We start from the raw sequence: 54,716 nt of genomic DNA on the forward strand, positions 1-54,716 counted from the left end.
CAGCGGAAGTTCAAGATTCCGCAAAGCAGTCGTTCAATGGTGAAGCTGAGCCGCGAGCGACGGCCTGCCGACCTGAGTCGGCTCGAGCGACTGGTTAGCGATGCTCAAGTAGATACAGGCCACATCTCTCGGCCCATTCACGAACGGGTTCAATGCACGCGGGATTGTTGAAATAGAAGTGATGCGTGTCATCCCAGCTTTCCAAAAATGCGCAGTCCAGCTCGGGTAGGACGACTTGAAAATGACGGTGCCTAAGAGTTTGGCCACCATTCGGCGTGCAGTAATTTGATAGCGCCTCTGGGGAGATGAACTCGCGAAATGTGGTGCGGTCATGCGCGCGCCTGCGAAAAGTAAAGGACAGGACAGGTGTTTCGGCAACAAGCAAAGCACAGAACGCAGCGTGACATGCGTTCCGAATTTGCTGCTCCTCTCGTGGGACATTCTCCAAAAGTCTATTGGCTTCGTCGCGCGTAAGCCAATGATCGAAGACGGTGATCGCCACCCCTCTCGGGATGCCAAAGCGGTTCTCTTCGTTCCAGACTACTGTTTTGAGCCAGGGGTACTGACTCCGCAACTCGGTTTGGCGAATGCTTGATAGATTACGAAGGCGGCGCGCTTGCATGGCTAAATTCTTATGGGGCTCACGCCGCTATCTATCGCCGCGCTTGCGCCCAGCGCCGGCTTGCGTTTCGGCTGTAAACCGTTGAAATTGCTGAGCTTTCTGCCATGCTCTTCAAGCTCTAACCTCATTAAAAATCCTGTGAAAAGAGGCAGTCGTTACATGTTCGCTTATGGCAGAGGCTGTGTAAAAACGCGCCATACGCCCTGGTGCTGCTGGTCTTCTCAGAAATCGACCGCTCAGAACGGCCTACAAGGCACGATCTCGATGCGAGCAATGGTTTAAATACCCCCGCAAAAGTCAGCCATCGACGTTTTCACACAGCCTCGGCCGTATGCCGCCGCAGCAGCGGCACAGCTTTCCCGTGTGAACCTTAGCCGCATCCTACAGATGGCCTCGACGACTTATGTCCACGCCCAAGGTCATCGGGGGATACTGATGCCTTACAGTGAGTGCCAGGCCAGTTACGAAGACAAGTTGGATAGCTGAATCAGGGCCTTCGCCCAAGGCGTCCCAAACGCGAACTTCTGCAATCACTGCGGGTAAATACTTCCGAACCGCGTCGATTTGCTCGGACGCCCTCCAGTTTTCCGGCCAGCCCGCTGGCATCCTTGTCGAACTCGACACTTCCTGCAGTTTGATGCCCAGGGCTGGGTAGGCACCTGGTATTGAAACCTCGCATGGTGAAACTTGGACCGTCGGGGATTCGGCGATAGTCAATCTGACAAGGTCAGTTGCAATAGCCGCTGTTGTTTGGTCTACCCAAGCAGGATGTGTCTTCCTTGGCGGACATATCCAGACAGCCTCGAGCAGCTGATTGATCATCGAAGAAGGGTGCATTTTGTCTAAGTGCCGGACTCCAACGTCCACTCTTGGCCGAGGCTGTGTAAAAACGCGCCATATGCCCTGGTGCTGCTGGTCTTCTCAGAAATCGACCGCTCAGAACGGCCTACAACGCTCGATCTCGATGCGAGCAATGGTTGAAGTACCCCCGCAAAAGTCAGCCATCGACGTTTTCACACAGCCTCGGCCGATAGCGGAAGTCTAGCTGGTGGCTCCAGCGCCCTGTATCACCCAAGAAGGCGACTGGACAAAGCTGCACAGGCCCGATTTGGAAATGACCACGAGCGCCGAACTGAGTGTCCAGCTCCCGCCGTTCCAGCTGTCCAGCTCAGTTCGTCCCCACTGTCCAGCAGCGACCGAAATACGCACTTGCAACTTTATCAGCGACACCTGAAGCCCTCGAGCACATGCGCAGCGTGGCAGGCTGGCAGTGTTCGAGCTGCGACCGGACCCTGCCACTGCCAGCCCGCGAGTTGCACCGGGGAGCGTGCGCGCTGCGCGACGTTGGCGACTGCTCAAGCCTTCACTTCGACCACCTGTTCGAAGCCGCCGAAGATCATGCGTTTGCCGTCGAAGGGCATGGGCGGGTTGCCGGGGGCGGACGGGTCCATGCGCGGGTCTTCCATCATCTTCTTCATGCCTGCCTCGCGTGTGGCCTTGTCCGGCCATTCGACCCACGAAAAGGCCACGGTTTCCTCGGCCGTGGCCTGGACCGCGCGGCGGAAATCGGTGACTTTGCCGTCGGGGACGTCATCGCCCCAGCCCTCGATCACCCGGATGGCGCCCAGCTCGATGAAGATCGGGTCGAGCTTGCGCGCGTGCTCGATGAATTTTTGCTTGTTGGCGGTGGGTACTGCGATCACGAAACCGTCGATGTAAGACATGTCTTGACTCCTGTTGGGTTGACGACCATCCGGCGTGCCCGCCCGTGGGCACCCCGTCATCACACGACGAACGACAGTACGCCCAATCGACATGGGGCGCCTGGAAAGACACGTTTTTTTACCAGTGACTGGAGCGATGCCACTGCAGGACGCCTGTTGCGTCGGCCGCCGCGTTGCGCTCTCGGCAAGGTGCCCATGTGCCCGCGAGCAACCCCATCGCCACCCAGAGCACGGCCCCACGGGGGTGACAGCGGGTTGGCCTACGCTGCGGCCAGTTGGCTGATTCTTGCCATCGCCTTGTGGATCCCCGGGGCGCGGTCCGCAATGTCTTCTCTGTCTACACCAGGGGTGATGGTATCGCTCCCATCCTTGACGGAGGTCATCCGGTGCAGAAAGAGCAGGCTCTCCTTCAAATCGGCGGATTCCGTCACGTCGGACATCAATCCTTTGAAATCCGTGATCACCTCGCGGTAGGCACTGCCGTCCTTTTGCAGGCTGCCGACTTGCCGGTACCACGATGCTTTGCGCAGGTGCTGGAAGAAGGACAGCACTTCGGGCTGGAATACACCCTCCTGCCCATTGACCAGGATATCCCGACCCGGCGCAAACGTCTCGCGGTAGGGGAGCAGGGCTGCGAGCTCATCCGCCTCAATGGCGAAAGGCAGCTCGGCCAGCTTCTTGCGGGGCCCTTTGAGCCAGCGCAGCTTGACTTCCTGCGCATGGTCCGCAAGGGTCTGGGGGATTTTGCCCACCTCTTTTCCGTACATCTGGATGTCCTGGACGATCAGGTAGCGCTCCCCTTGCAGCGCCGTCCGCGCCTCTTCGCACGCCCGCATGATCCAGTAGGCTTGGTCTGCGTCCTTGGCACCGAAGCGCTTGGAGCTCTGGGCAATGAACCCGATGTTCTGCGCCATGTTCCAAGCCGCCACTGCCCAGTAGCGGTGGTCTGTCAGCTTCTCCTGCGAGGGGGATTCGTCATGGATGTACTCGTTCCAGGCACCGCTCGGCGCGGCTCCGATGGCGGCGGCAGTCGATGATTTTGCTGGCGCGCCCAGCCACCCATATCCATGGGCCTTGCCCCCCTCGAAAACACAGAGCGCGTAGTCCTTGCTGCTCTCCTCGGACTCGAAGCGGACAAAGCTCCCATCGCGCACAAAGGGCGCCAGCGCCTCCAAGCGTTGGGATACCCGCTCGGTGATCTTGTCGACATCGATCTCGTCGATTTCCAGCACGTTTCTCTGGCCCTTGCCCTGCCAGCCTATCGCCGCCAGCGCGGCATCGAATGGCATGTCCTCAGCAATCCAGCCCTTGTCCAGCAGGAGCTTGGAAATCTCCTTCGCATGTTTCTTGGCAATCTTGATGTTGATGTCAGTCTGGCGAAACGCGATACCCATTCTCAATTCCTTGCAGAGACTTTTTAAGTGCATGCGCATCCTAAGCGCCTGCAAGGTCCTGGCACTGGACACTTTGTCCAGTGCCAGCATGTCCGCAGGCGCTAGACTTTCGCCTGCAGTTGCAGTGCTCAACCGGTTTGAACCCTTGCTGAATGGTTCAAGCCTCAACAATATCAACAGGGAGGAAAAAATGATTGAAGTCAACGGTGGGGTGGTGGGTGTGTCGGATCGCGCGGTGTTTTTCAGCACGCAAAAAGATCTTGAGCCACGTGCTCTGGCAACGCTCGGCAAGAAGGAAAAAGCCCAATTGGGCGAGCACGGCAGGTTGATCGAGAAGGACAAGGTGGCTTCGGTGCATGCGGCCAAGGATGCACGGTTCACCACGGTGATTACCGCGAAGGGCCTGGGCGACGACATCGGCGTGCATGCCCTGTCGGAGGCCGCCCAAAAGCGCATCGTGGCCAGCGTTCAGGCGCTGATGGGCCAGAGCGGCAAGGCCGAACAGCTGCGGCCAGGGCTCTTGCAACGGTCGGGAAAATCCATCTTCCTTGCCATTGCCACGCTGGTGCTCACCGGGTTGTTCTACTTCGTCGTGTCGTCGATGGGCAATGCATCGGTCGAGGCCTCAGGCAAGCATGCCGGCAAGGAAAAGCTGCTGTACTCCATCGCCAGCACATTGGGCCCCAAGGGCACGCTGTTGGTCGGCGGCGTGATTGCAGCGCTGTTTCTCTTCAGTGCCTACAAGAACAGCAAGAAAAGCTGGTTGACAGAGCGCTATTCTTTCTGAGGATTGCCTCGCTGCTGGGGAGAGCCTGCCCCAGCCATGAGCGGCCGTTCAAGCGCCGCTTGGCGTATTGCACGCAAACCTCCAAATGTACGGGCTTGCCCTGGCGGAGTCGTATCTCCGGTTCCAATGGACGCGGGTCAATGCCCTGCGGGCCCATGAACCGCCCACCCCTTGGCCACGCACTCCGCATCGAACTGTTTTGCCAGGTCGGCCAGCGCAATCGAGCCCAGCCGCGCGATCAGCAGCGCCTCGGCCTGGCGCAGGGCGTCGTCCAGGGCGGCGTTGACCACGCGCTCCACCGCGCATTCGGGGTTGTCGCTGCCGTTGCCGATGGCAAACAGGTGCGGCCCGCCCACGGCGTTGTGGATGTCGAGCAGCGTCACCTTCGCCAGGTCGCAGGCAATCGTCCAGCCGCCGCCATGGCCCTTTTCTGACCGCACATAGCCCGCATCGCGCAGGCCCGCCATCGTGCGGCGCACCACCACGGGGTTGGTCTGCAGCATGGTGGCGATCTGCTCGGAGGTGAAGGGCGCATCGTGCCGCGCCATGTGCAACAGCACGTGGAGCATTCGGGACAAGCGGCTATCACTGCGCATGAGGTTTTGGTCCTTGGATGGAGCGCCTCAAAACACTCTTCTGGCGTCGTTGCTGCGTCTTGTCGTACTGCTCGTACTGCCTGCGACACAGCGCCTAGCTAGAACCGCTTCGCTGAGTGTTGTGAGCCGCTGGGGTGTGATTCTTGAATCATTGTAAGTTGCATGAAATTGGGTGGCGCGTTATCATGAAACTTCAAAAGTATCGTGAATCAAAAGGAACCCCACATGCACTACGACGCCATCGTGATCGGCGGCAGCTATGCCGGCCTGGCTGCAGCAACCCAACTGGCGCGGGCGCGCCGGCGTGTGTTGGTGGTGGACGCCGGCCAGCGCCGCAACCGCTTTGCCGAGCACTCGCACGGCTTTCTCACGCAAGATGGCACGCCTGCAGCCGACATCGCAGCCCAGGGGCGCGCGCAGCTCATGGCCTACCCGACGGTCGAATGGCGCGAGGGCAAGGTCACGGCTGCCGAGCGGGCAGGGCAGGGCTTTCGCGTCGAGGTGAATGGCTTGCCTGATGCCATCGATGCCCGCCGCCTGGTGCTGGCCACCGGCGTCATCGACCACCTGCCCGAGGTGCCCGGGCTGGCCGAGCGCTGGGGGCGCCATGTCTTCCACTGCCCGTACTGCCATGGCTACGAGCTGAACCAGGGCCGCATCGGCGCCTTGGGCGTGTCGCCGTTTTCCATGCACGTCGCGCTGATGCTGCCCGACTGGGGCCAGGCCACCTTCTTCCTGAACGGTGCCTTCGAGCCCGATGCGGACCAGCTGGCGCAGCTGCAGGCGCGCGGCGTGGTGCTGGAGCGGGGCCTCATCGACCGCATCGAAGGCGCCATGGACATCGTGATGCGTGACGGCCGCGTGATTGCGCAAGACGGCCTGTTCACCCTGACCCGCGTGGAGGTGGCCAGCCCCATTGCCCATGCCCTGGGCTGCGAGTTCGAAGACGGGCCCCTGGGCCGCACCATCAAGACCGACGCCATGAAGGCCACCACCGTGCCCGGCGTGTATGCCTGCGGCGACGCGGCGCGCCAGGGCGGCTCGCTGCCGCTGGTGGTGGGCGACGGCACGCTGGCGGGCGCGGCCACGCACCAATCGCTGATCTTTGGCGCGCATTGAAAGCGCGTCATGTGACCGGATGAAACCAATTGGTTTTAATAAAACTAATTGGTAGAAATTAAAACCAAACGGTCATACAATCGGCCCGCGCCCATCTTGGCGTGTGAGTGCATCCCCATATTGAGGAATGAAATCATGAAGAAGACCCTGGTTGCCCTGGCCCTTACCGCAGGCGCCACCTTTAGCGCAATGGCGCAAGACATCGTTGACACCGCCGTGAAGGCCGGTAACTTCAAGACCCTGGTGGCAGCTGTGCAGGCCGCCGGCCTGGTGGACACGCTCAAGGGCCCCGGCCCGTTCACCGTGTTTGCGCCCACCGATGAAGCGTTTGCCAAGATCCCCAAGGCCACCCTCGACGGCCTGCTCAAGGACAAGGCGGCGCTCACCAAGGTGCTCACCTACCACGTGGTGCCCGGCAAGGTCATGGCCAAGGACGTCAAGGCCGGCAAGGTCAAGACCGTGCAGGGCCAGGAGATCACCGTGTCCACCAGCATGGGCGTGATGGTCGACCAGTCCAAGGTCATCGCCACCGACGTCGCCGCCAGCAACGGCGTGATCCATGCCATCGACACGGTGCTGATGCCCAAGTAAGCAGCCCACGGTTTGCGCGCCTGCCCGTGCAAAGCTGCCGGGTGGCGCAGATTCAAGGGGGCCTGTCCGGCAGGCCCCCTCTCTTTTCATCCACTGTCTGACAGCGAGGAGAGATTCCCATGAACACTGCATTCAACCGCCGTACCGTCCTTCTGGCCGCCGCCCTGGGGGCCAGCACCACCGTGCTCCAGGCCTGTGGGGGCAGCGACGACGAACCAGAGCGCAACATCGTCGAGCTGGCGCAGAACACCCCGGAGCTGAGCATCCTGGTCGAGGCCGTGGTGGCCGCCGGGCTGGCGCCCACGCTGAGCACGGGCAGCCTCACCGTGTTTGCCCCCACCAACGCGGCCTTCGCCGCGCTGCTGGCCGAGCTGGGCCTGACCAAAGAGGCGCTGCTGGCCAACAAGCCCCTGCTCACCGCTGTGCTCACCTACCACGTGCTCGGTAGCCGGGTGGTGCGCGCAGACGTACCTCTGGGCAAGGCCATCACCCCGGTCTCCGGCGGCTTCTTCAAGATCGAGTCTGCCAACGGCCTCAAGATCACCGATGGCCGCAACCGCGTCACCACCATCACCAGCACCGACATCCAGGCCAGCAACGGCGTGGTGCACCTGGTGGACCGCGTGCTGCTGCCGGCAGACAAGGACATCGTGGCCACCGCCATGGCAGTGCCCGACTTCAGCATCCTCGTCGAGGCCGTGGCCGCCGCCGGCCTGGTGGCCACGCTGAAAGGCCCCGGCCCGTTCACCGTGTTCGCGCCCACCAATGCCGCCTTTGCGGCGCTGCTGGCCGAGCTGGGCCTGACCAAGGAGGCGCTGCTGGCCGACACCGCCTTGCTGACCCGCGTGCTCACCTACCACGTGGTGCCGGCGCGGGTGCTGAAGGCCGAGGTGCCCGTCAACACCGCCATCGCCACCGTGCAGGGCCAGAGCTTCACGGTCAACCCCAGCCTCGTGATCACCGACCAGAGCCTTCGCACCAGCCGCATCACCGGCACCGATGTGTTTGCCAGCAATGGCGTGGTGCATACGGTGGACCGGGTGCTTTTGCCCAAGTAGGCTGGCCGCACCCTCTGCGCAGTACCCCAGAAACCACGCCGCCGGGCTTCTGGGGGCTGCAACGGATTTTTTGAGTTCATCGCCCATGTCCACCACCGCATCCCCCTGGCTTCGCCGCGCCGCACTGGCCTGGCTTGCCTCCATGGCACTGGCCCTGGCCGCCTGCTCATCCACCGCCCCGCCGCCGGGCATCACCCCTGTCACGCCATTTGACCTGGCGCGCTACGAGGGCCGCTGGTACGAGCTGGCGCGGCTCGACCATTCCTTCGAGCGCGGCATGACGGACGTGAGCGCCACGTACCAGCGCCAGGCGGATGGCAGCGTGCGCGTGCTCAACCGGGGCTTTGACACCACCAAGGGCAGCCAGGGCGGCGAATGGCGCCAGGCCGTGGGCAAGGCACTGTTCACGGGCGATGCGCAGACCGCCTCGCTCAAGGTGTCGTTCTTCGGGCCGTTCTACGGCGGCTACCACGTTGCTGCGCTCGACGCCGACTACGGCTGGGCCCTGGTGGTGGGGCCCGACCGCAGCTACTGCTGGATCCTGTCGCGCAGCAAGCAACTGGCGCCGGGTGTGCGCGAGCAGCTCATCGCCCGCGCCAGCGCGCTGGGCGTCGACACCCAGGCGCTGATCTGGGTAAGCCAGCAGCGCACCGACCCACAGCCATGAGCGCAGCCGCACACGCCCGCCTGCACATCGCCGTGGTCGGCGCCGGCCTGGCCGGCCTGTCGTGCGCGCAGGCACTGCTGCAGGCCGGCCAGGCCGTTCAACTGCTGGACAAGAGCCGGGGTCCCTCGGGCCGCATGGCCACGCGGCGGGCCGAAGACGAGGGCACCGGTGCCTGGCAGTGCGACCATGGCGCCCAGTATTTCACCGCACGCGACCCGGCTTTTCGCGCCGAGGTGGCGCGCTGGCAGGCAGCCGGCGTGGCTGCGCCATGGCCTGCGCGCCTGGCCAGCTTTGATGGCACGGCCTGGACCACGCCGCACACACCGCTGGAGCGCTTTGTGGGCACACCGCGCATGACCGCGCCGGCCGCCTGGCTGGTGCAGCAGGGCCTTGGCGACCACGCGGCCACGCAGTGGCAGACCACGGTGCAGCGGCTGCAGCACACCGGCGAGGGCTGGGCCATCACCTCGGCAGAGCAGGGCCTGCATGCGGCGCACTACGACCGCGTGGTGCTGGCCATGCCCGCGCCGCAGGCCGCAGCGCTGCTCACATCGGTGGCGCCCGATGGCGCTGCCCTGGCCGCCAGTGCCCGCATGCGCGGCAGCTGGGCGGTGATGCTGCGCTATGCCGCACCTGTGGCCTTGCCCTGGGACGGCGCCTTCATCAACGCCGGCCCGCTGCGCTGGGTGGCCCGCGACAGCAGCAAGCCCGGCCGCACCGGTCAGGAGACCTGGTTGCTGCACGCCAGCCCCGAGTGGAGCGAGGCGCACATCGAAGACAGCGCCGAGTCGGTCACCGCCGCCCTGCTGGCCGCATTTGCCGCGCTGGGCGGGCCGCCGCCCGTGGCCGCCACGGCCCACCGCTGGCGCTATGCCGACACCGAGCCCGCGCTGCACCAGGGCTGCTGGTGGAGCAGCGCCCTGGGCCTGGGTGCTTGCGGCGACTGGCTGCACGGCGGCAAGGTCGAGGGCGCCTGGCTCAGCGGCCGCGCGCTGGCGCACCAGATGCTGCAGCCCGCCTGAACCATAGACCCCCTCCATCAAGGCCGCCATGCGCATGCGCAAGAAGCACGACCTGCCGCAGAAAACCTGCCTGCACTGCGGCCTGCCCTTCACCTGGCGCAAGAAGTGGGAGAAGGTGTGGGACGCGGTCAAATACTGCTCTGACCGCTGCCGCAACGAGCGCAAGCGCGCCGGGGGCACGCCATGACCGCCCCCCGCACCGTGCTCTTCTGGTTCCGCAGCGACCTGCGCTTGCACGACCAGGGGGCGCTGGCCGCCGCCCTGGGCAGCGGCACCACCCACCTGGTGCCCGTGCACTGCCAGCCCCCCGCCGGCGAGACCACGCCCTGGGGCTTTGCCCGCAGGGGCCTGCACCGGCGTGCCTTCGAGGGCGCCGCACTGCGCGACCTGGCGGCCGGCATGGCCCGGCTGGGTAACCCCTTGCTGCAGTGCCAGGGCCAGCCCGCCGCCGTGCTGCCCGCGCTGGCCCGCGCCGTGGGCGCCACCGCCGTGGTGTGTGAAGCGATTGCAGCCCCCCATGAGCAGGCCGAGGTGGCCGCCCTGCGCGCAGCCGGCCTGCAGGTGCAGACCGTGTGGCACAGCAGCCTGCTGCAGCCGTGCGATCTGCCCTGGCCCGTGGGCGACCTGCCTGGCGTGTTCACCACCTTTCGGCAGGCGGTGGAGCAGGCCGGCATCCAGCCGCCGCAGCCGCTGCCGGCGCCTGCGGCCCTGCTGCCGCCGCCCGCAGCGCTGACCGATGCGGTGTGGCAAGAGGTGTTGCACGCCGCCGGTGCCGTGGGTGCGGCGCAAGGGCAGGGCGGCCATGGTGACGAGGTGGGCGAGGGCGCCGGCCGCGACATGCGCTCCTCCTTCCCCTACGGCACCCCCGCCTGCGATGGTGGTGAAACCGCCGCGCTGGCCCATGTGCAGCAGTACCTGGCCAGCGGGCAAGCCCACACCTACAAGGCCACCCGCAACGGGCTCACGGGGTTGGGCTACTCCAGCAAGTTCTCGCCCTGGCTGGCCACGGGCGCGCTCTCGGCCCGGCATGCCATGGCCGCGCTGCGCCAATTCGAGGCCGCGCACGGCGCCAACGAGGGCACCTATTGGCTCTGGTTCGAACTGCTGTGGCGCGACTATTTTCGGCTGCTGCACCTGCAGCACGGGCGCACCCTGTACCGTGCGCGCGGCCTCTCGGCCCAGCCGCTGGCGCCGCACAACGCAGCTGGCTTTGCGCGCTGGTGCGCTGGCGATACGGGCGAGCCGCTGGTGGACGCCGCCCTGCGCGAGCTGGCCGCCACCGGCTACCTCAGCAACCGCCTGCGCCAGGTGGTAGCCAGCTACCTCATCCACGACCTGCAGGGCGACTGGCGCGCGGGCGCCGCCTGGTTCGAATCGCAACTGGTGGACTACGACCCGTACAGCAACCAGGGCAACTGGCTCTACATCGCCGGGCGCGGCACCGACCCGCGTGGCGGGCGCCGCTTCAACCCCGCCAAGCAGACGCAAGAGCACGACGCCGACGGCAGCTACCGCCGCCTGTGGGGCACGGCATGACACGCCCTGGCCGCGAGGCCGCACCCGCCCACACCCTGCGCCTGGTGCTGGGCGACCAGCTCAACCCGCAGCACAGCTGGATTGCCACACGCGACGCGGGTGTGGTCTATGTGCTGATGGAGGTGCGGCAAGAGACCGACTACGTGCTGCACCACGCGCAGAAGATCCTCGCCATCTTTGCCGCCATGCGCGACCTGGCGCGGCACCTGCGCAGCGCCGGGCACCGCGTGCGCTACGTGGCCATCGACGACGCCAGCAACCGCCAGTCCGTGCCCGGCAACCTGGCCGCCCTCATGGCGCACTACGGCGCGCAGCGGTTTGAGTACCAGCACCCCGACGAATGGCGGCTCGACGAACAGTTGCGACACTGGTGCGCAGAGCAGCCCTTTGCCACACAGGCCGTGGGCAGCGAACATTTCTACACCACCCGCAGCGAGGTGGCCGAGGTGTTTGCAGGCCGCAAGCAGTGGCTCATGGAGCACTTCTACCGCCGCATGCGCCACCAGCACGGCGTGCTGATCGACGAAGCCGGCGAGCCCGAGGGCGGCCAGTGGAACTACGACCACGACAACCGCAAGCCCTGGCCCGGCACCCCGGCCACCCCGCCCGATGCGCGGCCTGTGCACGACCACAGCGCCCTGTGGGCCACCATCGTGGCCGCCGGGGTGCAGAGCTTTGGCAACCCGCAGGCCGGGCAGCTGCGCTGGCCGCTGAACCGGGCCGAGGCCCTGGCCGGGCTCGACCACTTCATCGCCACCACGCTGGCGCACTTTGGCGAGTACGAAGACGCCATGAGCACGCGCAGCCCGCACCTGTTCCACTCCCTGCTGTCGTTTGCCCTCAACACCAAGATGCTGCAGCCGCGCGAGGTGGTGCAGCGCGCCCAGGCCGCATGGCAGGCCGGCACTGCGCCGCTGGCGGCGGTGGAGGGCTTCATCCGCCAGATCCTGGGCTGGCGCGAATACGTGCGCGGCATCTACTGGGCCCACATGCCCGGCTACGACGAGCGCAACGCCCTGGGCCACACCGCGCCGCTGCCGCAGTGGTTCTGGAGCGGTGATACCCGCATGCGCTGCCTGCAGCATGCGGTGGGGCAATCGCTCGACGGTGCCTACGCCCACCACATCCAGCGCCTCATGGTCATCGGCAACTTTGCCCTGCTGGCCGGGCTGGACCCTGCGGCCGTGCACCGCTGGTACCTGGGGGTCTACATCGACGCCTTCGAGTGGGTCGAACTGCCCAACACCCTGGGCATGAGCCAGTTCGCCGACGGCGGCCTGCTGGCCACCAAGCCCTATGTCAGCAGCGCCGCCTACATCGACCGCATGGGCGACTACTGCAAGGGCTGCCACTACGACAAGAAGCTGAAGGTGGGCGAGCGCGCCTGCCCCTACAACGCGCTGTACTGGGACTTCTTTGCCCGCAACGAAGCCACGCTGGGCAGCAACTTCCGCCTGGGCATGGTGTACCGCCAGCTGCAGAAAATGCAGGGTCCGCAGCTGGAGGCCTTGCGTGGGCATGCCAGCTATCTGCGCTCTAACCTGGACACGCTGTAAAGCGCAGCGTGCAGCGACCGCCAAGAGCGGTCATTCAAACTGCCCCGTACTTTTGTCAACAGCGTGTGGACAAACGTCTAAGCCTTGGACGTCAATTGCTGGAACAGGAAACTGTAGAGCAATGCCTCCCTTCGCGCGTGGATGTTAGGGTCCGTCCGCCCCGAATGGCCGCCGGCGATCTCTTCATACAGCCACACTTTGGCATGGCCCAGTGCCCGCAGATGCGCCACCATCTTTCGTGCGTGTGCAGGATGCACCCGGTCATCGTTGCGATTGCCCAGAAAGAGGATAGGGGGGTAAGAAACCGTCGCACTCGCGGGCTTTGCATTCTGGTAAGGCGACCAGCGTGCCAGCGATTCGCGATCGGCTGGCTTGTCCGGATCGCCGTATTCTTCCATCCAGGATGCGCCGGCAAACAGCCTTGAAAAGCCCAGCATGTCCGTCAGCGGCACCCTCGACACCACGGCGCCGAACAGTTCGGGGCGCTGCACCATCACCGCTGTGACGAGCGCGCCGCCATTGCTTGCACCATAGATGCCAAGCCGCGCGGGCTGCGCTATGCCGCGCTGCGCCAGATCCGCCGCAACCGCGATGAAATCGTCGAAAGCGCGCTGCCGCCCGGTGCCCTTGGCGGCCAGCGCCCAGGCCGGCCCGAACTCGCCCCCGCCGCGGATATGCGCCATCACATAGACACCGCCGTACTGCAACCAGTTGATGCCCGGCATGCGCTGGTAATCCAACTCCAGCGCAATGCCGAATCCGCCATAGCCGTACAGCAGCACTGGCGCATCGGCGGCAGGCTGTGCGGGCCCGATCAAAGTATAGGGGACCATCGTCCCGTCGTTCGAGCGGGCCTGAAATTGGCGCACCACCATGCCATCGGCCTTGAACGCCTCGGCCTGCGTTTTCAGGGGTTCTGGCCACGGCTGCGGTGCGGAGACATCCACCAAGGCCAGCGCCTGCGGGGTTACCGGTGCCTGGGTAGTCAGCCAGACCCGATTGTCTTTTGCGGCTTGTTCGGCACGCACATGCACCACACCAGCGTCGGGCGCGGGCAGCGAGCCAAAGGCAAACGCCTTGCCGTCCCAGCGCGCAAAGGTGAGACGCGGGCGCATGTCCTCACTGGATGCAATCACGATGCCGTCGCGCACCGCATCCGTCCAGGCCAGGCGCTTGCGCGGCTCGCCTGCAAACAGCAGATGCAGCTCACGCGTCGCCTGCATGGCCTGGGGCAACGCCATGGCGATCAGGCTACCCTCGCTGAAAGTGCGGCCGCTCGTGGTCCATGGCGAACGCAGCAGCGCCAGCAGCCAATCGCGCTCAATCCAGGCATCGGCGTCATCTGGCAGGTCAATCCTGGTGAGCGTGCCGTCAAGGTGCAGCAGGTGCCGCTCTGCCTGGTGGAACTGCCTGTTTCGTCGCACCAGTGCCATGGGGGGCAGGCCGTCGCGCCCGCCCGACCGGACTGAGACCGACACATCCGAAGGCTGGCCGCGCAGCAGTTCGGGTGCTGAGGCCAGGGGCGTGCCACGTTTCCAGCGCCGCGCCGTCATCGCGTAGCCGCTGGTGGTGGTGGTGCCCGGCCCGAAGTCGGCCGCCACCAGCACCTCGTCTGCGCCGAACCAGCCCGCCGTCATCTTTGCCGCAGGGATGTTGAAACCGCCGGACACGAATGCGCGATTGTCCAGGTCGAACTCTCGCATCTCGACCTTGTCCTCGCCGCCCGAGGACAGAAAGATCAGCGCGCGCTGCGTCGATGCGTGCACAGCCATGCCGGTGTAGACCAGGTTTCGCGATTCTTCGCGCGCCAGGTCGTCGAAGTTGATCAGCACCCTCCACGAAGGTCGCTCTTTCGAGAATTCTTCCAGTGATGTGCGCCGCAAGATCCCGTGGGGCTGTCGCGCACTACGGTAGAAGTTGTAGAGGTGGTCACCGTGCCGGGCGGGAAACTGGATATTTGCCGGATTCGAGAGGCTTGCCAGCACGTCTCTGCGGCGCCGCGCGAAATCTGACTGACGCTCGACCAATGCCATCGCTTCGCTATTGCGTGCGTTGACCCACTCCAGCGCGCGCGTCGAATCGACATCCTCCAGCCATGCGTGCGGGTCAGTAGGCACTGCCTGCGCCAGCACCGTGCCTGATGCCAACAACCCCCATCCCAACGGCCATGCGGCCAGATCCCTGCGCTTGATGTCCATGGCTCCTCCCTGTTGTGGCCGCATTGTGCATGGTGCCTGAAGTCGGCTTAACGGCAGCCAAAGGCGCCATGCGCACCGGGTCGCGGTTGCTTTGGGCGTGGATGTGCTGAGGGTATGGAGCCTGTAGCGACGTTCAAGGCCTTTCCTCAATCCATCTGATGGTGTGACCCGGCCTTGCAATTCACGACGACAAGCTGCGGTCGAGGAACCCGGGACTCAGCGCACTGATCTGGCTCAGATGCAGTCCGTTAATGGAAACCCTTGGGGGGGGGCGCTGATACGATGGGCGCCAACGGTCCGTTCCTGCCGCTCGGTGACCCGAAATGGGCGCCGGAACATTGCCCATGGCTACAGTCAACCTGCAGCCAACAGACGTGTCGAGGGCTGGTGGAGCCCTTCACAACCAAGACCTGCACCCCCCACTTGTTCGAGATGACTACCTTTCACCATGGATAAATTCTTGCTGCAACAGCAGGTGCTGGAACGGCTCGCCGAAGACCTGCGGCAAGCCGAAGAGGCAGTGCGGGCGGCCCATGACACGGCGACCCACGAAGAGAACATCGCCGAAAACAAATACGACACACTGGGACTCGAAGCCGCCTACCTGGCCACCGGCCAGGCCCGGCGCGCCGAAGCCATCCGCCAGGCATTGGCCCATTGGCGCCAATGGCGCCCGCGCCCCTACGACGCCAGCCAAGGCATACAGCTGGGCGCGCTGGTCTGCCTGGTCGATTCCGACGACAGGCAGCAACAGCTCTTTCTCGGCCCGGATGGGGGCAGCATGAAGCTGCTCAGCGGCACTCAGCCCGTTCAGGTCATCAGCAGCGAAGCCCCTTTGGGCCGGGCCATGCTGGGTAAATGCGAGGGCGATGAGGTGTCGATACAGTTGGCTCCAACCCGACAGCAGTTCGAGGTGCTGCGGGTCTATTGAGAGCGGCTAACCAACAACGCCCGAAGAATTTTGTTCGCCGCAGCCCACTTGACCAAACCCGATGAATGAAGCCGAACTCAATGCAGGGCTCTGCGCCACGCCGCAATACCGCTACGCGGATCGCCTCGGCGATCGTCTGTTTGTGGCTGGGCAGGTGCCTCTCGACTCCCATGGCCACTTGGTAGGCCCACAGGACCCGGGCGCACAAGCCTTGCAGTGCTTGCGCAACCTGGAGCAGCTCCTCGCAGTGCACGAATTTCAAGTCAAGGACATTCGACAGTTGGTCGTGTACGTGATCGGAGACCAAGCAAGTCTCTCTGCGGCATGGTCAGCGGTCGCAGGCTGGTTTGGTGGCCAGGTTCCGCCAGCGACCCTGCTGGGTGTTGCCGGACTGGGCTACGTGGGACAACTCGTAGAGATTGACGCCACCGTGATCAAGGCCTGAGGGCATCGCATCGCATCACATGGCGCTTGGCCCTTCCATCGAAGGGACCAGCATCTGTTGACGGGACAGAACACTGGTCGGACGCTCACTGTTCGCCGGTTTCGCTTTTCTTCTTCTTGTCTTGGTCGTAATGCCATTTGATGGCGAAAAACATGCCCGTGCCGAACACGAGAACCTTGAACACAATGAAGACTACAGGGACCCAATCCATCTTTTCCTCGCTATCACTGGATACTAATTGCAGTGATCGTAGCAAGCCTGAAGGTACATAGCGCTGGACATTTTGTCTCACCCACCCGGAGCAACGCGGGCTGAATTTACCGCGCCTCAGCCCCCGCGCGAGCCGGCCACGCCTGCATTGCCGTGGTGGCTACGCGCAGCAGCTTCTCGCGCGGCGCGCCGTCGCGTGCCAGGGTCGATATGCCCTGTATCACCGCCATCACATGCCCGGCCAGGGCATCGGCGTCGGCGCTGGTCGGTAGCTCGCCGCTGGCGATGGCCTGGGCAATGCGCTGCTCCAGCATCGCCTCGATGCCGCGGCGCAGGCCGGCCAGGGTTTCCTTAACCTCGCTGGCTGCGTCCGAGCAGCTGATGGCCGAGCTGGCCAGCAGGCAGCCGGCGGGCGTGTCCGCACCGCTGGAGCCGATGGCCGCCGCCTGCAGCAGGCCCCAGGCGGCATCGCGCGCCGAGGCCGCGCCGTCGATGATGGTCTGCGAGGTGACCGGGCCGCCGGACACATAGTGCCCCACGGCCGCCAGAAACAGCCCCTTCTTGTCGCCAAACACCGTGTAGATGCTGGACGGCGTGACCCCCAGCGCGGTGGTCAGGTCGTTGAGCGAGGTGGCCTCGTAGCCGTGCTGCCAGAACAGCAGCATGGCCTGGTTCAGCGCCACGTCCCGGTCGAACGACAGGGGGCGGCCTTTGCGGCGATGGGCAGCGGGTTCCTTGGTTTTCATAGCGAGCACTATGAAATCGATTGCCCGGTTTGGCAAGGGCTGCTATATTTTCCTATCAATCACTAGGAAATCAATCCATGTCCCTCACCGACTACCGCACGCTGGGCCGCTCGGGCTTGGCCGTCAGCCCCCTGGCGCTGGGCACCATGACCTTTGGCGCGCCCCGCTGGGGCTCGGGCGAGGCCGCTTCGCGCGGTGTGTTCAACGCCTATGTGGAGGCCGGCGGCAACTTCGTGGACACGGCAGACGTGTACTCCAGCGGCGCCAGCGAGGAGATGCTGGGCGGCTTCATCGCCGAGCGCGGCCTGCGCGAGCGCATCGTCATCGCCACCAAGGCGGGCTTCTCGGCAGGGCAGGGGCCGCATGCCGGGGGCAACGGCGCCAAGCATGTGCATGCCGCACTGCACGGCTCGCTGCGCCGCCTGCAGACCGACCATGTGGACCTGTACTGGGTGCATGTGTGGGACTCGGCCACCCCGGCCGAGGAGCTGCTGGAGACCATGGCCGCCCTGGTGCGCAGCGGCAAGGTGCGCTACTGGGGCGTCTCCAACGCGCCAGCCTGGTACGCCGCCCAGTTGGCCGCGCTGGCCGCCGTGCGGGGCCTGCCTCGGCCCATCGGCCTGCAGTATTTCTACTCGCTGGCCAACCGCGACATCGAAGACGAGCATGTGCCCCTGGCCGGCGAATTCGGCATGGGCATCGTGCCCTGGAGCCCGCTGGCCTTCGGCTTTCTGGCAGGCAAGTACGACCGGGCCACGGTGGAGGCCGGCGCACCCCGCGCAGGCGGCCTGCCGCGCGAAGTGGCCGCAGCCGGCCAAGAGCGCCCGGCCGGCGACAAGCGGCTGGACGGCGCCAACCCGTTCGGCGATTCCCTCTTCACCGAGCGCAATTGGGCCATCGTCGATGTGCTGCGCCGCGTGGCCGCCGAAGCCGGGCAGACCCCCGCGCGCGTGGCCCTGGCCTGGGTCACCGGCCGGCCCGGCATCACCTCTACCCTCATGGGTGTGAGCAGGGTGGAGCAGGTGGCCGACAACATCGCCGCGCTGGATGTGGTGCTGTCCCCAGAGCACCGCGCCGCGCTCGACGAGGTGAGCGCATCGCCGCCGCGCATGCTCTACAACCTGTTCACCCCGGCCGCGCGCCAGCAGCTGGTGTCGGGCGGGGATGCGGTCGCGCCCTGGCGTGCCTGAGCCGCAGCGCGCCAGCTTGCTACGCTGCGCACACCTCCAGCACCAGCCCCCGCAGCCAGCGGTGCGCCGGGTCGGCATGCAGGCGCGGGTGCCACAGCAGTGACACGGTGATCTCGGGCACCGGCACGGGCAGGGCAAAGCTGTGCAGGCCTGCGCGCAGGCCTGCGGTGTGGCGCTCGGGCACGGTAGCGATCAAATCGGTGGCGCGGGCCAGCGCCAGCGCGGTGGCAAAGCCGCTCACGATGGTGGCGATATCGCGTGCCAGGCCCAGCGGGCCCATCACCTGCTCGATGGGCCCTTGCTCCAGCCCGCGGCGTGACACGGCGATGTGCCGGCCGGCCACGTAGCGCTTCGTCGTCACCTTGCCTTTGCTCAGCGGGTGCCCCGCGCGCACCACGCCCACGAAGCGGTCGCGCAGCAGCGCCTGCACCCGCACCTCGGGGCCCATGGCGGGGCCGAGCACGCCGGTCTCCAGGTCCACCTCACCATCGCGCAGCGGGGTGCTGTCCTTGTCGGGCTTTTGCACAAAGCGCAGGCGCACGCCCGGCGCCTCGGCCGCCACGCGGGTGATCAGCGCGGGGCCGAAGGTCTCGGCAAAGCCATCGCTGGTGCGCAGGGTGAAGGTGCGTGTGAGCTGCGCCAGGTCGGGCGCCTGGGCAGGGCGCAGCACGGCCTCGGTGTCGTGGACCAACTGGCCCACGCGCTCGCGCAGCTCCAACGCGCGGGGCGTGGGCACCAGGCCGCGCCCGGCGCGCACCAAGAGCGGGTCACCCGTGGTCTCGCGCAGGCGCGCCAGCGCCCGGCTCATGGCCGAGGGGCTCAGGTGCAGGCGCCTGGCGGCGCGCGCCACATTGCCTTCGGTCAGCAGCACATCCAGGGTGACGAGCAGGTTCAGGTCAGGGCGAGACACGCACCGAACATACCAGATGGCATGGCGTCTGGTGCACTGATTGAATGCAAATGCTGCGCCTTCCGCCAGGAATCGCAACGGCCTACGCTCGGTGCATCCCTCTGAATCCTGCCGTCGTACCATGACCCAACCCGCCCTTACCACCCCCCCAAACACCTCGTCCCCCGCCGCGCCGCGCGGTGTGCTGGCCAGCCTGTCGCTGGCGATGCTGTTGTCCTCGCTGGGCACCAGCATCGCCAATGTGGGCCTGCCCACGCTGGCACAGGCCTTTGGCGCCAGCTTTCAGCAGGTGCAGTGGGTGGTGCTGGCCTACCTGCTCGCTATCACAACGGTGGTGGTCAGCGTGGGGCGCCTGGGCGACCTGCTGGGCCGCAGGCGCTTGCTGCTGGCGGGCATTGCCTTGTTCACCGGGGCATCGCTGCTGTGCGGCCTGGCGCCGTCGCTCTGGCTGCTGATCGCCGCGCGCGCCGTGCAGGGCCTGGGTGCCGCCGTGATGATGGCGCTGGCCATGGCCCTGGTGGCCGACGCGGTGCCCAAGGCGCGCACCGGCAGCGCCATGGGCCTGCTGGGCACCATGTCGGCCGTGGGCACGGCGCTGGGGCCCACACTGGGCGGGGTGCTGATCGCGGGCTGGGGCTGGCCGGCGCTGTTCTTCATCAACCTGCCGCTGGGCGGGGCCGCGATGTGGCTGGCACGCCGCTACCTGCCGGCGGACCGCGAGCGGGCCGCCACACAGCGCCCGCGCTTCGACATGGCCGGCACGGTGCTGCTTGCGGCCACACTGGCCGCCTATGCGCTGGCCATGACGCTGGGGCATGGCAGCTTCGGCACGTTGAATGCAGCGCTGCTGGTGTGCGCTGGCGCAGGCCTGGCCCTGTTCGTGGGGGTGGAGCACCGGGCAGCGGGCCGCGCAGGTGGCGCCGCGCCGCTGGTGCCCCTGGCGCTGTTCAAGGGCCCTGCACTGGGCGCCGGCTTTGCCATGGGCGCGCTGGTCACCACCGTGGTCATGGCCACGCTGGTGGTGGGCCCGTTCTACCTGTCGGGCGCGCTGGGGCTGGGTGCGGCGCAGGTGGGCCTGGCCATGTCGTGCGGGCCGCTGGTGTCGGCCCTGGCTGGTGTGCCGGCCGGCCGCCTGGTGGACCGCCTGGGCACCCAACGCACCACCGTGGCCGGGCTCATCGCCATGGCGGCGGGCTCGGCTGCGCTGGCGCTGCTGCCTACCGGCCTGGGCGTGACCGGCTATGTGTCAGCGCTGGCCGTCATCACCGCTGGCTACGCACTGTTCCAGGCCGCCAACAACACGGCGGTGATGGCGGCCACGGCGCTGCAGCCGCAGCAGCGCGGCGTCACTTCGGGCCTGCTCAACCTCTCGCGCAACCTGGGCCTGGTCACTGGTGCATCGGCCATGGGTGCGGTGTTCGCGTGGGCTGCCGGCAGCCAGGGCATCGCCACGGCGCAGCCCGGTGCGCTGGCCGCGGGCATGCAGGCCACGTTCGGCGTGGCGGCGGTGCTGGTGGGAGTGGCGCTGGGGATTGCGCTGGCGTGGGGTGGCGTGCGCCCGGCAGGCTCTGGGCGGCCTGTATAGAACCTGCGGGCCGGCGCCGACCCTGGAGGCTTGCGGTATGCTTTTGCGAGCGGCTGCCCCGTGCTGCTTGCCGCCAAGCCGCTGATTCCCCTTGCCCCATGACCGACCGCATCACCACCCTGATTCAATCGACCATTGCCATCCTGGGCAACCCTGAACTGACACCAGACGAGATCGAGACCCAGGTACTGGCCCTGGCTGGCGGCGATGCCATGCTTGCCCGCCGGCTGATAGACGTGGTGCCTGAAGGGTTCGGGTTGGTGCTGGTCTCTCACATCAAAAGCGCCGAGACGATGCAATTGCCTACCGAATTCGCGGTGCAAGATGCTGCAGGCGAATGGATGGGCTTTCCCTTCGCACGCGAACCCATCTTCATCGCCGCCGTGCTGGCGGCCCAGGCCATGTTCCACACCGGGCCGCGCCTTGCGTTCCAGACGGTCACCGACCGCAGCGCCTTGCTCAACACGGTGAACGATGCGCTCAACCAGGGCGGCTCGCTGGAGGGGGCCACGCTCGGTGGTCCGAGCTTCCTGGGCATACCGGCCGCCGTCTATGCAGATGGTCTTCCCGTTGCGGCCGCGCCCCCCGTGGGCCAATAATGCAGGTCAACTGCCAGCCACTCACTCATTTGTAGAGCACGCCATGGACCTTGCGCTTTCCCCTCCGCCGGACGACGCCAGCATCCTCACCGCGCTGGCCGACCCCCGGCGCCTGGCCGCCGTGCAGCGCACGGGCCTGCTCGACAGCCCGCCCGAGGAGAACTTCGACCGCCTCACCCGCCTGGCCTCGCGGCTCACGGGGGCGCCGGTGGTCTTCGTCTCGCTGCTGGACCAGGGGCGCGATTACCACAAGAGCCTGGTCAGCCCCATTGCAGAGGTCCCCGGCAGCAGCCGCGTGCGCATGGGCCGCACCTTCTGCCACTACGTGGCCGTGACCAAGGTGCCCCTGGTAATCGAAGACGCCACGCTGCTGCCGGTGTTTCGCGACGTGCCCAGCGTCAAGGCCATGGGCGTGCGCGCCTATGCCGGCGTGCCGCTGCTCACGGAAGAGGGCGACACCCTGGGCACCTTCTGCGCCATCGACTTTGTGCCCAGGCACTGGACCGAGCAGGACCTGGACGTGCTCACCGAGTTCGCCCACTCCGCCCTGCGCGAGATCCGCCTGCGCATGGCCCTGCAGCACGCCGATGCCGTCAACCAGCAACTGGTGGAGCAGATCCAGCGCGTGGACGAGCTGAACATGAAGCTCGAAGAGCTGGCCACCACCGACCCCCTGACCGGCCTGCGCAACCGCCGCGCCTTTGACAGCCACCTGGAGCAGGAGCTGGCCATCGTGCAGCGCCGCGGCACGCCGCTGAGCCTGCTCATGCTCGACGTGGACCACTTCAAGCGCGTAAACGACACCCTGGGCCACGACGGCGGCGACCGCGTGCTGCAGGCCATTGCCGGCCACCTGAAGGCCTGCGCCCGCACGGTGGACGTGGTGGCCCGCGTGGGCGGCGAAGAGTTCGCCGTCATCCTGCCCAGCACCGGCGAGGCCGGCGCCCACGAGGTCGGCGAGCGCATGCGCCAGGCCGTGGAAAACGGCCCATGGGACGAAATGCCCGTGACCATCAGCGTGGGCGTTGCCACGCTGGTGGATGGCGAGGATGCCGAACGCATTTACGGGCGCGCCGATGCCGCGCTGTATGCGGCCAAGCAGGCGGGGCGCAATAGGGTGCAGCAGGCGTAAGGCCAGTCGTCACCGGGGAGGCGGACGGCGGCCCCATGCCGCCTGCGCCGTTCATCCCGCGTTCATCTTCTGCTCACGCCCTTGTCATCTGGTATTCAGGCCGCGTCCATACCGCTTTGGTGAACTGTAGGTCTCCCAGGCAGCCATCCGGCAGCTGGGGGGAACCAACCATTTCAACCAGAGAAAACCATGAAAACATCCATCTGCATCGCCGTCGCCAGCCTCCTGGTGGGCGCAGCCGTCCTCCCTGCCGCCGCCAAGGGCCCGGTCGTCAACCATGCCATCTCCGAAAGCGAGGTGCTCGCGGCCCAGCAGGCCTGGTGCAAGGCGCTGGTCGACATCAGCACCACCAACACCGCCAGCGGCCCGGTGGCGGCCAAGGCGCTGGCCGAGAAGGTGATCGACGCCGCCTACGGCTACCAGATGGGCGCCGTGCTGTTCAAGCCAACCCTGACCACCACGCCCCAGACCTTCCGCACCACCCGCGAGGGCGCGCTGGCCTACTTCGTGGGTGGCAACCCGGCCTACCCCAAGGACACGGGTTTCGCCCTCAAGGGCTGGACCCAATGCGAGATTGCCAATGCCGCCGTGTTCATCGCCGGTGACTCGGCCAACACCATGGGCAACGTGATGTTCACCGACAAGGCCGGCAAGGTGACCACGGTCGACAAGACCTGGGCCTTCGTCAAGGACGATGCGGGCAAGCTGCGCATCGTAGTGCACCACTCGTCGCTGCCGTTCACCGGCAACTGATGGGTGGCGGGGCCGGGTACCCCCGCCCCGCGCCCGGCCTGGCAGGCGCACCGCCGGTTCGCCTGCCAGGCTTCATAATCCGAGCCTCCCGACCAGGCCTTTCGCCCCCATGTACCGCGCACGACTCTCCCTGGCCTTGGCCGCCTTGGTGGCCCTGGTCTGCATCCAGGCCGCCTTTGTGTACTGGGGTGCCAACCGCGTCAACGACTACGCCCAGCACAGCCGGCTGGCCAGCGACATCCAGGCAGAGCTGCTGGACCTGTCGGCCAACAAGCAGCGCCTGCGCGTGTGGGCCATGCAGCGCCTGATGAACACCGATGCCCAGCCCGAGCAGCGCGAGCGCCTGGTGGCCAGCATGGTTGCCAGCGCCGCCAACCTCGACGACCTGGTGCGGCGCGACCTGGCGCTGTGGACCGAGCTGGTGCGCCGCGAGGGCGTCAGCATGCCCGCCGAGGTGCCCCAGCTCGTGGGCGTGACCGAGCTGCTGCGCGACAACATCCAGGCGGTGGAGGCGCGGCTGGCGCAACTGGTGCCGCTGGAGCAGGGCGCCGACTTTCCGGCCCTGTGGGGCGAGCTCACCCAGGTGTTCGACATGGCGCGCGGGCGCGACCTGCGCGAGCTGATCAACGGCGCCATTGCGCACCAGCGCGCGGCCGTGCCCGTGGCGCGCGCGGCCACCGAGCGCGGGCTTGATGTGCTGCGTGCGCAGGCCATCGGCATGGCCCTGATCACGCTGGCAGTGGCCGTGGTGCTGGCGCTGCACCTCAAGGGGCGCTTGCAGCGCCCGCTGGACCGGCTGCTCGAAGGCACGCAGGCCCTGCAGGCCGGCGCGCTGGACCACCGCGTGGCCACCGGCTCCAACGACGAATTCGACCGCGTGGCCCAGCACTTCAACGCCATGGCGGCCGAGCTGCAGCAGCACCGCGCCCGCGCCGACGCCGCGCGCCGCGGGCTCGAAGACGCCGTGCAGGCCCGCACCCAGGAGCTGAGCGCCGCGCACGACACCCTGCAGCGCCTGGACCAGCGCCGCCGCCAGCTGTTTGCCGACCTGGGCCATGAGCTGCGCACCCCCGCTACCTCCATCCGCGGCGAGGCCGAGATCGCGCTGCGCGGCGGCGACAAACCGGCCGACGAATACCGCCAGACCCTGGCACGCATCGTGGGCGGGGTGGACCAGCTCACCCGCGTCATCCACGACCTGCTGCTCATCGCCAAGGCCGAGGCCGACCAGATGGTGATGCACCCGGCCCCGGTGGACCTGCGCGCCCTGCTGGGCGATGCCGCAGAGCAGGGCGCCGCCCTGGGCGCTGCACAGGGCGTGCAGGTGCAACTGCTGGACGACAGCGGTGCACTGCCCATCGGCCTGGTCACCGTGCTGGCCGACGCCGACCGCCTGCGCCAGGCGCTGGTGATCGTGCTCGACAACGCGGTGCGCTATTCGGCGCGCGGCACTACCGTGCGCATCGGCCTGCAGGGCATGGCCGGGGCGAGTGGGGTGAGTGGGGCGGTTGAGGTTGCGGTAGTGGTGCGCGACGAGGGCATCGGCATCGACGCGGACGATTTGCCCCGCGTGTTCGAGCGCTTTGTGCGCGGGCGCCGGGCGCGCGCCCACCGTGCCGACGGCACGGGCATCGGCCTGTCCATCGCCCAGGCCATCGTGCAGGCGCACCAGGGCCGCGTCGATATTGCCAGCGTGCCGCAGCAGGGCACGGTGGTGCGCATCGTGCTGCCGCTGGTGGCGGCCCCACCACCCGGCACCGTGCAAGCCGCAGGCATGCAGCCGAGGGCGCTGGCATGAACAACCAGATCCTGGTGGTGGAAGACGATGCGCGCGTGGCCGACTTCCTGGTGCGCGGCCTCAAGGCCGAGGGCTACCGCGTGGAGCTGGCCCGCACCGGGCCCGAAGGCCTGGCCCTGGCGCGCGGCGCCGAGCCCGGCGTGTTGTTGCTGCTGGACCTGATGCTGCCCGGCCTGAGCGGACTGGAGCTGTGCCAGAACCTGCGCGCGGAAGGCCGCCACATGCCCATGCTGATGCTCAGCGCGCTGAGCAACACCGAAGACAAGGTCAACGGCCTGCGCCTGGGCGCAGACGACTACCTGACCAAGCCCTTTGCCTTCGAGGAACTGCTGGCCCGCATCGAGGCCCTGCTGCGCCGGGGCCGCGAGCAGCGCCCGCGCGCCAGCACCCTGCAGGTGGCCGACCTGGTGCTGGACCTGGAGCGCATGCAGGCCAGCCGCGCCGGCCAGCCCATCGCGCTCACCGCGCGCGAGCTGGCCTTTCTGGAGCTGCTGATGAGCGCGCCGGGCCGCGTGTACAGCCGCGAACGCATCCTCTCCAACGTCTGGGGCACCAACGAGGACCCCCTGACCAATGTGGTCGACGTGTACGTGCGCCGCCTGCGCAGCAAGATCGACGAAGGCCATGCGCTGGCGCTGATCAAGACCGTGCGCGGCTTTGGCTACCGGCTGGACGCCACGGCCGATTAGGGCTCTGCGGCTTACGGCTCAGGTGGACAACGAGCCAGACCGTCAGCCAGGGCGATGCGGCCAACGCCACCAAGTCGGCCCGGGCCAACAGCCTCATCGGGCTGCGCACGGAGACCGTCCCCAGAAAATACAGGAGCCCCAGGGCGCAGACCCCCATGGCCGCCGCGCATGCTGCGGCGGGTCGTTGTGCGGGGGCTACCAGCGCGCAGAGAAACACCGCCATCAGGCCGGGCATGGATGCCCCGCCAATGTCCAGCACCAGGCGGGCGGGCAGCAGCAGGCCGCATCTCACGCTGACAGGGTCACTGCCGTGGCCTGCCAGCGGCGGTGGGCAAGCCGCCATGGGGGTATGGGCGAAGACCCACCACATCCAGCAGCCAAGCAGCACTGCGCCGACGAAAACGAAGGGCAGGGCGCACCAGCGAAGCCCGGTTTTCAGATAGTGCATAGCTTCTTGTAGAGGGCAAACGGTGTGCCAGTGTTGCCCCGTTCTGTGAGGCCTGTATGAAGTGCTGGTCCGCGCTATGCTCTCCAAAGCACACGCCACTGGCGGCCACTGCAAGGCCGCCCTGGCTCGCCGACCACCCCACCTGGCTTGCATGACACCTGACCACACCACTGCGCCCCCCGGCGCCGACTTCCCCTTCTACAACGGCCGGCCCGTGGCGCTGGGTGCGCGCCAGTGGTGCTTCATCCTGCTGGCCTTGGCGGCGGCCTATGGTGCGCTGTACATCCCCGCCATGGTGGTGTGGCGCGTGTCCGTCGGGTGGGCTGCTGCGGTCCCGGCCCTCGTGTTCCCGCTGTTGCCGCTGCTGGCACTCAGGGCGGTGGCGGGGCCGCAGTGGCAGGTGCTGTTCAGGCGCATGGGCTGGCGCGACCTGGGGCTGGCCGTGGGCCTGGTGTTCCTCAGCATCGGCGTGACGGTGGCCGTCGCCCTCATCGTCGCGCACTTCTTCGGCGCCGTGCCCAATCCCGTGATCAAGGCGCTGGCCGGCATGGGCACTAAAGAAAGGCTGGTCTTCATGGCCAGCACTGTGCCGCACCTCATCGGCGAAGAGATCCTCACCGTGCTGCCGTTCCTGGCGCTGCTCACCTGGCTGGCCGGCCCGCTGGGCTGGCCACGGCGCCGGGCCATCGTAGGCGCTTGGGTGTTGGCGTCGGTGCTGTTCGGTGCCCTGCACCTGCCCACTTACGGCTGGAACGTGGCGCAGAGCCTGATCATCATCAGCGTGTCGCGCGCGGTGCTGTGGCTCGCGTACCTGCGCACCAAGAACCTGTCGGTCGCTGCCCTGGCGCACATCCTCAATGACTGGTTGCTGCTGGGCTTTGTAGTGCTGCTCGGGGCCGTCATCGGCTGAGCAGGGTCAGCACCGCGCCCTGCGCGATGGCCGCACCGCCTGCGCCACGAGCAAGGCTGCAAGCCAAGGCGAGGCTGCGCTGGTTACGCCCACGGCGACGACCAGGGCCGCAGGCGGTACGGGTAGTACGACAAGACGCGGCAACGACGCCAGAAGAGTTTTGCTAGCCGCTCCAAATGTCTTCTAATGCGCTTTCTACCGCCCCTGCACATACCCCCCATGACCCCTGCGCAGACCCCCAAGATCACGCCTGGCGGCGCCGACTTTCCCTTCTACAACGGCCGGCCGCTCGCCCTGGGTGCGGGCCGCTGGTGCGTGCTGCTGCTGGGCGCCGCGCTGGGCTTTGCCGCGCTGTACCTGCCCATGCCTGCCGCCTGGGGCGCCTGGGGGGCGATGGTGCCGGCCATCCTGTTCCCGCTGGTGCCCTTGCTGGCGCTGCGGGCGGTGGCCGGGCCGCACTGGCAGGTGCTGTTCCGGCGCGTGGGCTGGCGCGACGTGGGTCTGGCCCTGGGCGTGGCGCTGCTCAATATCGCGGTGACCTTGTCTGTGGCCCTGCTGGTCAATCGTCTGTTCGGCGAGGAGGCTTCCAACCCCGCGTTCGGTGCGCTCGGGCGCATGGACACGGGCGAGCGCATGGCCTTTTTTGTGCGCACCATCCCCCAGCTCATCGGCGAAGAAATCATCACCGTGCTGCCCTTCCTCGCCGTGCTCGCCTGGTTGTCGGGCCCGCTGGGCCTGGGCCGAGGCCAGGCTATCGTGGGGGCCTGGCTGGTGTCGGCGCTGATCTTCGGCGCCCTGCACCTGCCCACCTATGGCTGGAACGTGGCGCAGTGCCTGCTGGTGATTGGCTCGGCGCGGCTGGTGCTGTCACTGGCGTACCTGCGCACCAAGAACCTCACGGTGTCGGCCATGGCCCACATCGCCAATGACTGGCTGCTTTTTGCCGGGGGCATGGTGCTGGGTCGTGCGGTCGGCGCCTGAGCCGCCATCTCGGTACGCGACGTGCGGCCGATTTTGGCCCTGCAGCGCTCTCTTGTTCAGCGTTGCCTTACCATCCCATGCGACCTGCTGATTGCCTGCAGCGCAATGCATGCGCGCGCACCGGGCTGCAAAACACAATGACAAGGAAAACAATGCGATGAGCGGCTATGACTATGACCTGTTTGTGATCGGTGGCGGCTCCGGCGGCGTGCGGGCCGGTCGTGTGGCCGCCTCGCTCGGCAAGCGGGTGGCCGTGGCCGAGGAGTACCGGTTTGGCGGCACCTGCGTCATCCGCGGCTGTGTGCCCAAGAAGCTGTTCGTCTACGCCTCGCAGTTCCACGAGCACTTCGAGGATGCTGCGGGCTATGGCTGGCAAGTGGGCACGCCCACCTTCGACTGGAAGGCGCTCATCGCCGCCAAGGACAAGGAGATCGCCCGGCTCGAAGGCCTGTACCGCCGTGGCCTGGACACCAACGGCGCCGAGATCATCGACAGCCGCGCCGAACTGGTCGACGCCCACACCGTGCGCCTGGTGGCCAGCGGCAAGACTGTCACTGCCGAGCGCATTGTCATCGCCACGGGCGGTGCACCCAACCCGCATGCCGCGCTGCCGGGCCATGAGCTGTGCATATCCTCCAACGAGGCGTTCGACCTGGCCAAGCTGCCGCGCTCCATCCTGATCGCCGGCGGCGGCTACATCGCGGTTGAGTTCGCCAACATCTTCCATGGCCTGGGCGTTCAGGTCACGCTGATCTACCGCGGCAAGGAAATCCTCTCGCGCTTTGACCACGACATGCGCCAGGGCCTGCACAAGGCCATGGTGGACAAGGGCATCCGCATTCTGCTCGCCGATGTCATCGAGAACGTGGCCAAGGTGGAAGGTGCCGGCGGTGGCCTCATCGCCACGACGAAGAACGGCGAGACCATCGCCGTCGACACCGTCATGCTGGCGCTGGGCCGCGACCCCAACACCCGGGGCCTGGGGCTGGAGGCGGCCGGTGTTGCCATGGACGAGCGCGGCGCCATCATCGTCGACCCGTACTCGCGCACCAACGTGCCCAGCATCTGGGCGCTGGGCGACGTGACCAACCGCGTGCAGCTCACCCCGGTGGCGATCCACGAAGCCATGTGCTTCATCGAGACCGAGTACCGGGGCAAGCCCACCGTACCGGACCACGACCTGATCGCCACCGCCGTGTTCTCGCAGCCCGAGATCGGCACTGTGGGCCTGTCGGAAGAAGATGCTGCCCAACGCTACGCCGAGATCGAGGTCTACCGCGCCGAGTTCCGCCCGATGAAGGCCACGCTGTCCGGCCGCGCGGAAAAGATGATCATGAAGCTCGTCGTTGATGCCGCCAGCCGCAAGGTGCTCGGCGCCCACATCCTCGGCCACGACGCGGGCGAGATGGTGCAGCTCTTGGGCATCTCGCTCAAGGCCGGCGTCACCAAGGACGATTTCGACCGCACCATGGCCGTGCACCCCACGGCGTCGGAAGAGCTGGTGACCATGTACCAGCCGAGCTACCGCATCAAGAACGGCCAGCGCGCCTGACCCCGCAGCAGGCAGGGCAGGGGGTCAACACGGCCAGCCTGTGGGCAGGCGCCAGTCGTCAGCCCGGCGCGGCGCCGAACCCCGCCGCATCGACCTGCGCCATCGCCCGGAACGCCGGCCGCGCAAACAGGTAGCCCTGCATCAGCCGTATGCCGGTGTCGCGCAGGAAGTCCCGCTCCGCCGGGGTCTCGATGCCCTCGGCTACCACGTCGATGCCCATCTCCTCGCACAGCCGCACCAGGTTGCGTACGATGATCTGGCGTGCCCGGTTGGTGTCCACGTTGCGGATGATGTCCATGTCGATCTTGATGAGGTCCGGCTGAAAATCCGCCAGCAGCTTCATGCCCGCGTACCCGGCGCCAAAGTCGTCGATGGCTGTCCTGAACCCCAGGCGCCGGTACTCGCGCAGAATCTCGGCAAACCAGGGGCCGTCCTTGATGCGCTCGCCCTCGGTCACCTCGAAGATGATGTTTTCCACCAGGAAGCCATGCACCCGAGCCGCCTCCAAGGTTGTGCGTATGCACAGCTCGGGCTTGTAGATGGCGTTGGGCAAGAAGTTGATGGACACCGGCACCACCATGCCCAGCGCGCTCGCGCCCTTGATGGCCTTGACCCGGCAGGCCTGATCGAACCGGTAGCGGTTGGCCTCGGTCACCTGCGACAGCACGCTGAACGCGCCTTCGCCTGCGGGCCCGCGCACCAGCGCCTCGTGCGCAAACACCGTGCGGGTGTGTACGTCCACAATGGGCTGGTACGCATACTCGAACTGAAAGCCCAGGCGCTCGCCCCGCGCGCAGTCTTCGCAATCCTGCCGTGTGCCCGCCAGGGGCATGAAGCCCATGGGAAATGCTGGGTTGGCACGGGGCAGGTGCTGTGTATGCATACCGTCCATTGTGTCAGCATCCTTCCGGCGTGCGCCTGTCGGTAGATGCCGATATCGCTTGTAAGCGGGGCGGGGGCCGTGTAGCAACCAGGTGAGGCCCAGCACTCTTGCCGGACCGCGCCGGCATCTGCAGGGCCCCAATCACCCTGAGCGCGGGCTCGTCAGGCCATGGGCTGTTCAGGCGTACTGCGCCAGGCCATGGCCGAACGACCAGTTCTCCTTGGCCACTTCGACCAGGCTGATGAACACATCGTCAGGCCGCAGGCCCGGGCTCTCGCCCAGCAACTGCGTGATGCGCTGGTACAGCGCCTTCTTCTGCTCCAGCGTGCGGGTGTTGTTGGCCGTGATCTGGATGAATACCAAGTCATCGCTGCGCGCCACGCCCATGTAGGTGGGGTTGTAGCTGAAGTTGGCGGCATCGTGCTCGGTGATGACCATGAACTTGTCATCCTCTGGCACGTTAAAGGTCTCGCGCATGGCCTGGTACAGGCTGTCGCAAAGGGCCTGGCGGTAGGCCTCGGGTTTGCCGGAGCGCATGGCGATGTGGAGCAGGGGCATGTAGGTCAGCTCTGAAGTGGTGATGGCCCGATGCTAATCATCACCATTTGTTATTGCAATTTATACCAGTGATAATGGTTGCATATGGCAAAGGACGCGCAGCAACCGCTACATCAGCACCGCCCCCTCGACCTCGACGCCATCGAAGCCTTCATCCGCATTGCCGAGCTGGGCAGCTTTACCCGCGCGGCCGAGGCCATGCAGACCACCCAGGCTGCGGTGAGTTTGAAGCTCAAGCGCCTGGAAGACCGCCTCGGCTGCCGCCTTATCGAGCGCACGCCGCGCCATGTGGAGCTGTCGGCACGCGGTGCCGCGTTTCTGGCCCCCGCACGCGAACTGCTCGCCATGCACCAGCGCACCCTGGCCACCTTTGCCGAGCAACGCGACCGCGAGCGCATTGCCATCGGCATCAGCGACCACGTGGCCGGGCCCGATTTGCCTGCCCTCATCGCCCGCATGAACGCGCAGGACCCGGGCCTGGTGATCGAGATCCGCATCGGTTCATCGGACGATCTGCTGCAAGCCTATGACCGGCGCGAACTGGATGTGGCCATCGTGCGCTTTCACGCCGACCGCAGCGATGGGCAGGTGCTGGCCGAAGAGCCCTTTGGTTGGTTCGCAGCGCCCACATGGCAACACCACGCGGGCGAGCCACTGCCCATCGTCACGCTGGCCGAGCCTTGCGGCGTGCGGGTGATGGCCAGCCGGTTGCTCGACGAGGCTGGTGTGCCCTGGCGCGAGGCGTTTGTGGGGGGCGGGGTGGCGGCTGTGTCAGCGGCCGTTATCGCCGGCTTGGGCGTGGCGGCACTGGCGCCGCGCATGCTGCCGCTGGGGGCGGTGGATGTGGGGGCGCGGCTGGGGTTGCCGGCTTTACCGCGACTACCGGTGGTGTTGCACTCGCGGGTGCGGGGTGGAAGTGGGAGGGAGGCTGTTCGGGTGTTGGGGGCGGCGTTTGGGTGGTAGCGCGGCGCCGCTTGATCGCTTGTCACAAGTTGTACGAGGATTCAGGGCCACCACCGATCCTTTGCGACTTTTGCATGCCGGTCATGGTGTACGTGAGATGGGATTCGTCTTGCGGCGGGGCGGCAACTGGTGCCTGCCACAAGATGATCTTGAGAGTACTTCTGAGTGTTCACGCTCGCTGCACAACGCGAAAGTCTTTCATTGATGGATAGTTAGCCCACATAGCGGCTATGCTTTCAAGGCATCCACTTTAAAGAGAACACTCACGATGGCCCTCATAGATGAAATCGCTATCGCCCGGAAAGAGGTAGTCACCGAGGGCTACGACATGTCGGTTGGAGAAATCGTCAATCTATACCGTAACCAAGAACTGCAGATTCGTCCGGAATACCAACGGTTATTTCGGTGGGACTCCACTCGCAAAGCACGACTAATTGAGTCTATCCTGCTTGGCTTGCCGCTGCCACCAATCTTCGTCTACCAAAGACTTGACGGAGTCTGGGAGCTCATCGATGGCCTACAGCGACTCTCCACTTTACTTGAGTTCATGGGAGCGCTTCGCGATGAGTCCGGCGTGGAGGTACAGCCTTTACGTCTAGAAGGGACCCAATTTCTACCGAGCCTGGCTAATAAGTGCTTTGATTCGACGCTGGCTGACGGATCTGACGGCATCGGCATAACACTTCAGATTCAGCTAAAGCGTGCTCGCCTCCGAGTCGAGATCCTCCGACAGGAAAGTGATCCGAACATCAAGTTTGAGGTGTTTCAGCGTCTGAATACGGGTGGTGTCAACCTATCACAGCAGGAAGTTAGAAATTCAGTCGGGTACATGCTCGATCAAGCGTTTCAACACTGGTTGATAAGCCTGGCAAATCTGCCAGCTTTCCTCATTACTATTGATCAGACTGAGACAGCGATGGAACGGCAGCAACATGTAGAGCTGGTGCTGCGATATTTGGCGTTCCGCCTCGTTCAATATCGACAAGGGTTGGATGTTCACGAATATCTCGATCAAGCCCTTATGCAGGTCGCAAAGATCGATGCAGCACAGCAACAATCGGAAAATCAAATTTTCCAGCGGACGTTTGAATTTTTGAACGAAAGTATGGGTGCCAATACGTTCAAGCGCTGGGATGGAAATTCGTTCGGTGGTAAATTTCTGATGAGTGTTTACGAAGTTGTATCGCTTGGGGTGTCTAAGAATATTGACGCGATTGAGGCCTTTGCGCCGCCTGTTCGAAAAATATTTATCGAGACAAAATGCCGTGAGCTATGGGGTACACCTGAGTTTTTGGAGAACTCCGGCGCTGGCGTGCGAGGTACTACTCGCTTGGCAAAACTCCTTCCTATAGCCGAAGCGCATTTCCGGCCGTGAGTAAGATTCGAGGGCTTTCCGAACTGCAGGCTTCCCTTGACGAGGCACTCTCGTGGCGGGTCAAGGAGATTGCCTACGTCCGATCGAATGCCAAGAGGGCGAGTTCGTTTGCGCAGGCGACTTATGTTCGCGCTGGAGTCCCCCTTTTGTACGCTCACTGGGAGGGTTTCATCAAGCGCGCCTCGGAGGCCTACTTGGAGTATGTGGCTAACCAAAACTTGACATTCGATCAGCTGGCAAATTGTTTCGTTGTCTTCGCAGTAAAAGGACATCTAAACAATCTGATCGACTCAAGGAAGTCCTTGGTAACTATTGAGGCTGTCAAGTTCTTGCGTACCAGCGGTGCGACAGTGGCAAGCATTTCACTGTCGAATGCTGTCAACACTGAAATGAACCTTAGCTCCAGTGTCTTTGCTAATATCGCCACATCGGTGGGGGTGGACGTCAATCCATACGCTGTCTATTCGAACCTCATTGATGAATCACTTTTAAATCGTCGAAATAAGATTGCGCACGGGGAATATCTCGATCTTGATGTGGATGCTTTCGATGGGTTGGTCGAAGAAGTGCTAGTCCTCCTTCGCCAGTACAAGAACGATATCGAAAACTTGGCTTCCACCGCCGCATACAAAAGTCGGTAGCAGCAGTCCGCGGGCTTCGGACAAATGGCAACCAATAGATCTGCTATGAAACCCCGCATCATGTACATCGAATCCAAGGCCGGCGGCCTGACCGGTCCCGCGCGCATTGGCCGTGTGCGTTTCTCCAAGACCGGTGCCACGCTCTACTACGCTGGGAAATCGTTTCAGAGCCTCAAGGGCAGTGGCTTCAAGTCGAACTATTTCGACGATGCAACAGGTGATCGCTACTGGATCTCCGGCCCGCGCAAGGATGGGCGCGATGCCTTGTACCCGACGCATATTGCGCCCGCTGTGGACGCGGACGTGTATGACGAGTACTGGACCCAAGTCCGCGGCCTGCCGGCGCCGCCTGTTCGGAAGGCTGCCGATTGACCGCTGCGCCAGAATGCGCCATGCCGCCACCGCCCGACCCCTTGGAGGAAGCCGAAAGCTTGTTGTCGCTGCTGTCGCGCGCACGCGCCGGCGACACCGCTGCGTTCGACCAGTTGGTGGCACACCGGCGGCGCCAGCTGCATGCCCACTGCTACCGCATGCTGGGCTCGCCCTTCGATGCCGACGATGCGCTGCAGGAGACACTGCTGGCCGCCTGGCGCGGGCTGGCGGGCTTCGAGTCGCGCAGCGCGCTTGGCACCTGGCTGTACCGCATTGCCACGCATGTGTGCCTGCGGCTGATCTCGCAGCGCCCCCGGCGCATCACCTCGCCCGACCACGGCGCACCGCTGCTGGCCACGGCCGAGCTGGGTGCACCGGTGGCAGGGCCGGTGTGGCTGGAGCCTTTGCCTGATGACGACGAACGCCATCCACAGGCATTGGGAATCGGCACCCGTGCCGAAGACCCTGCCGCCACGCTGCAGCGCCGCGAGCATGTGGCGCTGGCCTTTGTGGCTGCGCTGCAGCACCTGCCCGGCACGCAGCGCGCCGTGCTGTTGCTGCGCGAGGTGCTGGAGTATTCGGCCGCCGAAACGGCTGAAATGCTCGGCACCTCGGTCGCATCGGTCAACAGCGCGCTGCAGCGCGCGCAGAAGACGGTGAACGAGCGCATGCCGCCGGCCCACAGTGTGCAGCTGCTCGGTGCGCAGCCGGGCAACGATGAGCAGGTGCAGCAGCAACTGCTGCTGCAGCGCTTCGTCAGCGCGTGGGAGCGCCGCGACATCGACGCCATGGCCAGCCTGCTGGCCGAGGACGCACGCTTCACCATGCCGCCGCTGCCGGCCTGGTTCAATGGCCGCCGCCATGCGCTGCTGTTTTTTGCCGAGCGCGTCTTCCAGACGGCATGGCGTCTGCAGCCCCTGCGCGGCAATGGCCAGCCGGGCTTTGCCTGCTACATGCAGCAGGCCGGCGACGACCGGTTTCGGCCGGGCGGGGTGGTGCTGCTGCGCCTGGGAGGTGACGGGCTGATCGCCTCTATCGACAGCTTCATCGACCCGGCGGTCTGCAGGCGCTTTGGTATGGCCGAGGAAATTTTTTGAGGAAACTGCTGCCGCACCGATGAGTTCGCCCCTCGCCCTGTCTCCAACCAGATGACACGCCCCGGATGGTCCGGCCGCGTGGTTCAACTACCCGGAGATTTCTTTCATGGCCCGACTCATCGTCAGCATCCTCAGCTCACTCGACGGCTACTGCGCCGGCCCCGGCGGCACCTTGGCTGGCCTGCCCATGGATGCCGCCTTCGACAGCCACAACCTTGACTGCATGCGCCGCACCGGCACGCTGCTGTTTGGCGCCACCACCTTCCCGATGTTCGAGGGCTACTGGCCCCACGTTGACCGCGGCCCCGGCAGCGAGCCGGTGCAGCGCGAGATCGCCGAGCGCGTGGCGGCCGCGCGCAAGGTGCTGGTCAGCGACCACCTGGCCCTGCGCCCCGGCTCTCCATGGGCTGACGACACCGAAGTGGTGCCCCGGGCCCAGGCCAGCGCACGCATCGCCCAGCTCAAGGCCGCGCCCGGCCCTGATCTGCTGGTCTATGGCAGCCATGTGCTCTACAGCAGCCTGCTGGCGCAGGGGCTGGTGGATGAGCTGCACCTGCTGGTGGCCAACGTGCTGCTGGGTGGGGGCGTACCCACCTTCGAGCCCGGCCTGGCGCAGCGCTGGCAGTTGCTGGGCCACAAGCTGCTGCCCGGGTCGGACATCGTGGCGCTGCACTACGACTGCCGGTCGCAGTGAATGCGGGGGCGCGACCGCAAGGCGGAAACCTGGGGCGCGGTTCAATCCAGCGCCACCGCCAGCAAGCGCGACGCGCACGCGGGATCGTCCGCATCCGTGACCATCAGCAGCCGGTCGCCCGCCAGCGCAATGCCCTCGACCTTTGGCGCACCCTCCAGGGTAGCCATGCGCCCCAGCACACCATCCACGCCCACCCAGCCAATGGCCGATGCCACGCATTCGCCGTCGGCATAGCTGTCGTCGGTGTTCTCGGCCACGGCGCTGAACAGCCAGCCCTCGCCGCCGGCCAGCGCCGCGCCGTCGGTAAAGCCCAGTGGTACGCCATCCACCATGCCCAGGTCGAAAAGGGTGGTGCGCAGCGCCGCCGGTGGCTCCGAGCGCGTGCCGGCCAGCCAGGCCAGCAATGGGGCCAGTGGGTAGCTGATGCAGGCATTGCGCGCATCGCCCTTGTTGCCGCGCTGCAGCAGGTGCAGGCAGTCATTCGCGACAAAGGCACCTTCGATGTTCAGGTCCGCAAACTCCGCGCGCAGGGGCGTGTAGAGCGCAGACAGGTCCACCACCTGCGCAGCGCCATCGGGGCGCCCGGTGGCATCGAGTGCGATGACAACGCCCCGCTGCCGATTGGGCTTGGACCCGGACCCGAGGGCCAGCAGCGCCCCGCTCGGGTGTGCGGACGACGCGGGCAGCAGGGCCAGCGATTCCAGATCGGGCTTGCGCTTTTTGCGGGCCTTCGGGTCTGCCGGCAGGTCGCCTGGCAGGATGCGGTGCAACTGCACCAGCGGTGTCTGTGGCAACTGCTGCAGCACGGCTGCGCCGGCAGGCAGCAGGCCCAGGTGGTGTTCGTCGTCGGCCACCAGGTACAGCCATGCGCCGGCCCGCACCAGGCCGCTGGCGGCGCTCAGATGCGGCTGGCCTCGCGGGTGGGTTGCGGGGTCGAGCAGCAGGTCCTGCAGAGGCGTTGGTGTGATGAGGTGCATGGCGATCTGAGCATAGATGAAAGCAAGGGCGCAGACGAAAAGGGAAGGGGGCGCCAAAGCCACTTCCATGCCTTCTGCCTCCTGGAAGTGGGCTAGGATTCAGCGTCTCAAATCAAAGGAGGAGGGTGCATGAAATTCCCAACCATGTTCCTGGCAGTGGCGGCCGTGCTGGCCCTGCCGGCATGCAGTTCAACCGACGTCGTGCGCGCGCCGGTGGAGGCCACCATTGGCCAGCAGTTGATCGACCTCAAGAGCGCGTTCAACAACGGCGCACTGAGCAGCCGCGAGTACGACAGCCAGCGCCGCCGGCTGATCGACAGCGTGAAGTGAGTGAGAACAGCGCCATGAACAAGCACAACAACCATCGGATTGCCACCATCACCCTCGTTTGCGCATGCCTGGCATCGCTGGCCGGCTGCGTCAGCAGCAGCACCTCGCGCGTGACCGTGCAGGAGGGCGTCAAGTTCTCCAAGGGCCGCGAGCTCGATGACCTGGTGAAGGCCTACGACGCCCAGGCCGTGACGCGCAGCGAGTACGAAGAGCTGCGCCAGGTGATCATGAAGCGGCCCAACTGAGAGACTGAGCCGCCATGGCGAAGAGGAGGGCGATGCCATGACAGCCCCGGCATCGCCAGGCCGGGCCCTGCGCGACCTGGCGCGGCACTCGCGCACCAGCGGGGCGCCCGGGTTTTTGCCCGAGCTGTGGCTGCTCGGGCCCATCGAGTACCAGTTGCACAAGGCCCTTCGCAAGCTTGGGCTGCGCTCGGGCATGGACATCGCCAAGATCAATATCTACGGGGTTGAACATCCGGCCGCCTGGACCGGCGAGGTGTTCGATGGCTGCACTGATGTGGAGATCGCTGCCGACTGGAATGCCATTGCCATGTTGCCTGCCCCTGAGCGGGCGATGGCGGCCCATGCCGCGTTTTTGATGGGGCTGCAGAACGTGCTGGATGCCTGCGGGGTGGAGCGCCATACCTATCTGCCGGCCTTGCAGGCTTTGGCAGCCGATGGTTTTTGCCATGCAGTGAAACTGGCCACGGTGAAGCACGACGGCGGCTCATTGGCGCTGTGGCTGGAGTGGGATGGGTCGCTCGACCTGGCTCGGCTGGTGGTGCGCGGCAAGGCGGGCGCGCGCAAGGCTGCCACCGAGCAGTTGCTGGGCTACGCCTGGCCCGACTTCGATGGCATCCGCCCGCAGGACGTTGCGGTGGAAGACAGCGGGGGCATCACCATCGAGGTGTTTGCGGGCTTCATGCAGCCGGACCGGCTGTTGAGGGGCCGCCCTTACATCGACATCCCTGGTGCGATGAGCACGGTGGTTCCGGGGCGGGAGCGGATCGCGCTCAGCTTCACCCTGCCGCAGGCGGGGCCTGCATAGCCCATGGCCTGATGTGGTGGTAGCTACCCCCACGCCAGCGTGCGGCGTCGAGTGACCTGCGGGGCCATCACCAATCTCCGCTGCGCGAAAGTAACAATTCGTTATAGGATATCCCCAAACCACCCGACTCCACCGATTCAATTCCCGCCATGGGCACCGCCAGCGGGCCCCCCCGCACCTTTGAGGACGCCGCGCCCACCCTGCGGCTGCGGGTGCTGCTGCGCTTTGAATCGGCGCAGGTCGAGCATGCGTTTGGCGAGCACTACCTGTCGTTCTACCACCGCTATGCCCAGGGCGCGCTGGTGCTGGGCGTGCTGCTGGTGCTGGGCGACTTCCTGGTGGACTGGCTGGCCTACCCCACGGTGGCGGGCAACGCGCTGCGGCTGCAGGTGGCCGTGCCCATTTTGCTGCTGGGCCTGGCGTACACCTTTTTGCCGCAGACGCGCCGGCATTGGCAGCCGGTGCTGGCCGGCTTCATCGTTGCGCTGTCGCTGTGCCTGTTCTGGATATTGCTGCGCATCGATGCGGCCGGGGGCGAGGGGCTGACCTCGTGGGTCGGCATCCTGAACTTCACCTTTCTGGAGTTCTATTGCTTCATCGTGCTGGGCCTGCAGTTCCGCTGGGCGCTGATGGCGGGCCTGTCCATCCTCGCGATCTTCTGTGCCACGCTGTGGTGGCACCCCGGCCAGTCGGCGGCCGAGGCGGCCTACTGGTCCTACCACGTGCTCACGCTGTTTTTGCTGGCGGTGGGGGTGGGCTGGTGGCGCGAGTTCATCGTGCGCAAGGACTATGCGGCCCAGTGGGCGCTGGAGCGTGCGCGCCTGGCCGCCGAGCAACTGGCCCTGGTCAAGAGCGAGTTTCTGGCCACCATCAGCCACGAGATCCGCACGCCGCTCAATGGCGTGCTGGGCATGAACGAGCTGCTGCTCGGCAGCGGCCTGAGCAGCGAGCAGCGCGGGTGGGCCGGTGCGGTGCAGGCCTCGGGCCGGCACCTGCTGGCGCTGATCGACGACGTGCTGGATGTCTCCAAGATCGAGGCCGGGCAACTGCGGCTGGAGCGGGTCGACTTCGACCTGCGGCGCGAGATCGATGCGGCGCAGGCCATGTTCGTGCAGCCCGCGCTGGCCAAGGGCCTGGACCTGCAGGCGCAGGTGAAGTGGCAGATGCCCGAGTGCCAATTGGTGGGCGACCCGCTGCGCCTGCGCCAGATCGTGGCCAACCTCATCGGCAACGCGATCAAGTTCACCGAACAGGGGCGCGTGGGTGTGCAGGTGTGGGTGGCGCCGGCGCAGGTGGCCGGGCGCGCCCAGGTGGACATCGTGGTGCAAGACTCGGGCATTGGCATACCGGCCGAGGCGCAGCAGCGCATCTTCGAGCGCTTTGCCCAGGCCGACGGTTCGACCACGCGCCGCTTTGGCGGCACAGGCCTGGGCCTGGCGATCTGCCGCGACCTGGCGCGGGCCATGGGGGGTGATATTGCGGTGCAGAGCCAGCCGGGGGCCGGGTCGCGCTTTGCGGTGCAACTGGAGCTGCCCTTGGCCGGCCCGGTGCCAGCCCGTATCGACCGCGAGGAAGGTGCTGCAGGGGCAGCTGTGCACGCCGTGCCCCGGCTGCAAGGCACGGTGTTGCTGGTGGAGGACCACCCGGTCAACCGCGCCGTTGCGGCGGGCATGCTGCGCAAGCTGGGCCTGGCCTGGCGTGAGGCGCACGACGGCGCACAGGCCATCGAGCAGGTGCGCCAGCACGATTTCGACGCCGTGCTCATGGACTGCCAGATGCCCGTGGTGGATGGCTATGCCGCCACCCGGGCGATACGCGGCCTGCCGGATGGACGCGGAGCCAGCCTGCCCATCATTGCGCTCACGGCCAACGCCGGCGCCGACGACGCTGCCCGGTGCCGGGCCAGCGGTATGGACGGTTTCATCGCCAAACCCTACGGCATAGGCACCCTGGCCGCAGCCCTTGCGCCCTGGCTGCAGGCCCGGAGTGCCCTGCCTGTGGATGTGCCGAGGGATCCCGTGGCGCCGCTCGGTGACCACGCGGCCATCGACGCGCGCGCGGTCGAGACCCTGCTGTACCTGGACGAGCACGGCGGCACGGGGCTGTTGCGCGAGGTGGTGACGGGCTTCCTCGATGCCGCCGCGCAAGGCCTGGCGGGCATGGAGCAGGCGCTGGCCGATGGCCGGCTGGCCGATGCCGCGCGCATCGCCCACGGCCTCAAGTCCTCGGCCGCCCATGCCGGCGCGCTGGAGCTGGCCGAGGGCCTGCGCAGCGTGGAGCGCCATGCGCTGGCGGGTGACGCCCCGGCGGTGGGCCAGGGGCTGGCGCGCATGCACGCTGCCCACAGCCGCACTGTGGCCGGCCTGCAGGCCGTGCTGGGGGCGCACCCATGAGCAAGGAGGCGCAGGGCTTGCTGGATGGGCAGCTGCCTGAAGCGGCGCTGGTGGCCGCCACCCGCGTGCTGATTGCCGACGACGACCCCGGCATGCGCGCCATGCTGCGGGCCGCCGTGCGCAAGCTCGGTTTCGAGCCTGTGCTGGCCGAGGACGGGGCCTCTGCGCTGCTCGCGTTCCGCCAATCGGCCTGCTCGCTGGTGCTGCTGGACGTGGAGATGCCAGGCCTCAACGGCTACGAGCTGTGCAGCATCTTGCGCGGCGAGGCCGGCCCGTTCGTGCCCATCGTGCTGGTCACGGGCAATGACGATGTGGCGTCCGTCGAGAACGCCTATGCGGCCGGCGCGACGGACTTCATCTCCAAGCCCGTGAACTGGTCCATCCTGGGCCACCGGTTGCGGCACCTGATCAAGAACTTTGGCATCCAGCGCGACCTGCAGCGCGCGCAGGCGCGCAATGCGGCCATCCTCGATGCGCTGCCCGATCTGCTGTTCGAGCTCGATGCCCAGGGCCGCTTCATCCAGTGCAACGCGCCCGCCACCGAAGAACTGGCCATGCAGCACCGCGCACTGGTGGGCCGCACGGTCAGCGAGGCCCTCTCGCCCAAGCTGCGCGAGCTGGCCATGGCCGCCGCCGCCGAGGCGCGCACCCTGGGGCATGCCAGCCCGCGCACCTACCGCCTGCACCTGCCCACCGGGGAGCGATGGTTCGAGCTGTCGGTGGCGCGCAAGCCGGCCGATGGCCTGCAAGAGGGGCAAGAAGGACAAGGCGGGCAGGAGGGGCCCACCTTCATCGCCCTGTCGCGCGACGTCACCGCACGCAAGCACGCCGAGCGCCGCATCTCCGACCTGGCCGACTCGCTGCGCCAGGCCAATGCCGACCTGCGGTGCGCCAACGACCAGCTGCAGCGCCAGGCGTTTGAGGATCCGCTCACCGGCTTGCCCAACCGCGCCATGTTCCACGAGCGGCTGGACCAGGCCGTGCAACGCACTGCCGCGCAGGGCGCCGCCACGGGCGCAGGGCTGCCCTGCGCGCTGGGCGTGATGTTCATCGACCTCGACGGCTTCAAGCCCATCAACGACACCTTCGGCCACGCTGCGGGCGATGGGGTGCTCAAGGAAGTGGCGCGGCGCCTGCAGTCCGTGGTGCGGGGCGCCGACCTGCTGGCCCGGCTGGGTGGGGACGAGTTCGTGGCGCTGATCGAATCGCCCACGGCCGACGAGGACGCCATGCGCGTGGGCGGCCGCATCATCGAAGTGCTGCGGCGCCCGTACCCGGTGGGCCGGCACCGGGTCTCGCTGTCATGCTCCATCGGGGTGGTGCTGCACCCCGGTCAGGAGCCCTCGGGCGACCGTTTGCTGGCCTGCGCCGATGCGGCGATGTACGAGGCTAAGCGTGCCGGCGGCGGCAGTTGCGTGCTGTACGAAAAATCCATGTCCGACGACGGCACCGAAGAGGTGCTGATGCGCCAGGCGCTGCGCGAGTCGCTGGAGCGCGGCGACCTGGTGCTGCACTACCAGCCCAAGGTGGACTGCACCCAGGGCCAGGTGCATGGCCTGGAGGCCCTGCTGCGCTGGGAGCACGAGAAGTTCGGGCAGGTCAGCCCCGAGATCTTCATCCCGCTGGCCGAGCGCTATGGCCTCATCGGCGCCATTGGCAACTGGGTGATCGACACGGCCTGCGCGCAGCTGGCGCATTGGCAGGCGCAGGGGCTGCGGTGCCACATTGCCATCAACCTGTCACCCCACCAGTTGCGCCAGCCCGATTTGGTGGAACGCATCGGCCAGGCGCTGGGGGCGCACCGGCTGCGCCCCTCGCAACTGGTGTGCGAGATCACCGAATCGACCATGATGGAGCACTCGGTGCAGGAGCGCGCCACGCTCGAACGCATCGCGGCCCTGGGGGTGCGGCTGTCCATCGACGACTTCGGCACCGGCTACTCGTCACTGGCGCACCTGCGCCACATTCCCGCACAGCAGCTCAAGATCGACCGCAGCTTCGTCACCGACCTGGCCAGCAGCGAACAGGCCCGCCATGTGGTGCAGGCCGTGATACAGCTTGCACACGGGCTAGGCATGGAGGTGGTGGCAGAAGGCGTGGAAACGCCCGAGCAACTACAGGTGCTGACCGGGCAGGGCTGCGACCTGGTGCAGGGGTTTCACATAGCCTCACCCATGCCGGCGGCGGACGTGCCGGGCTGGATGCGCGACCGCGAGCACACGCCCAGCGTCTTCGGAGCGCTGGCAGGCACGCCCTGGTGAGCCCGTGCTTCTGGCAAGAGGCGGTGGATGTACAGCTTGCCTGGGACCAATGCATTGGACCGGTGCTATTCCCCTACGGATTGTTAAACAAATTGAACCGTGCGTAATCTTTTGATACGTATGCATACAATAAACCACGCCTAGGGTAAACCCTTGATGGTGGCTTGCTCAGCCTGTCGCTGCGCTGGAATGTCTGAAAGGCTGCAGGTGGGGATGATGTCTGTTTTGAAGCGTTGGTACCTTGCGACGGTAGGCCGCCAGCTGAAGGCCCTTTACCGCAACCAGGCCGTGATCGAGTTCGATGCTGCAGGCAGGATCCTCTATGCCAACACCCATTTCGTGCGGTTGATGGAGTACCGCCGTGATGAACTGGTGGGCATGCACCACCGCATGTTCCTTGACATGCAGGAGCACGATGAAGCCCAGTACCGTGCGTTCTGGGAGCATCTCAACGCCGGCAAGGCCTTTGTCGGGCGCTGCAAGCGTATCAAGCACACCGGAGAAGCGGTGTGGCTGCAGGCCAATTACAGCCCGGTGCTGGACCACCGGGGCCGGGTGCGCAAGATCGTGAAATACGCCATGGACATCACCGACCAGGTGCGCAGCGAGGCCGAGGCCCAAAGCCAGCTGGCGGCCGTGAGCCGTGCCCAGGCGGTGATCGAGTTCACGCTCGATGGCAGGGTGCTGCGTGCCAACCACAATTTCCTGGCCACCATGGGCTATGCCAGCGAAGAGGAGCTGGCGGGCCAGCACCATTCCATGTTCGTCGATCCCGCAGAGGCACGCAGTCCCGAATACGCACTGTTCTGGAAGAGCCTGGCGCAGGGGCAATACCACCGTGGCCAGTTTCGGCGGCTGGACAGTTCGGGCAAGGATGTCTGGATCGAGGCGAACTACAACCCGGTGTTCGACCAGAAAGGGCAGCCGTTCAAGGTGGTGAAGTACGCGACCGATATCACCGCCCGGTTTGAGGCCACGCGGCTGGTGCAGGCCGCTTTCGAGCAGTTGCAGCAGCTGGTGCAGGAGAGCGCGGCGCGTGCTGACGAGGCCCAGCAGCAGTCGGGCGTGGTGGTGGCCATGGCCAGCGAGGGCGAGCATTCGGTCCAGGGCGCCATAGACGCCATGCAGGGCATACGGGCCAACTCTGGCCGCATCGGCGAGATGGTGGGCCTGATCGAGGGCATCGCCTTCCAGACCAATCTGCTGGCGTTGAACGCCGCCGTGGAAGCGGCCCGCGCGGGCGAGCACGGGCGTGGCTTTGCCGTGGTGGCCAATGAGGTGCGCAGCCTGGCGCACCGCAGTTCCGAAGCTGCCAAGGAGATCAAGACCGTGATCGGGTCTTCGTCCGACAGCGTGCAGCGCGGCTCTGACCGCGTCCACGAGTCGGGCCGCATGATGCTGCAGATGAAACAGGCGGCCCATGCCGCCAGCGGGGCGATGGATGGCATCACCCAGGCGTCCCGCGTGCAGCGGGCCAATCTGGGCCGTGTGCACCAGGCCATTGCGCGGCTGGAGAGCAGCGTCGTCAGCGGCTGACCGCGCCTTTTTGCCAACACTCCTGGCAACCCGCCAACCTTACCCCGATACCTCGCCTGCCAGGCAGGCAGGCAGGCACGGCTGTGTCCTGTTGCGCCTTTGCGCGTGGGCAGACCCCGAAACCCACTCCAGGAAACCACCGTTGATGCACGCACCTGAAATCGCTGTTCTGGACCTCACTTCCCGCATAGGCGGCCATGCTCTGGCCCAACTGGGTGTGTCAGGCACCACGGGCCCCGGCGCCTGGGAAAAGATGCCGCTGGGCGGCATGGCAGGGGCCCCGCTGATCAGCTGGTACCGGCCAGCTGGCGCAGCTGACCTGGCCAGCCTGCCGCCCCGGCCGGAAGCCGTGGCCGTCCTGGTGGGGCCGGGCATCTTTGCCATGCTGCCCGCCGTGCTGGCGCACGAGACGGTGCGCACGGCACCGGCGGTGTGGTTCTTCCTCTTGCCCAATGCGGTGATGGAGGAGATGGAGATCGCCAAGTTTCTGCGCACGCAGCAGCGTGCCGGCGTGCACAAGTACCAGCTGCCCAACAGCGACCCGCAAACACTGTGGTTCGTGCTGATGGAGCAGCTCGGCAAGGTGCAGAAGGTCAGTGATTATTTCAACGAAGAAAGAAGTGCAGAAGACATGAGCTCGAATCTAAAGACGTCCATGGACGCTGCCATGACCATCGACGGCGCGCTGGCAGTGGCATTGGTGGACCACCGCAGCGGCATGTGCTTGGCGCAGGCCGGCGGTGGCATGAACCTGGACTTGGCGGCCGCCGGCAACACTCAAGTGGTCAAGGCCAAACTCCAGACCATGGAGACACTGGGCATACGCCGTGGCATCGAGGACATTCTGATCACGCTGGCCGACCAGTACCACCTGATCCGCCTGGTCCCAAACGCCGAGGGCCTGTTCTTGTACCTCGTGCTGGACCGCAACAAGGGAAACCTGGCACTGGCACGCTACAAGCTGACCGATATCGAGCGCTCGCTGAAGGTCTGAAGCCTGGGCAGGCCCTCGGTCTTTATTCAAGGCCTGGCCATGCACCTCAGCGCTGAGGCTGCTGCTGGTGCAGCGGCGCGGCAAACCCCGCCGTCTTGCCCGCCATGAAGTCCCTGAGCAGTCGCACCAGCGGCGTCAGCTGCCGGCGGCTGGGCACCACCAGGAACAGCGGCGTGGGCTCCGTGGTCCACCCGGGGCACAGCGCCTGCAGCCGCCCTGCGGCCAGGTCCTGCGCCACGTCCAGCCCGGCCTTGTAGGCGATGCCCTTGCCCAGCAGGGCCCAGCGGCGCACGGCGTCGCCGTCATTCGATACATTGACGCTGCGCACGCGAACGGTCACCTCGGGGCCACCATCACCGGGCGTGAAGCGCCAGCGGTCGTGCACCTCGTCGCCGAGCATGAAGCACAGGCAGTCGTGCCCCGTGAGTTCGTGCGGAGTGGCGGGCGCGCCATGCTTTGCGAGGTAAGCGGGTGACGCGCACAGCACGCGGCGCACGCCGGGCGCCAGGGGCAGGGCGACCAGGCCCGAGTCCGGCGGCTTGCCGTAGCGAAAGGCCGCGTCCACCGGGTCGCTGTAGACATTGGCCACGCGGTCTGACAGCTGCAGGCGGATGTCCACCTCTGGGTGCTGCTCCTGGAACTCGTGCAGCCAGGGCAGCAGCACGTTGCGTCCCAGGTCCGACGGGGCCGACAGCTGCAGCACGCCGCGCAGCGCCTGCTCGCCGGCCGCCAGTTGCTGGCCGGCCTGCTGCAGCGCTGCGAGGGCAGGGCGGCACTGCTCCAGAAACAATTCGCCCTGTTGCGTGAGCCGCAGACTGCGCGTGGAGCGCACGAAGAGCTGCACGCCCAGCTCGGCCTCCAGGCGCTTCAGGGCCGCGCTGGTGGCGGCGGGCGTGAGGTCGAGCGCGCGGGCGGTGGCCGAAAGGCTGCCGTTGTCCACGGTGCGCACGAAGATGTCGAGGTCTTGCAGGGCTTTCATGGTGTGGGGCAGGGTAGTTGCTTGGGGTCTTGGCTCTATTTTCAATATTTTATTGAAGGTGGCTTCAATGTGTGGGTGGTTTTTCAATTGGCTGCAAAGGAAGACCATTGCGGCATGCAAACGGCACTGTCGCCGTCTCACCCCCACCAGCTACCGGAGTTAAAGCCCATGACCGCCACTGCATCCCCCCTGTTCCGCCCCCTGCAACTGGGCCCGCTGGCGCTGCCCAGCCGCATCGTGATGGCGCCCATGACGCGCGCCCGCAGCAGCCAGCCGGGCGATGTGCCCAATGCGCTGATGGCGCAGTACTACGCCCAGCGCGCCAGTGCCGGCCTGATCGTGAGCGAGGCCACGCAGATCTCGACCCAGGGTCAGGGCTACAGCTTCACGCCTGGCATCTACAGCGATGCGCAGGTGGACGGTTGGCGCCGCGTGACCGATGCGGTGCATGCCGAGGGCGGGCGCATGGTGCTGCAGCTGTGGCACGTGGGCCGCATGTCGCACGCCAGCTTTCATGCCGACGGCTTGCCCGTGGCACCCTCGGCCATTGCACCCCAAGCCCAGGTGTGGGTGGCGGGCGCCGACGGCGTGGGCCGCATGGTCGACAGCCCCGTGCCGCGTGCGCTGACGACTGCGGACATCCAGGCCGTGGTGGGCGACTTCCGCCGCGCGGCGGCCAACGCCATGCGCGCCGGCTTCGACGGCGTGGAGATCCACGGCGCCAATGGCTACCTGATCGACCAGTTCCTGCGCACCACCTCGAACCAGCGCACCGATGCCTACACCGGCGCCACCTTGGAAGGGCGCACGCGCTTTGCGCTGGAAGTGGCCACCGCCGTGGCCAGCGAGGCCGGGGCCGAGCGCACCGGCATGCGGCTGGCGCCCTTCATCACCCAGCGCGGCATGGACTGCCCCGAGATCATCCCCACCATCCTGCACCTGGCGCGCCAGCTCGACGCCACGGGCCTGGCCTACCTGCACCTGGTGGAGGCCGACTGGGCCGATGCGCCGCAGATCCCCGACGCCTTTCGCACCGTGCTGCGCCAAGCCTACCAGGGCCGCGTGATTGTGGCCGGCGGCTACGACGCCGCACGCGCCAGCCAGGTGCTGAGCGATGGCTTTGCCGACCTGGTGGCGTTTGGCCGGCCCTTCATCGCCAACCCCGACCTGCCTCGGCGCTTGGCGGGTGGCCTGCCCCTGGCCGCGTTCGATGCCAAGGCGCTGTTCGGCGGCGATGCATCGGGCTACAGCGACTACGCGGCGTACGAGGCAACTGCCGTCGACCTGGAAATCGCCTGACCCGTTCAACTGTCTTCTTTTTTGCTTACGCTATCCCCTGAAAGGACCCGTCCCATGAAAGCCGTTGGTTACCAGCAATCCCAGCCCATCAGCCACCCCGATGCGCTGATCGACATCACCCTGCCCGAACCCGTGGCCACCGGCCACGACCTGCTGGTGGAGGTCAAGGCCGTCTCCGTGAACCCAGTGGACACCAAGGTGCGTGGCAGCAGCTCGCGCAGCGCCCCGGTCGAAGGGCAGGACTACAAGGTACTGGGCTGGGACGCCAGCGGCATCGTGAAGGCCGTGGGCCCCGAGGTCACGCTGTTCCAGCCCGGCGACCGCGTGTGGTACGCCGGCTCCATCGCCCGCCCCGGCACGAATGCCGAGCTGCACCTGGTGGACGAGCGCATCGTGGGCCATGCGCCCAAGACGCTCGACTTTGCCCAGGCCGCCGCATTGCCCCTCACGGCCATCACCGCGTGGGAAATGCTGTTCGACCGTCTGGGCATCGCCCCTGGCAAGAAGCCCGAGGGCAAGACGCTGCTGATCATCGGCGCATCGGGTGGGGTCGGTTCCATCATGACGCAGCTGGCCACGCGCCTGACCAGCCTCACGGTCATCGGCACCGCATCGCGCCCCGAAACCCAGGCCTGGGTGAAGGAGCTGGGCGCCCACCACGTCATCGACCACAGCAAGCCGCTGGCCGAGGAGCTCAAGGCCATCGGCTTCCCCACGGTGGACTACATCGTCAGCCTGACCCAGACCGACGAGCACCTGGCGCAGATCATCGAAGCCATTGCCCCGCAAGGAAAATTCGGCCTCATCGACGACCCCCAGGCGCTGGACGTGATGCCCTTCAAGCGCAAGTCGGTCTCCATCCACTGGGAACTGATGTTCACCCGTTCGCTGTTCGGCACCGCCGACATGATCGGCCAGCACCACCTGCTCAACGAGGTGGCCGCCCTGGTCGATGCCGGCCTGGTGCGCACCACGCTGGCCGAGCGCTTTGGCAGCATCAACGCTGAGAACCTGAAGAAAGCGCATGCGCTGCTCGAATCGGGCAAGGCGCGCGGCAAGGTGGTGCTGGAAGGGTGGGCATGATGGCGGCGCAACCGAAGCCAACCACGCCCTTGGTCATGTTGGCCGTTCTGCAGGCCAGGCCGGACCAGCATGACCAGTTGCGCGCCGCCCTGACGGCGCTGGTGCCCCTGACCCGCGCGGAACCGGGCTGCATCGACTACACCCTGTTCGAGCAGGCCGATGCACCCGGCACCTTCTACATGCGCGAGTCGTTCACCGACCAGGCGGCACTGGATGAACATATCGCCACGCCGTACTTCCAGTCGTTTGCAAAGCGCTTCGATGAGCTGCTCGATCGGCCGCTGCACCTGATCTATCTGAACGAGGTGGTGTGATACCGGCCGCGGCCAGTGCTGGCGCCCCCGTTGCACGCGGGCCTGAGCGCCTCAGGGCCGTGTGCCAACCTGTCTATATAAGACGCCCTTAAGGCGCAGGCCGCAGCATGCAGTGATCTGTCTCCCGTAGCCACTGCCCGCTTGCATCACACGTTCACACCATCTCTGTCCAGGCCAGCCCATTGCGCGCTGGCCTGGGCGGGTGCGCGGCCCCTGGCTGGCCAGCGCATGCATATCCCCGACCCGATAGGCGATGTTGTCTTGGATCAAGCCCGTGCGGGTTGGTCTCTGTTGTACTGGCCCACAGGCCACGGGACGTGCGCCGTCGTACGGACGCAGGCCCTCGCGTTGGCAGATGCTTCATTCAACGACAAGGCCCCCGCATGAACACCGATCCAACCTCTGTCCCTGGTATGCCATGAACTGGCGCAACACCAAACACCACTACGGTGCGCTGTCGATGGCGCTGCACTGGGCGATGCTGCTGCTCATCGCGGCGGTGTATGCCAGCATCGAGCTGCGCGGATTCTTCCCCAAAGGCAGCGGCTTGCGCCAGGACATGAAGACCTGGCACTTCACGCTGGGCCTGTCGGTGCTGGTGCTGGTGATGCTCAGGCTGGCGGTGGCCCTCACCAGCACCGTGCCCCGTATCCAGCCCGAACCGGCCCGCTGGCAGCATCGGCTGGCCAGGCTGGCGCATTTCGCGCTGTATGGGTTGATGCTCGGCATGCCCTTGCTGGGCTGGCTGGCATTGAGTGCCCAGGGCAAGAGCATCCCGTTCTTCGGCATGCAGCTGCCGCAGCTGGTGGCTGAAAACAGGTCGCTTGCCGACTGGGCGGAGGACATCCATGAGGCATTCGGCTCCGTCGGCTACGCGCTGATAGGGGTGCATGCCGCAGCGGCGCTCTTCCATCACTACCTGATCCGCGACAACACCTTGCGGCGCATGCTCCCCTGGGGCCGAACGGACGGGACGCGGCTGCCGTGAACGCCCCTGCCGCAGCGCGATCGCCATGGTGCAGGCCAGCCAGTTCCCCTCAGGAAGGACCCATGAACATCCCCCTCGCTACCAACGCACCCCTACTCGCCCGGAATGCCGTCAGGTGCGCAGGCTCACCGTTTCTTGCGAGTACGCTCGCCGGCCGCCGCCGGGCTCGGCCAACGGTGGTGACATGATTCAGGGCGGCAATTTCCCTGACGAGTCCGAGGACACGCAGCACACTGCGGCCGAGCGGGCGGCAGCGGGCTCGCGCAGCACCTGGGTCAGCGTGGGTGTCAACATCTGCCTGACGGTGGCGCAGGTGTCCATCGGCATCCCGTCCCAATCGCAGGGCCTGGTGGCAGATGGCATCCATTCGCTGTCGGATCTGGTGTCCGACTTCGTCGTGCTGCTGGCCGGCCACCACGCCAGGAAAGACGCCGACGAAGACCACCCCTACGGCCACCAGCGCTTCGAGACAGCAGCGTCGTTGGTACTGGGTGGGCTGCTGCTGGCGGTGGGCGTTGGCATGCTGTGGTCCGCATTTCGCAAGCTGGAGTCGCCCGAGACCGTGGCGCAGGTCCACATCGTCGCACTGTGGGCGGCGGGCGGTGCGCTGGTGGCCAAGGAGCTGCTGTTTCGCTACATGCTGGCGGTGGCCAAGCGGGTCAAGTCGAGCATGCTGGTGGCCAATGCATGGCATGCACGCTCGGACGCCGCCTCTTCGCTGGTGGTGGGCCTGGGCATCATCGGCAACCTGGCCGGCTACCCTATCCTGGACCCCATTGCAGCCCTTATCGTCGGCTTCATGGTGTCGCGTATGGGGTGGAGTTTTGGCTGGGACGCCTTGCACGACCTGATGGACCGATCTGCAGACGAGACCGAGGTTGCCGCCATTCGCCAGACACTGGCGCAGACGCCTGGCGTGCAGGGCGTGCACGACCTGCGGACACGCAAGATGGGCGACCTGATCGTGGTCGACGCCCACCTGGAGGTCGATGCCGCCATCAGCGTCGAAGCGGGCCACGACATCGCCGTACAGGCCCGCCTGCGTGTACTGCAGCGCCACCGCGTGCTCAACCTGATGACGCACGTGGACCCCTGGCGCCGGCCTGACATGGACCATGCCGGCCCCGCTGCGCCGATGGGCTGAATCCGGGCGAGCCCACCCGCGCCGTCACCGCGCGCCCACTGCCGCTACCTGCCATCACCCATCACCGTTTGCTGCGCCAGGCAGACGGGGGCTGGCGCAACTTCACCGAGGGCTGTTACCCTTCGCACTCTTTTTATAGGCAGGCAATCACCCATTGGGGTGGCTGACCTGCCATTCACAGGGAGTGAACACCATGGCCAACAGCAAGCCAGAGACGAAGCCGCCTGCGCGCAAAGCAGCAGCGGCGAAGTCCCTACCTCCAAAAGCAAAAGCGCCCACCAAGGCGCCCGCGACAGCCCCCACCCCCACGAAGAAGACCGCAGCCCTGGCCAAGCCCGCACCTGCGGCAACCAGGAGCGTGGCAGCTTCTGCCAGGAAGCCCGCTGCCGTGGCCAAGAAAGCCGCAGCGCCCGCCAAAAAAACTGCGCCCGTCAAGAAGCCGCCCTCCGCCACACCGGCCAAGCCCGCCGCCAAACCCGGGCTTCTGTCGGGCGACAACCCGCAGATCGCCAAGGCCGACGGCGATGCGCCCGTGCAGGCCTATATCGCCGCAATCCCCGATGACTGGCGGCGCACCCTGTGCGCCCGGCTCGACGCGCTGGTCGAGTCCAACGTGCCCCAGGTGACCAAGGCCGTGCGCTGGAACTCGCCGTTCTACGGCATCGCGGGGCAGGGCTGGTTCCTGGGCTACCACGTGTTCGCCAAGTTCATCAAGGTGAGCTTCTTCAAGGGCGCATCGCTGAACCCCGCCCCGGCCGGCGGCACGGGCGAGGATGCGCGCTGGGTCAACCTCCATGAGGGTGGGCTGGACGAGGCGCAGATGGTGACGTGGATACGGCAGGCGGCGGCGCTGCCGGGGTGGGGCAAGAACTGAGAGCGGTGCAGCCTGGGGGGCGCAGCGGCGCGAAAGAGCGCCCGCGTCGGTTTGATGTGGCGCCCATGGCATGGGTGGCCGGTGGAGCCCGCCCCAGGGCCAGCGCGCGTCTTGCCCTCGTAGTACCCGCCTCTCACTCCCCCGCAGAAAACCGGTCGAAGTGCAGCAACGCCGCCGCCACCAGCAGCGCCCCCGCCACGCCCGCCAGCGGGTGCAGCAAAAAGGCCACCACCGGCACCAGCAGCATGAGCTGCCGCAGGCCCCAGCTGTAGAGCAGGCCGGCCTTGCGCACATAGGCGCTGCCGGCGGCGGCCCAGCGCTGGCGCTGGGGAGCGCCCACGGGCATGCCGCCGATGAAGCCCGCATGGTTGTAATAGCGCACGGCCATCACCGATGCGACGAGCGACGCGAACAACAAGCACAGCAGTACCAATTCCATGGCCAGCCGGGGCGTGACATGGGGCCAGTCTGCAGTGGCGGCGGCGGCCTCGCCCAGTGTGGCGTGCAGCGTGGGGGCGGTGAGCGACAGCGCGCCCATGAGGCCCAGCACCGCGGTGGACGCCGTCATGGTGGCCGACATCAGCGAGTTGCGCAGCGTCTGCACGGCCAGGATTTCGGAGCCCGGCTGCGCCGAAATGGCGGCAAACCAGTCTTCGCGCAACGAGGCGTGGGCCGTGCGTGCCAGCCGCCCGGGGGCCAGCCGCTGCGCAATGGCCAGCCAGCCTTCGTATGCGGCAATGATGCCCAGGGTGGCGATGGCGGCAAGCCAGGGGCTGGTGGTCATGGCGGTCAAGCCCGCTCAGGCCGCCTGGGGTGCGCTGCGCGCCCGCCTGCGCCCCTCCAGCCATTCAAAGGCGCCCATGCCTGCCAGCATGGCCAGCACGAACACCACGGCCTTGGGCTCGCCTGCCCCCAGCGACACGATGGCCGGCCCGGGGCAAAAGCCCGCGATGCCCCAGCCGGCACCGAACAGCAGGCTGCCCAGCACCAGGCGCCGGTCGATGTGGCGCGCGGTGGGCAACTGCATGGCGCCGCCCAGCACGCTGGTGGTGCGTTTGCGGGCCACGGCGAAGGCGAACACGCCCACCAGGATGGCGCTACCCATCACAAAGGCGAGCGAGGGGTCCCACAGGCCGGCCAGGTCAAGAAAGCCGAGCACCTTGCTGGGGTCGGTCATGCCCGAGATGATGAGGCCCAGGCCAAAGACCAGGCCGATGCCGAATTCGGAAATGCGTTGGAGCTTCATGGATCGATCCTTCTGTGATCAGGCCAGCACGTGGCGGATGAGGTAGACGGTGGCAAAGCCCGCGCCCATGAAGGCCAGCGTGGCCACCAGCGAGCGCGGCGACAGGCGCGAGAGCCCGCACACCCCGTGGCCGCTGGTGCAGCCCGAGCCATAGCGCGTGCCCACGCCCACCAGCAGGCCTGCAAGCACCACCATGCCCCAGCCGGCGTCGATGCGCACCTCGCTGGCGCCCACCGCCAGGCGGTAGAGCAGGGGGGCGGCCAGCATGCCCAGCACGAAGGCGACGCGCCACGCAACATCCTGGCTGCGTGGGTGCAGCAGTCCGCCCAGGATGCCGCTGATGCCCAGGATGCGGCCATGCAACAGCACGAAGGCGGCAGCCGCCAGGCCCAGGATGAGGCCGCCTGCGAGGGCCGCCCAGGGGGTGAAATGGTTCCAGTCAATCTGCATGGGGTGCCTCCTTGGGTGCACAGAATTGTTCGAACAGGGTCTGCATGACGGCCAGCGCCTGGGGGCTGGCGATCTGGTAATGGATGTGCTTGCCGTCGCGGCGGGTGGTGACCAATCCTTCGTCGCGCAGCACACCGAGTTGCTGCGACAGGGTGGGCTGGGTGATGCCCACCAGCGCCTCCAGCTCGCCCACGCGCTTTTCTCCCTCGGTGAGCTGGCACAGCAGCAGCAGCCGGTCGGGGTTGGACAGCGCCTTCATCAGCCGGCAAGCGCTGTCGGCCGAGCGGCGCAGGCTTTCCAGGTCCATGGGGGTAGTAGTGGCTTCGGCCTGCATGGGTGCTCCATAGGTTGCGGGTTGCGGTGAGGCGGATCAATGTCCTGGTCGATAGTTTATTGACAAACAAAATATCTGTCAATAAACTATAAATATCTTAATTGATTGCGCAAGGACACCTCCCATGCAACC

General features: G+C 66.4%; 56 protein-coding genes (1 of these 56 only partly in view). 41 read left to right on the forward strand and 15 right to left on the reverse strand.

The features are described from left to right. Positions 1-94: 94 nt before the first annotated feature. The 3 genes from ASE31_RS31910 to ASE31_RS24205 all read right to left on the reverse strand — a co-directional run bounded on the left by ASE31_RS31910 (position 95) and on the right by ASE31_RS24205 (position 3,740). Entirely contained in the window at positions 95-622 is a 528-nt protein-coding gene (locus tag ASE31_RS31910; protein ID WP_157412638.1) for a hypothetical protein, read from the reverse strand. Between the two features lie 1,355 nt (positions 623-1,977). Beyond that, on the reverse strand, positions 1,978-2,346 hold the full coding sequence (locus ASE31_RS24200; protein WP_057204488.1) for a DUF1428 domain-containing protein: 369 nt from the start codon (positions 2,344-2,346) through the stop codon (positions 1,978-1,980). Between the two features lie 260 nt (positions 2,347-2,606). After that, a complete protein-coding gene (locus tag ASE31_RS24205) occupies positions 2,607-3,740 on the reverse strand; it encodes a hypothetical protein (RefSeq protein ID WP_235514751.1) in 1,134 nt (377 codons plus the stop codon). 31 nt (positions 3,741-3,771) lie between these two features. Here ASE31_RS24205 and ASE31_RS24210 point away from each other — a divergent pair, with 31 nt between their 5' ends. Continuing rightward, complete coding sequence (locus tag ASE31_RS24210) at positions 3,772-4,527, forward strand: hypothetical protein (RefSeq protein ID WP_162261431.1); 756 nt, start codon at positions 3,772-3,774, stop codon at positions 4,525-4,527. A gap of 137 nt (positions 4,528-4,664) precedes the next feature. Here ASE31_RS24210 and ASE31_RS24215 read toward each other — a convergent pair whose 3' ends face one another. Beyond that, the gene (locus tag ASE31_RS24215) at positions 4,665-5,123 is read right to left on the reverse strand and encodes an Rrf2 family transcriptional regulator (protein WP_057204491.1); all 459 of its coding nucleotides are present in this window, start codon (positions 5,121-5,123) and stop codon (positions 4,665-4,667) included. 225 nt (positions 5,124-5,348) lie between these two features. Between ASE31_RS24215 and ASE31_RS24220 the strand changes: the two genes are divergently transcribed. From ASE31_RS24220 to ASE31_RS24250, 8 genes are all read left to right on the forward strand, one after another. Beyond that, positions 5,349-6,242 (forward strand): NAD(P)/FAD-dependent oxidoreductase, encoded by an 894-nt coding sequence (locus ASE31_RS24220; protein WP_057204492.1) that lies wholly within the window; start codon positions 5,349-5,351, stop codon positions 6,240-6,242. 135 nt (positions 6,243-6,377) lie between these two features. Next, positions 6,378-6,833, forward strand: coding sequence for a fasciclin domain-containing protein (locus ASE31_RS24225; RefSeq protein WP_057204493.1), 456 nt, complete (start codon positions 6,378-6,380; stop codon positions 6,831-6,833). Positions 6,834-6,952: 119 nt separating this feature from the next. Continuing rightward, entirely contained in the window at positions 6,953-7,891 is a 939-nt protein-coding gene (locus tag ASE31_RS24230; RefSeq protein ID WP_057204494.1) for a fasciclin domain-containing protein, read from the forward strand. 85 nt (positions 7,892-7,976) lie between these two features. Beyond that, entirely contained in the window at positions 7,977-8,558 is a 582-nt protein-coding gene (locus ASE31_RS24235; RefSeq protein WP_057204495.1) for a lipocalin family protein, read from the forward strand. Beyond that, a complete protein-coding gene (locus ASE31_RS24240; RefSeq protein WP_057204496.1) occupies positions 8,555-9,580 on the forward strand; it encodes an NAD(P)/FAD-dependent oxidoreductase in 1,026 nt (341 codons plus the stop codon). The genes ASE31_RS24235 and ASE31_RS24240 overlap by 4 nt, the downstream gene beginning before the upstream one ends. Positions 9,581-9,608: 28 nt before the next feature. Further along, positions 9,609-9,767 carry a DUF2256 domain-containing protein gene (locus ASE31_RS31235; protein WP_082604345.1) on the forward strand — a complete coding sequence of 53 codons (159 nt, stop codon included), beginning with the start codon at positions 9,609-9,611 and terminating at the stop codon, positions 9,765-9,767. After that, a complete protein-coding gene (locus ASE31_RS24245; RefSeq protein WP_057204497.1) occupies positions 9,764-11,116 on the forward strand; it encodes a DASH family cryptochrome in 1,353 nt (450 codons plus the stop codon). Before ASE31_RS31235 ends, ASE31_RS24245 begins: the two co-directional genes overlap by 4 nt. Next, positions 11,113-12,672, forward strand: a complete 1,560-nt coding sequence (locus tag ASE31_RS24250; protein WP_057204635.1) for a cryptochrome/photolyase family protein — start codon at positions 11,113-11,115, stop codon at positions 12,670-12,672. Before ASE31_RS24245 ends, ASE31_RS24250 begins: the two co-directional genes overlap by 4 nt. Before the next feature lie 77 nt (positions 12,673-12,749). Here ASE31_RS24250 and ASE31_RS24255 read toward each other — a convergent pair whose 3' ends face one another. Beyond that, positions 12,750-14,870 (reverse strand): prolyl oligopeptidase family protein, encoded by a 2,121-nt coding sequence (locus ASE31_RS24255; RefSeq protein WP_162261435.1) that lies wholly within the window; start codon positions 14,868-14,870, stop codon positions 12,750-12,752. Positions 14,871-15,318: 448 nt separating this feature from the next. Here ASE31_RS24255 and ASE31_RS24260 point away from each other — a divergent pair, with 448 nt between their 5' ends. Further along, positions 15,319-15,801 (forward strand): GreA/GreB family elongation factor, encoded by a 483-nt coding sequence (locus ASE31_RS24260; RefSeq protein ID WP_057204499.1) that lies wholly within the window; start codon positions 15,319-15,321, stop codon positions 15,799-15,801. 61 nt (positions 15,802-15,862) lie between these two features. Next, positions 15,863-16,246: a RidA family protein gene (locus ASE31_RS24265; RefSeq protein ID WP_057204500.1), complete on the forward strand. Its 384-nt coding sequence runs from the start codon at positions 15,863-15,865 to the stop codon at positions 16,244-16,246. 317 nt (positions 16,247-16,563) lie between these two features. On the opposite strand, the gene ASE31_RS24270 is transcribed toward ASE31_RS24265, so the two are convergent. Next, the gene (locus tag ASE31_RS24270; protein WP_057204501.1) at positions 16,564-17,202 is read right to left on the reverse strand and encodes a TetR/AcrR family transcriptional regulator; all 639 of its coding nucleotides are present in this window, start codon (positions 17,200-17,202) and stop codon (positions 16,564-16,566) included. Positions 17,203-17,279: 77 nt separating this feature from the next. Here ASE31_RS24270 and ASE31_RS24275 point away from each other — a divergent pair, with 77 nt between their 5' ends. Next, positions 17,280-18,392 carry an aldo/keto reductase gene (locus ASE31_RS24275; protein WP_057204502.1) on the forward strand — a complete coding sequence of 371 codons (1,113 nt, stop codon included), beginning with the start codon at positions 17,280-17,282 and terminating at the stop codon, positions 18,390-18,392. A 19-nt stretch (positions 18,393-18,411) separates the two neighbouring features. Here ASE31_RS24275 and ASE31_RS24280 read toward each other — a convergent pair whose 3' ends face one another. Next, the gene (locus ASE31_RS24280) at positions 18,412-19,302 is read right to left on the reverse strand and encodes a LysR family transcriptional regulator (protein ID WP_057204503.1); all 891 of its coding nucleotides are present in this window, start codon (positions 19,300-19,302) and stop codon (positions 18,412-18,414) included. A gap of 121 nt (positions 19,303-19,423) precedes the next feature. On the opposite strand from ASE31_RS24280, the gene ASE31_RS24285 reads away from it, so the two are divergent. The 9 genes from ASE31_RS24285 to gor all read left to right on the forward strand — a co-directional run bounded on the left by ASE31_RS24285 (position 19,424) and on the right by gor (position 29,749). Beyond that, entirely contained in the window at positions 19,424-20,887 is a 1,464-nt protein-coding gene (locus ASE31_RS24285) for an MFS transporter (RefSeq protein WP_057204504.1), read from the forward strand. Positions 20,888-20,985: 98 nt separating this feature from the next. Further along, on the forward strand, positions 20,986-21,486 hold the full coding sequence (locus tag ASE31_RS24290; RefSeq protein WP_057204505.1) for a hypothetical protein: 501 nt from the start codon (positions 20,986-20,988) through the stop codon (positions 21,484-21,486). 43 nt (positions 21,487-21,529) lie between these two features. Further along, a complete protein-coding gene (locus tag ASE31_RS24295; protein WP_057204506.1) occupies positions 21,530-22,618 on the forward strand; it encodes a sensor domain-containing diguanylate cyclase in 1,089 nt (362 codons plus the stop codon). Positions 22,619-22,807: 189 nt separating this feature from the next. Further along, positions 22,808-23,371, forward strand: a complete 564-nt coding sequence (locus tag ASE31_RS24300) for a hypothetical protein (protein ID WP_057204507.1) — start codon at positions 22,808-22,810, stop codon at positions 23,369-23,371. A 109-nt stretch (positions 23,372-23,480) separates the two neighbouring features. Next, positions 23,481-25,169 (forward strand): cell wall metabolism sensor histidine kinase WalK, encoded by a 1,689-nt coding sequence (locus tag ASE31_RS24305; RefSeq protein WP_057204508.1) that lies wholly within the window; start codon positions 23,481-23,483, stop codon positions 25,167-25,169. Beyond that, positions 25,166-25,858: a response regulator transcription factor gene (locus ASE31_RS24310; RefSeq protein WP_057204509.1), complete on the forward strand. Its 693-nt coding sequence runs from the start codon at positions 25,166-25,168 to the stop codon at positions 25,856-25,858. Before ASE31_RS24305 ends, ASE31_RS24310 begins: the two co-directional genes overlap by 4 nt. 599 nt (positions 25,859-26,457) lie before the next feature. Then, entirely contained in the window at positions 26,458-27,216 is a 759-nt protein-coding gene (locus ASE31_RS24315; protein WP_057204510.1) for a CPBP family intramembrane glutamic endopeptidase, read from the forward strand. Between the two features lie 219 nt (positions 27,217-27,435). Then, the gene (locus ASE31_RS24320) at positions 27,436-28,197 is read left to right on the forward strand and encodes a type II CAAX endopeptidase family protein (RefSeq protein WP_057204511.1); all 762 of its coding nucleotides are present in this window, start codon (positions 27,436-27,438) and stop codon (positions 28,195-28,197) included. A 157-nt stretch (positions 28,198-28,354) separates the two neighbouring features. After that, positions 28,355-29,749 (forward strand): glutathione-disulfide reductase, encoded by a 1,395-nt coding sequence (gor, locus tag ASE31_RS24325; RefSeq protein ID WP_057204512.1) that lies wholly within the window; start codon positions 28,355-28,357, stop codon positions 29,747-29,749. A 58-nt stretch (positions 29,750-29,807) separates the two neighbouring features. On the opposite strand, the gene ASE31_RS24330 is transcribed toward gor, so the two are convergent. Both ASE31_RS24330 and ASE31_RS24335 read right to left on the reverse strand, forming a co-directional pair. Then, positions 29,808-30,632: an EAL domain-containing protein gene (locus ASE31_RS24330; protein ID WP_057204637.1), complete on the reverse strand. Its 825-nt coding sequence runs from the start codon at positions 30,630-30,632 to the stop codon at positions 29,808-29,810. Between the two features lie 177 nt (positions 30,633-30,809). Then, positions 30,810-31,190 carry a tautomerase family protein gene (locus tag ASE31_RS24335; RefSeq protein ID WP_057204513.1) on the reverse strand — a complete coding sequence of 127 codons (381 nt, stop codon included), beginning with the start codon at positions 31,188-31,190 and terminating at the stop codon, positions 30,810-30,812. 84 nt (positions 31,191-31,274) lie between these two features. Here ASE31_RS24335 and ASE31_RS24340 point away from each other — a divergent pair, with 84 nt between their 5' ends. The 6 genes from ASE31_RS24340 (at position 31,275) to ASE31_RS24365 (ending at position 36,332) form a co-directional block, all read left to right on the forward strand. Beyond that, the gene (locus ASE31_RS24340; RefSeq protein WP_057204514.1) at positions 31,275-32,153 is read left to right on the forward strand and encodes a LysR substrate-binding domain-containing protein; all 879 of its coding nucleotides are present in this window, start codon (positions 31,275-31,277) and stop codon (positions 32,151-32,153) included. Between the two features lie 268 nt (positions 32,154-32,421). Continuing rightward, positions 32,422-33,528, forward strand: coding sequence for a DUF262 domain-containing protein (locus ASE31_RS31240; RefSeq protein WP_082604348.1), 1,107 nt, complete (start codon positions 32,422-32,424; stop codon positions 33,526-33,528). Then, entirely contained in the window at positions 33,525-34,169 is a 645-nt protein-coding gene (locus ASE31_RS24350) for an MAE_28990/MAE_18760 family HEPN-like nuclease (RefSeq protein ID WP_082604349.1), read from the forward strand. Before ASE31_RS31240 ends, ASE31_RS24350 begins: the two co-directional genes overlap by 4 nt. Before the next feature lie 45 nt (positions 34,170-34,214). Next, positions 34,215-34,541 carry a hypothetical protein gene (locus tag ASE31_RS24355; RefSeq protein ID WP_057204517.1) on the forward strand — a complete coding sequence of 109 codons (327 nt, stop codon included), beginning with the start codon at positions 34,215-34,217 and terminating at the stop codon, positions 34,539-34,541. Between the two features lie 20 nt (positions 34,542-34,561). Continuing rightward, positions 34,562-35,638: an RNA polymerase subunit sigma-70 gene (locus ASE31_RS24360; RefSeq protein WP_057204519.1), complete on the forward strand. Its 1,077-nt coding sequence runs from the start codon at positions 34,562-34,564 to the stop codon at positions 35,636-35,638. 106 nt (positions 35,639-35,744) lie between these two features. Continuing rightward, positions 35,745-36,332, forward strand: a complete 588-nt coding sequence (locus tag ASE31_RS24365) for a dihydrofolate reductase family protein (RefSeq protein ID WP_057204520.1) — start codon at positions 35,745-35,747, stop codon at positions 36,330-36,332. 41 nt (positions 36,333-36,373) lie between these two features. Here the strand turns inward: ASE31_RS24365 and ASE31_RS24370 are convergent, their stop codons facing one another. After that, on the reverse strand, positions 36,374-37,309 hold the full coding sequence (locus ASE31_RS24370) for a hypothetical protein (protein ID WP_157412640.1): 936 nt from the start codon (positions 37,307-37,309) through the stop codon (positions 36,374-36,376). Between the two features lie 129 nt (positions 37,310-37,438). On the opposite strand from ASE31_RS24370, the gene ASE31_RS24375 reads away from it, so the two are divergent. From ASE31_RS24375 to ASE31_RS33180, 7 genes are all read left to right on the forward strand, one after another. After that, positions 37,439-37,639, forward strand: a complete 201-nt coding sequence (locus ASE31_RS24375) for a hypothetical protein (protein ID WP_157412641.1) — start codon at positions 37,439-37,441, stop codon at positions 37,637-37,639. A gap of 14 nt (positions 37,640-37,653) precedes the next feature. Next, entirely contained in the window at positions 37,654-37,884 is a 231-nt protein-coding gene (locus ASE31_RS24380) for a hypothetical protein (protein ID WP_157412642.1), read from the forward strand. A 37-nt stretch (positions 37,885-37,921) separates the two neighbouring features. Then, complete coding sequence (locus ASE31_RS24385) at positions 37,922-38,689, forward strand: hypothetical protein (protein WP_057204525.1); 768 nt, start codon at positions 37,922-37,924, stop codon at positions 38,687-38,689. 149 nt (positions 38,690-38,838) lie between these two features. Then, the gene (locus ASE31_RS24390) at positions 38,839-41,082 is read left to right on the forward strand and encodes an ATP-binding protein (protein WP_057204527.1); all 2,244 of its coding nucleotides are present in this window, start codon (positions 38,839-38,841) and stop codon (positions 41,080-41,082) included. Continuing rightward, the gene (locus ASE31_RS24395) at positions 41,079-43,343 is read left to right on the forward strand and encodes an EAL domain-containing protein (RefSeq protein ID WP_057204529.1); all 2,265 of its coding nucleotides are present in this window, start codon (positions 41,079-41,081) and stop codon (positions 43,341-43,343) included. Before ASE31_RS24390 ends, ASE31_RS24395 begins: the two co-directional genes overlap by 4 nt. Positions 43,344-43,559: 216 nt before the next feature. Beyond that, complete coding sequence (locus ASE31_RS33035) at positions 43,560-44,879, forward strand: PAS domain-containing methyl-accepting chemotaxis protein (protein WP_304439141.1); 1,320 nt, start codon at positions 43,560-43,562, stop codon at positions 44,877-44,879. Between the two features lie 145 nt (positions 44,880-45,024). After that, a complete protein-coding gene (locus ASE31_RS33180; RefSeq protein ID WP_369819492.1) occupies positions 45,025-45,873 on the forward strand; it encodes a hypothetical protein in 849 nt (282 codons plus the stop codon). A 46-nt stretch (positions 45,874-45,919) separates the two neighbouring features. On the opposite strand, the gene ASE31_RS24410 is transcribed toward ASE31_RS33180, so the two are convergent. Further along, positions 45,920-46,852, reverse strand: coding sequence for a LysR family transcriptional regulator (locus ASE31_RS24410; protein WP_057204533.1), 933 nt, complete (start codon positions 46,850-46,852; stop codon positions 45,920-45,922). A 168-nt stretch (positions 46,853-47,020) separates the two neighbouring features. Here ASE31_RS24410 and ASE31_RS24415 point away from each other — a divergent pair, with 168 nt between their 5' ends. The 6 genes from ASE31_RS24415 (at position 47,021) to ASE31_RS24440 (ending at position 52,554) form a co-directional block, all read left to right on the forward strand. Continuing rightward, positions 47,021-48,151, forward strand: a complete 1,131-nt coding sequence (locus ASE31_RS24415) for an alkene reductase (protein ID WP_057204535.1) — start codon at positions 47,021-47,023, stop codon at positions 48,149-48,151. Between the two features lie 54 nt (positions 48,152-48,205). After that, positions 48,206-49,234, forward strand: coding sequence for a zinc-binding alcohol dehydrogenase family protein (locus tag ASE31_RS24420; protein WP_057204537.1), 1,029 nt, complete (start codon positions 48,206-48,208; stop codon positions 49,232-49,234). A gap of 35 nt (positions 49,235-49,269) precedes the next feature. Next, positions 49,270-49,548 carry a putative quinol monooxygenase gene (locus tag ASE31_RS24425; protein ID WP_057204641.1) on the forward strand — a complete coding sequence of 93 codons (279 nt, stop codon included), beginning with the start codon at positions 49,270-49,272 and terminating at the stop codon, positions 49,546-49,548. Between the two features lie 418 nt (positions 49,549-49,966). Beyond that, complete coding sequence (locus ASE31_RS24430; RefSeq protein WP_057204539.1) at positions 49,967-50,536, forward strand: cytochrome b; 570 nt, start codon at positions 49,967-49,969, stop codon at positions 50,534-50,536. Positions 50,537-50,720: 184 nt separating this feature from the next. Then, positions 50,721-51,680, forward strand: coding sequence for a cation diffusion facilitator family transporter (locus ASE31_RS24435; RefSeq protein WP_057204541.1), 960 nt, complete (start codon positions 50,721-50,723; stop codon positions 51,678-51,680). Between the two features lie 388 nt (positions 51,681-52,068). Then, complete coding sequence (locus ASE31_RS24440; RefSeq protein WP_057204543.1) at positions 52,069-52,554, forward strand: DUF1801 domain-containing protein; 486 nt, start codon at positions 52,069-52,071, stop codon at positions 52,552-52,554. 133 nt (positions 52,555-52,687) lie between these two features. Here the strand turns inward: ASE31_RS24440 and ASE31_RS24445 are convergent, their stop codons facing one another. The 4 genes from ASE31_RS24445 to ASE31_RS24460 are packed head-to-tail and all read right to left on the reverse strand — an operon-like array spanning position 52,688 to position 54,584. Next, positions 52,688-53,338: a DUF599 domain-containing protein gene (locus ASE31_RS24445; protein ID WP_057204545.1), complete on the reverse strand. Its 651-nt coding sequence runs from the start codon at positions 53,336-53,338 to the stop codon at positions 52,688-52,690. A gap of 15 nt (positions 53,339-53,353) precedes the next feature. After that, complete coding sequence (locus tag ASE31_RS24450; protein ID WP_057204547.1) at positions 53,354-53,800, reverse strand: DUF6691 family protein; 447 nt, start codon at positions 53,798-53,800, stop codon at positions 53,354-53,356. Positions 53,801-53,818: 18 nt separating this feature from the next. Continuing rightward, entirely contained in the window at positions 53,819-54,250 is a 432-nt protein-coding gene (locus tag ASE31_RS24455) for a YeeE/YedE family protein (RefSeq protein ID WP_057204548.1), read from the reverse strand. Beyond that, a complete protein-coding gene (locus ASE31_RS24460) occupies positions 54,240-54,584 on the reverse strand; it encodes a helix-turn-helix transcriptional regulator (RefSeq protein ID WP_057204550.1) in 345 nt (114 codons plus the stop codon). The genes ASE31_RS24455 and ASE31_RS24460 overlap by 11 nt, the downstream gene beginning before the upstream one ends. A 124-nt stretch (positions 54,585-54,708) precedes the next feature. Between ASE31_RS24460 and ASE31_RS24465 the strand changes: the two genes are divergently transcribed. Then, positions 54,709-54,716, forward strand: partial view of an MBL fold metallo-hydrolase gene (locus ASE31_RS24465; RefSeq protein ID WP_057204551.1) — the beginning only. Its footprint extends 871 nt past the window's final position; only the first 8 of its 879 coding nucleotides appear in the window; it begins with the start codon at positions 54,709-54,711; the stop codon falls past the right edge of the window.

It is taken from the genome of Acidovorax sp. Root217, from assembly GCF_001428645.1.
In the GTDB taxonomy this organism is placed as follows: domain Bacteria; phylum Pseudomonadota; class Gammaproteobacteria; order Burkholderiales; family Burkholderiaceae_C; genus Acidovorax.

Excerpts from the sequence above, each read along its gene's own strand:
- ASE31_RS31910 (WP_157412638.1), bottom strand. The coding sequence starts at position 622 with ATGCAAGCGCGCCGCCTTCGTAATCTATCAAGCATTCGCCAAACCGAG.
- ASE31_RS24200 (WP_057204488.1), bottom strand. The coding sequence starts at position 2,346 with ATGTCTTACATCGACGGTTTCGTGATCGCAGTACCCACCGCCAACAAG.
- ASE31_RS24205 (WP_235514751.1), bottom strand. The coding sequence starts at position 3,740 with ATGGGTATCGCGTTTCGCCAGACTGACATCAACATCAAGATTGCCAAG.
- ASE31_RS24210 (WP_162261431.1), top strand. The coding sequence starts at position 3,772 with ATGCGCATCCTAAGCGCCTGCAAGGTCCTGGCACTGGACACTTTGTCC.
- ASE31_RS24215 (WP_057204491.1), bottom strand. The coding sequence starts at position 5,123 with ATGCGCAGTGATAGCCGCTTGTCCCGAATGCTCCACGTGCTGTTGCAC.
- ASE31_RS24220 (WP_057204492.1), top strand. The coding sequence starts at position 5,349 with ATGCACTACGACGCCATCGTGATCGGCGGCAGCTATGCCGGCCTGGCT.
- ASE31_RS24225 (WP_057204493.1), top strand. The coding sequence starts at position 6,378 with ATGAAGAAGACCCTGGTTGCCCTGGCCCTTACCGCAGGCGCCACCTTT.
- ASE31_RS24230 (WP_057204494.1), top strand. The coding sequence starts at position 6,953 with ATGAACACTGCATTCAACCGCCGTACCGTCCTTCTGGCCGCCGCCCTG.
- ASE31_RS24235 (WP_057204495.1), top strand. The coding sequence starts at position 7,977 with ATGTCCACCACCGCATCCCCCTGGCTTCGCCGCGCCGCACTGGCCTGG.
- ASE31_RS24240 (WP_057204496.1), top strand. The coding sequence starts at position 8,555 with ATGAGCGCAGCCGCACACGCCCGCCTGCACATCGCCGTGGTCGGCGCC.
- ASE31_RS31235 (WP_082604345.1), top strand. The coding sequence starts at position 9,609 with ATGCGCATGCGCAAGAAGCACGACCTGCCGCAGAAAACCTGCCTGCAC.
- ASE31_RS24245 (WP_057204497.1), top strand. The coding sequence starts at position 9,764 with ATGACCGCCCCCCGCACCGTGCTCTTCTGGTTCCGCAGCGACCTGCGC.
- ASE31_RS24250 (WP_057204635.1), top strand. The coding sequence starts at position 11,113 with ATGACACGCCCTGGCCGCGAGGCCGCACCCGCCCACACCCTGCGCCTG.
- ASE31_RS24255 (WP_162261435.1), bottom strand. The coding sequence starts at position 14,870 with ATGGACATCAAGCGCAGGGATCTGGCCGCATGGCCGTTGGGATGGGGG.
- ASE31_RS24260 (WP_057204499.1), top strand. The coding sequence starts at position 15,319 with ATGGATAAATTCTTGCTGCAACAGCAGGTGCTGGAACGGCTCGCCGAA.
- ASE31_RS24265 (WP_057204500.1), top strand. The coding sequence starts at position 15,863 with ATGAATGAAGCCGAACTCAATGCAGGGCTCTGCGCCACGCCGCAATAC.
- ASE31_RS24270 (WP_057204501.1), bottom strand. The coding sequence starts at position 17,202 with ATGAAAACCAAGGAACCCGCTGCCCATCGCCGCAAAGGCCGCCCCCTG.
- ASE31_RS24275 (WP_057204502.1), top strand. The coding sequence starts at position 17,280 with ATGTCCCTCACCGACTACCGCACGCTGGGCCGCTCGGGCTTGGCCGTC.
- ASE31_RS24285 (WP_057204504.1), top strand. The coding sequence starts at position 19,424 with ATGACCCAACCCGCCCTTACCACCCCCCCAAACACCTCGTCCCCCGCC.
- ASE31_RS24290 (WP_057204505.1), top strand. The coding sequence starts at position 20,986 with ATGACCGACCGCATCACCACCCTGATTCAATCGACCATTGCCATCCTG.
- ASE31_RS24295 (WP_057204506.1), top strand. The coding sequence starts at position 21,530 with ATGGACCTTGCGCTTTCCCCTCCGCCGGACGACGCCAGCATCCTCACC.
- ASE31_RS24300 (WP_057204507.1), top strand. The coding sequence starts at position 22,808 with ATGAAAACATCCATCTGCATCGCCGTCGCCAGCCTCCTGGTGGGCGCA.
- ASE31_RS24305 (WP_057204508.1), top strand. The coding sequence starts at position 23,481 with ATGTACCGCGCACGACTCTCCCTGGCCTTGGCCGCCTTGGTGGCCCTG.
- ASE31_RS24310 (WP_057204509.1), top strand. The coding sequence starts at position 25,166 with ATGAACAACCAGATCCTGGTGGTGGAAGACGATGCGCGCGTGGCCGAC.
- ASE31_RS24315 (WP_057204510.1), top strand. The coding sequence starts at position 26,458 with ATGACACCTGACCACACCACTGCGCCCCCCGGCGCCGACTTCCCCTTC.
- ASE31_RS24320 (WP_057204511.1), top strand. The coding sequence starts at position 27,436 with ATGACCCCTGCGCAGACCCCCAAGATCACGCCTGGCGGCGCCGACTTT.
- gor (WP_057204512.1), top strand. The coding sequence starts at position 28,355 with ATGAGCGGCTATGACTATGACCTGTTTGTGATCGGTGGCGGCTCCGGC.
- ASE31_RS24330 (WP_057204637.1), bottom strand. The coding sequence starts at position 30,632 with ATGCATACACAGCACCTGCCCCGTGCCAACCCAGCATTTCCCATGGGC.
- ASE31_RS24335 (WP_057204513.1), bottom strand. The coding sequence starts at position 31,190 with ATGCCCCTGCTCCACATCGCCATGCGCTCCGGCAAACCCGAGGCCTAC.
- ASE31_RS24340 (WP_057204514.1), top strand. The coding sequence starts at position 31,275 with ATGGCAAAGGACGCGCAGCAACCGCTACATCAGCACCGCCCCCTCGAC.
- ASE31_RS31240 (WP_082604348.1), top strand. The coding sequence starts at position 32,422 with ATGGCCCTCATAGATGAAATCGCTATCGCCCGGAAAGAGGTAGTCACC.
- ASE31_RS24355 (WP_057204517.1), top strand. The coding sequence starts at position 34,215 with ATGAAACCCCGCATCATGTACATCGAATCCAAGGCCGGCGGCCTGACC.
- ASE31_RS24360 (WP_057204519.1), top strand. The coding sequence starts at position 34,562 with ATGCCGCCACCGCCCGACCCCTTGGAGGAAGCCGAAAGCTTGTTGTCG.
- ASE31_RS24365 (WP_057204520.1), top strand. The coding sequence starts at position 35,745 with ATGGCCCGACTCATCGTCAGCATCCTCAGCTCACTCGACGGCTACTGC.
- ASE31_RS24370 (WP_157412640.1), bottom strand. The coding sequence starts at position 37,309 with ATGCACCTCATCACACCAACGCCTCTGCAGGACCTGCTGCTCGACCCC.
- ASE31_RS24375 (WP_157412641.1), top strand. The coding sequence starts at position 37,439 with ATGAAATTCCCAACCATGTTCCTGGCAGTGGCGGCCGTGCTGGCCCTG.
- ASE31_RS24380 (WP_157412642.1), top strand. The coding sequence starts at position 37,654 with ATGAACAAGCACAACAACCATCGGATTGCCACCATCACCCTCGTTTGC.
- ASE31_RS24385 (WP_057204525.1), top strand. The coding sequence starts at position 37,922 with ATGACAGCCCCGGCATCGCCAGGCCGGGCCCTGCGCGACCTGGCGCGG.
- ASE31_RS24390 (WP_057204527.1), top strand. The coding sequence starts at position 38,839 with ATGGGCACCGCCAGCGGGCCCCCCCGCACCTTTGAGGACGCCGCGCCC.
- ASE31_RS24395 (WP_057204529.1), top strand. The coding sequence starts at position 41,079 with ATGAGCAAGGAGGCGCAGGGCTTGCTGGATGGGCAGCTGCCTGAAGCG.
- ASE31_RS33035 (WP_304439141.1), top strand. The coding sequence starts at position 43,560 with ATGTCTGTTTTGAAGCGTTGGTACCTTGCGACGGTAGGCCGCCAGCTG.
- ASE31_RS33180 (WP_369819492.1), top strand. The coding sequence starts at position 45,025 with ATGCACGCACCTGAAATCGCTGTTCTGGACCTCACTTCCCGCATAGGC.
- ASE31_RS24410 (WP_057204533.1), bottom strand. The coding sequence starts at position 46,852 with ATGAAAGCCCTGCAAGACCTCGACATCTTCGTGCGCACCGTGGACAAC.
- ASE31_RS24415 (WP_057204535.1), top strand. The coding sequence starts at position 47,021 with ATGACCGCCACTGCATCCCCCCTGTTCCGCCCCCTGCAACTGGGCCCG.
- ASE31_RS24420 (WP_057204537.1), top strand. The coding sequence starts at position 48,206 with ATGAAAGCCGTTGGTTACCAGCAATCCCAGCCCATCAGCCACCCCGAT.
- ASE31_RS24425 (WP_057204641.1), top strand. The coding sequence starts at position 49,270 with ATGTTGGCCGTTCTGCAGGCCAGGCCGGACCAGCATGACCAGTTGCGC.
- ASE31_RS24430 (WP_057204539.1), top strand. The coding sequence starts at position 49,967 with ATGAACTGGCGCAACACCAAACACCACTACGGTGCGCTGTCGATGGCG.
- ASE31_RS24435 (WP_057204541.1), top strand. The coding sequence starts at position 50,721 with ATGATTCAGGGCGGCAATTTCCCTGACGAGTCCGAGGACACGCAGCAC.
- ASE31_RS24445 (WP_057204545.1), bottom strand. The coding sequence starts at position 53,338 with ATGACCACCAGCCCCTGGCTTGCCGCCATCGCCACCCTGGGCATCATT.
- ASE31_RS24450 (WP_057204547.1), bottom strand. The coding sequence starts at position 53,800 with ATGAAGCTCCAACGCATTTCCGAATTCGGCATCGGCCTGGTCTTTGGC.
- ASE31_RS24455 (WP_057204548.1), bottom strand. The coding sequence starts at position 54,250 with ATGCAGATTGACTGGAACCATTTCACCCCCTGGGCGGCCCTCGCAGGC.
- ASE31_RS24460 (WP_057204550.1), bottom strand. The coding sequence starts at position 54,584 with ATGCAGGCCGAAGCCACTACTACCCCCATGGACCTGGAAAGCCTGCGC.